The 56,465-nt window shown below is 39.5% G+C and carries 61 protein-coding genes (1 of these 61 running past the window's edge); 26 read left to right on the plus strand and 35 right to left on the minus strand.

Going from position 1 to position 56,465, the window contains the following annotated elements:
• Positions 1-37 precede the first annotated feature (37 nt).
• Positions 38-955 (plus strand): LysR family transcriptional regulator, encoded by a 918-nt coding sequence (locus MKL51_RS09500; protein WP_017481603.1) that lies wholly within the window; start codon positions 38-40, stop codon positions 953-955.
• Between the two features lie 54 nt (positions 956-1,009).
• Here MKL51_RS09500 and madM read toward each other — a convergent pair whose 3' ends face one another.
• The 11 genes from madM to MKL51_RS09555 all read right to left on the minus strand — a co-directional run bounded on the left by madM (position 1,010) and on the right by MKL51_RS09555 (position 9,794).
• On the minus strand, positions 1,010-1,771 hold the full coding sequence (madM, locus tag MKL51_RS09505) for a malonate transporter subunit MadM (RefSeq protein WP_000338775.1): 762 nt from the start codon (positions 1,769-1,771) through the stop codon (positions 1,010-1,012).
• 44 nt (positions 1,772-1,815) lie between these two features.
• Positions 1,816-2,217: a malonate transporter subunit MadL gene (madL, locus tag MKL51_RS09510; RefSeq protein WP_002114391.1), complete on the minus strand. Its 402-nt coding sequence runs from the start codon at positions 2,215-2,217 to the stop codon at positions 1,816-1,818.
• A 53-nt stretch (positions 2,218-2,270) separates the two neighbouring features.
• Entirely contained in the window at positions 2,271-3,203 is a 933-nt protein-coding gene (mdcH, locus tag MKL51_RS09515; protein ID WP_017481602.1) for a malonate decarboxylase subunit epsilon, read from the minus strand.
• A gap of 13 nt (positions 3,204-3,216) precedes the next feature.
• The gene (locus tag MKL51_RS09520) at positions 3,217-3,831 is read right to left on the minus strand and encodes a malonate decarboxylase holo-ACP synthase (RefSeq protein WP_025468449.1); all 615 of its coding nucleotides are present in this window, start codon (positions 3,829-3,831) and stop codon (positions 3,217-3,219) included.
• Positions 3,822-4,649, minus strand: a complete 828-nt coding sequence (mdcE, locus tag MKL51_RS09525) for a biotin-independent malonate decarboxylase subunit gamma (protein WP_017481600.1) — start codon at positions 4,647-4,649, stop codon at positions 3,822-3,824. The genes MKL51_RS09520 and mdcE overlap by 10 nt, the downstream gene beginning before the upstream one ends.
• A complete protein-coding gene (locus MKL51_RS09530; protein ID WP_017481599.1) occupies positions 4,646-5,497 on the minus strand; it encodes a biotin-independent malonate decarboxylase subunit beta in 852 nt (283 codons plus the stop codon). The genes mdcE and MKL51_RS09530 overlap by 4 nt, the downstream gene beginning before the upstream one ends.
• Positions 5,490-5,789, minus strand: coding sequence for a malonate decarboxylase subunit delta (locus tag MKL51_RS09535; protein WP_025468447.1), 300 nt, complete (start codon positions 5,787-5,789; stop codon positions 5,490-5,492). The genes MKL51_RS09530 and MKL51_RS09535 overlap by 8 nt, the downstream gene beginning before the upstream one ends.
• Before the next feature lie 2 nt (positions 5,790-5,791).
• On the minus strand, positions 5,792-6,676 hold the full coding sequence (locus tag MKL51_RS09540; RefSeq protein ID WP_017481597.1) for a triphosphoribosyl-dephospho-CoA synthase: 885 nt from the start codon (positions 6,674-6,676) through the stop codon (positions 5,792-5,794).
• Positions 6,676-8,355, minus strand: a complete 1,680-nt coding sequence (mdcA, locus tag MKL51_RS09545; protein WP_017481596.1) for a malonate decarboxylase subunit alpha — start codon at positions 8,353-8,355, stop codon at positions 6,676-6,678. The genes MKL51_RS09540 and mdcA overlap by 1 nt, the downstream gene beginning before the upstream one ends.
• A gap of 167 nt (positions 8,356-8,522) precedes the next feature.
• The gene (locus MKL51_RS09550) at positions 8,523-9,116 is read right to left on the minus strand and encodes a GNAT family N-acetyltransferase (RefSeq protein WP_017481595.1); all 594 of its coding nucleotides are present in this window, start codon (positions 9,114-9,116) and stop codon (positions 8,523-8,525) included.
• A gap of 42 nt (positions 9,117-9,158) precedes the next feature.
• A complete protein-coding gene (locus MKL51_RS09555) occupies positions 9,159-9,794 on the minus strand; it encodes an FMN-binding negative transcriptional regulator (RefSeq protein WP_017481594.1) in 636 nt (211 codons plus the stop codon).
• A gap of 115 nt (positions 9,795-9,909) precedes the next feature.
• Between MKL51_RS09555 and pdxR the strand changes: the two genes are divergently transcribed.
• On the plus strand, positions 9,910-11,400 hold the full coding sequence (pdxR, locus tag MKL51_RS09560; protein WP_017481593.1) for a MocR-like pyridoxine biosynthesis transcription factor PdxR: 1,491 nt from the start codon (positions 9,910-9,912) through the stop codon (positions 11,398-11,400).
• 7 nt (positions 11,401-11,407) lie between these two features.
• Here pdxR and MKL51_RS09565 read toward each other — a convergent pair whose 3' ends face one another.
• Positions 11,408-12,097: an LrgB family protein gene (locus tag MKL51_RS09565; protein WP_017481592.1), complete on the minus strand. Its 690-nt coding sequence runs from the start codon at positions 12,095-12,097 to the stop codon at positions 11,408-11,410.
• 12 nt (positions 12,098-12,109) lie between these two features.
• On the minus strand, positions 12,110-12,541 hold the full coding sequence (locus MKL51_RS09570) for a CidA/LrgA family protein (RefSeq protein ID WP_002114274.1): 432 nt from the start codon (positions 12,539-12,541) through the stop codon (positions 12,110-12,112).
• 110 nt (positions 12,542-12,651) lie between these two features.
• Between MKL51_RS09570 and MKL51_RS09575 the strand changes: the two genes are divergently transcribed.
• The 3 genes from MKL51_RS09575 (at position 12,652) to yghU (ending at position 15,186) form a co-directional block, all read left to right on the plus strand.
• Entirely contained in the window at positions 12,652-13,557 is a 906-nt protein-coding gene (locus MKL51_RS09575) for a LysR family transcriptional regulator (RefSeq protein WP_017481591.1), read from the plus strand.
• Positions 13,558-13,677: 120 nt separating this feature from the next.
• Complete coding sequence (gene yfcF / locus MKL51_RS09580) at positions 13,678-14,304, plus strand: glutathione transferase (RefSeq protein WP_017481590.1); 627 nt, start codon at positions 13,678-13,680, stop codon at positions 14,302-14,304.
• 33 nt (positions 14,305-14,337) lie between these two features.
• Entirely contained in the window at positions 14,338-15,186 is an 849-nt protein-coding gene (gene yghU, locus MKL51_RS09585; protein WP_017481589.1) for a glutathione-dependent disulfide-bond oxidoreductase, read from the plus strand.
• A 68-nt stretch (positions 15,187-15,254) separates the two neighbouring features.
• Here the strand turns inward: yghU and MKL51_RS09590 are convergent, their stop codons facing one another.
• Positions 15,255-15,662, minus strand: coding sequence for a DUF2000 domain-containing protein (locus tag MKL51_RS09590; RefSeq protein WP_017481588.1), 408 nt, complete (start codon positions 15,660-15,662; stop codon positions 15,255-15,257).
• A gap of 156 nt (positions 15,663-15,818) precedes the next feature.
• Between MKL51_RS09590 and MKL51_RS09595 the strand changes: the two genes are divergently transcribed.
• Positions 15,819-16,421 carry a LysE family translocator gene (locus MKL51_RS09595; RefSeq protein ID WP_031945056.1) on the plus strand — a complete coding sequence of 201 codons (603 nt, stop codon included), beginning with the start codon at positions 15,819-15,821 and terminating at the stop codon, positions 16,419-16,421.
• 38 nt (positions 16,422-16,459) lie between these two features.
• Here MKL51_RS09595 and MKL51_RS09600 read toward each other — a convergent pair whose 3' ends face one another.
• Both MKL51_RS09600 and MKL51_RS09605 read right to left on the minus strand, forming a co-directional pair.
• Positions 16,460-17,278, minus strand: coding sequence for an AraC family transcriptional regulator (locus tag MKL51_RS09600; protein ID WP_017481586.1), 819 nt, complete (start codon positions 17,276-17,278; stop codon positions 16,460-16,462).
• Between the two features lie 60 nt (positions 17,279-17,338).
• Positions 17,339-18,241 carry a LysR family transcriptional regulator gene (locus MKL51_RS09605; protein ID WP_017481585.1) on the minus strand — a complete coding sequence of 301 codons (903 nt, stop codon included), beginning with the start codon at positions 18,239-18,241 and terminating at the stop codon, positions 17,339-17,341.
• A 125-nt stretch (positions 18,242-18,366) separates the two neighbouring features.
• On the opposite strand from MKL51_RS09605, the gene MKL51_RS09610 reads away from it, so the two are divergent.
• The 5 genes from MKL51_RS09610 to MKL51_RS09630 all read left to right on the plus strand — a co-directional run bounded on the left by MKL51_RS09610 (position 18,367) and on the right by MKL51_RS09630 (position 23,938).
• Positions 18,367-19,104: an SDR family oxidoreductase gene (locus tag MKL51_RS09610; RefSeq protein ID WP_017481584.1), complete on the plus strand. Its 738-nt coding sequence runs from the start codon at positions 18,367-18,369 to the stop codon at positions 19,102-19,104.
• 238 nt (positions 19,105-19,342) lie between these two features.
• A complete protein-coding gene (locus MKL51_RS09615) occupies positions 19,343-19,852 on the plus strand; it encodes a rhodanese-like domain-containing protein (RefSeq protein WP_017481583.1) in 510 nt (169 codons plus the stop codon).
• A gap of 18 nt (positions 19,853-19,870) precedes the next feature.
• Positions 19,871-20,812: a serine O-acetyltransferase EpsC gene (epsC, locus tag MKL51_RS09620; RefSeq protein ID WP_080612910.1), complete on the plus strand. Its 942-nt coding sequence runs from the start codon at positions 19,871-19,873 to the stop codon at positions 20,810-20,812.
• 257 nt (positions 20,813-21,069) lie between these two features.
• Entirely contained in the window at positions 21,070-22,002 is a 933-nt protein-coding gene (locus MKL51_RS09625) for a family 2A encapsulin nanocompartment shell protein (RefSeq protein ID WP_017481581.1), read from the plus strand.
• Positions 21,977-23,938, plus strand: coding sequence for a family 2A encapsulin nanocompartment cargo protein cysteine desulfurase (locus MKL51_RS09630; protein ID WP_017481580.1), 1,962 nt, complete (start codon positions 21,977-21,979; stop codon positions 23,936-23,938). The genes MKL51_RS09625 and MKL51_RS09630 overlap by 26 nt, the downstream gene beginning before the upstream one ends.
• 460 nt (positions 23,939-24,398) lie before the next feature.
• On the opposite strand, the gene MKL51_RS09635 is transcribed toward MKL51_RS09630, so the two are convergent.
• Positions 24,399-25,037 (minus strand): LysE family translocator, encoded by a 639-nt coding sequence (locus tag MKL51_RS09635; protein ID WP_017481579.1) that lies wholly within the window; start codon positions 25,035-25,037, stop codon positions 24,399-24,401.
• Positions 25,038-25,127: 90 nt separating this feature from the next.
• On the opposite strand from MKL51_RS09635, the gene MKL51_RS09640 reads away from it, so the two are divergent.
• Entirely contained in the window at positions 25,128-26,063 is a 936-nt protein-coding gene (locus MKL51_RS09640) for a LysR family transcriptional regulator (protein ID WP_017481578.1), read from the plus strand.
• A gap of 247 nt (positions 26,064-26,310) precedes the next feature.
• Here the strand turns inward: MKL51_RS09640 and MKL51_RS09650 are convergent, their stop codons facing one another.
• The 5 genes from MKL51_RS09650 to MKL51_RS09670 all read right to left on the minus strand — a co-directional run bounded on the left by MKL51_RS09650 (position 26,311) and on the right by MKL51_RS09670 (position 30,199).
• Complete coding sequence (locus MKL51_RS09650; RefSeq protein WP_017481577.1) at positions 26,311-27,177, minus strand: cysteine ABC transporter substrate-binding protein; 867 nt, start codon at positions 27,175-27,177, stop codon at positions 26,311-26,313.
• Between the two features lie 82 nt (positions 27,178-27,259).
• Positions 27,260-28,120 carry a transporter substrate-binding domain-containing protein gene (locus MKL51_RS09655; RefSeq protein ID WP_000476790.1) on the minus strand — a complete coding sequence of 287 codons (861 nt, stop codon included), beginning with the start codon at positions 28,118-28,120 and terminating at the stop codon, positions 27,260-27,262.
• A 30-nt stretch (positions 28,121-28,150) separates the two neighbouring features.
• Positions 28,151-28,882 (minus strand): amino acid ABC transporter ATP-binding protein, encoded by a 732-nt coding sequence (locus tag MKL51_RS09660; protein ID WP_001130360.1) that lies wholly within the window; start codon positions 28,880-28,882, stop codon positions 28,151-28,153.
• Between the two features lie 2 nt (positions 28,883-28,884).
• Complete coding sequence (locus MKL51_RS09665) at positions 28,885-29,550, minus strand: amino acid ABC transporter permease (protein WP_000418066.1); 666 nt, start codon at positions 29,548-29,550, stop codon at positions 28,885-28,887.
• Positions 29,540-30,199, minus strand: coding sequence for an amino acid ABC transporter permease (locus tag MKL51_RS09670; RefSeq protein WP_017481576.1), 660 nt, complete (start codon positions 30,197-30,199; stop codon positions 29,540-29,542). The genes MKL51_RS09665 and MKL51_RS09670 overlap by 11 nt, the downstream gene beginning before the upstream one ends.
• 63 nt (positions 30,200-30,262) lie before the next feature.
• Here MKL51_RS09670 and MKL51_RS09675 point away from each other — a divergent pair, with 63 nt between their 5' ends.
• Positions 30,263-30,376, plus strand: a complete 114-nt coding sequence (locus tag MKL51_RS09675) for a hypothetical protein (protein ID WP_078225548.1) — start codon at positions 30,263-30,265, stop codon at positions 30,374-30,376.
• 106 nt (positions 30,377-30,482) lie between these two features.
• On the opposite strand, the gene MKL51_RS09680 is transcribed toward MKL51_RS09675, so the two are convergent.
• Entirely contained in the window at positions 30,483-30,767 is a 285-nt protein-coding gene (locus MKL51_RS09680; RefSeq protein WP_001025680.1) for a GNAT family N-acetyltransferase, read from the minus strand.
• Positions 30,768-31,030: 263 nt separating this feature from the next.
• Here MKL51_RS09680 and MKL51_RS09685 point away from each other — a divergent pair, with 263 nt between their 5' ends.
• Complete coding sequence (locus tag MKL51_RS09685; RefSeq protein ID WP_017481575.1) at positions 31,031-32,236, plus strand: MFS transporter; 1,206 nt, start codon at positions 31,031-31,033, stop codon at positions 32,234-32,236.
• On the opposite strand, the gene MKL51_RS09690 is transcribed toward MKL51_RS09685, so the two are convergent.
• Complete coding sequence (locus tag MKL51_RS09690) at positions 32,214-33,104, minus strand: LysR family transcriptional regulator (RefSeq protein WP_017481574.1); 891 nt, start codon at positions 33,102-33,104, stop codon at positions 32,214-32,216. The two genes, MKL51_RS09685 and MKL51_RS09690, sit on opposite strands and share 23 nt — an antisense overlap.
• A gap of 285 nt (positions 33,105-33,389) precedes the next feature.
• Here MKL51_RS09690 and MKL51_RS09695 point away from each other — a divergent pair, with 285 nt between their 5' ends.
• Both MKL51_RS09695 and MKL51_RS09700 read left to right on the plus strand, forming a co-directional pair.
• The gene (locus MKL51_RS09695; protein WP_025468445.1) at positions 33,390-33,866 is read left to right on the plus strand and encodes a cyclophilin-like fold protein; all 477 of its coding nucleotides are present in this window, start codon (positions 33,390-33,392) and stop codon (positions 33,864-33,866) included.
• A gap of 45 nt (positions 33,867-33,911) precedes the next feature.
• A complete protein-coding gene (locus tag MKL51_RS09700; RefSeq protein ID WP_017481572.1) occupies positions 33,912-34,982 on the plus strand; it encodes an alpha/beta hydrolase in 1,071 nt (356 codons plus the stop codon).
• 45 nt (positions 34,983-35,027) lie between these two features.
• Here the strand turns inward: MKL51_RS09700 and MKL51_RS09705 are convergent, their stop codons facing one another.
• Together MKL51_RS09705 and MKL51_RS09710 are read right to left on the minus strand one after the other, a co-directional pair.
• Positions 35,028-35,987 carry a response regulator transcription factor gene (locus MKL51_RS09705; RefSeq protein ID WP_017481571.1) on the minus strand — a complete coding sequence of 320 codons (960 nt, stop codon included), beginning with the start codon at positions 35,985-35,987 and terminating at the stop codon, positions 35,028-35,030.
• Complete coding sequence (locus MKL51_RS09710; RefSeq protein ID WP_017481570.1) at positions 35,984-39,448, minus strand: hybrid sensor histidine kinase/response regulator; 3,465 nt, start codon at positions 39,446-39,448, stop codon at positions 35,984-35,986. The genes MKL51_RS09705 and MKL51_RS09710 overlap by 4 nt, the downstream gene beginning before the upstream one ends.
• Before the next feature lie 194 nt (positions 39,449-39,642).
• On the opposite strand from MKL51_RS09710, the gene MKL51_RS09715 reads away from it, so the two are divergent.
• Positions 39,643-41,259: a purine-cytosine permease family protein gene (locus MKL51_RS09715; RefSeq protein ID WP_057086226.1), complete on the plus strand. Its 1,617-nt coding sequence runs from the start codon at positions 39,643-39,645 to the stop codon at positions 41,257-41,259.
• A 58-nt stretch (positions 41,260-41,317) separates the two neighbouring features.
• Here MKL51_RS09715 and MKL51_RS09720 read toward each other — a convergent pair whose 3' ends face one another.
• Entirely contained in the window at positions 41,318-41,773 is a 456-nt protein-coding gene (locus tag MKL51_RS09720) for an Lrp/AsnC family transcriptional regulator (RefSeq protein WP_000376211.1), read from the minus strand.
• A gap of 156 nt (positions 41,774-41,929) precedes the next feature.
• On the opposite strand from MKL51_RS09720, the gene MKL51_RS09725 reads away from it, so the two are divergent.
• Positions 41,930-42,541 carry a LysE family translocator gene (locus MKL51_RS09725; protein WP_002114153.1) on the plus strand — a complete coding sequence of 204 codons (612 nt, stop codon included), beginning with the start codon at positions 41,930-41,932 and terminating at the stop codon, positions 42,539-42,541.
• Between the two features lie 69 nt (positions 42,542-42,610).
• On the opposite strand, the gene MKL51_RS09730 is transcribed toward MKL51_RS09725, so the two are convergent.
• Positions 42,611-43,222: a LexA family protein gene (locus MKL51_RS09730; protein ID WP_002114396.1), complete on the minus strand. Its 612-nt coding sequence runs from the start codon at positions 43,220-43,222 to the stop codon at positions 42,611-42,613.
• Between the two features lie 286 nt (positions 43,223-43,508).
• On the opposite strand from MKL51_RS09730, the gene MKL51_RS09735 reads away from it, so the two are divergent.
• Complete coding sequence (locus tag MKL51_RS09735) at positions 43,509-43,742, plus strand: hypothetical protein (RefSeq protein WP_002114518.1); 234 nt, start codon at positions 43,509-43,511, stop codon at positions 43,740-43,742.
• Positions 43,743-43,804: 62 nt separating this feature from the next.
• Here the strand turns inward: MKL51_RS09735 and MKL51_RS09740 are convergent, their stop codons facing one another.
• Complete coding sequence (locus MKL51_RS09740; RefSeq protein ID WP_017481568.1) at positions 43,805-45,052, minus strand: KGG domain-containing protein; 1,248 nt, start codon at positions 45,050-45,052, stop codon at positions 43,805-43,807.
• Positions 45,053-45,526: 474 nt separating this feature from the next.
• On the opposite strand from MKL51_RS09740, the gene MKL51_RS09745 reads away from it, so the two are divergent.
• Both MKL51_RS09745 and MKL51_RS09750 read left to right on the plus strand, forming a co-directional pair.
• Positions 45,527-45,928, plus strand: a complete 402-nt coding sequence (locus MKL51_RS09745) for a DUF6367 family protein (protein ID WP_017481567.1) — start codon at positions 45,527-45,529, stop codon at positions 45,926-45,928.
• A gap of 140 nt (positions 45,929-46,068) precedes the next feature.
• The gene (locus MKL51_RS09750; RefSeq protein ID WP_002114565.1) at positions 46,069-46,947 is read left to right on the plus strand and encodes an SDR family oxidoreductase; all 879 of its coding nucleotides are present in this window, start codon (positions 46,069-46,071) and stop codon (positions 46,945-46,947) included.
• Between the two features lie 55 nt (positions 46,948-47,002).
• On the opposite strand, the gene katE is transcribed toward MKL51_RS09750, so the two are convergent.
• Positions 47,003-49,147 (minus strand): catalase HPII, encoded by a 2,145-nt coding sequence (gene katE / locus MKL51_RS09755; protein WP_080612909.1) that lies wholly within the window; start codon positions 49,145-49,147, stop codon positions 47,003-47,005.
• Between the two features lie 41 nt (positions 49,148-49,188).
• A complete protein-coding gene (locus MKL51_RS09760; protein ID WP_002114437.1) occupies positions 49,189-50,607 on the minus strand; it encodes an iron-containing redox enzyme family protein in 1,419 nt (472 codons plus the stop codon).
• Between the two features lie 316 nt (positions 50,608-50,923).
• On the opposite strand from MKL51_RS09760, the gene MKL51_RS09765 reads away from it, so the two are divergent.
• The 3 genes from MKL51_RS09765 to surA1 all read left to right on the plus strand — a co-directional run bounded on the left by MKL51_RS09765 (position 50,924) and on the right by surA1 (position 52,340).
• Entirely contained in the window at positions 50,924-51,400 is a 477-nt protein-coding gene (locus MKL51_RS09765) for a CinA family protein (RefSeq protein WP_014206459.1), read from the plus strand.
• Between the two features lie 279 nt (positions 51,401-51,679).
• The gene (locus MKL51_RS09770; RefSeq protein ID WP_016141364.1) at positions 51,680-51,907 is read left to right on the plus strand and encodes a hypothetical protein; all 228 of its coding nucleotides are present in this window, start codon (positions 51,680-51,682) and stop codon (positions 51,905-51,907) included.
• Positions 51,908-52,022: 115 nt separating this feature from the next.
• Positions 52,023-52,340, plus strand: coding sequence for a surface antigen protein 1 (gene surA1, locus MKL51_RS09775; RefSeq protein ID WP_000132045.1), 318 nt, complete (start codon positions 52,023-52,025; stop codon positions 52,338-52,340).
• A gap of 84 nt (positions 52,341-52,424) precedes the next feature.
• Here surA1 and MKL51_RS09780 read toward each other — a convergent pair whose 3' ends face one another.
• The 3 genes from MKL51_RS09780 to MKL51_RS09790 all read right to left on the minus strand — a co-directional run bounded on the left by MKL51_RS09780 (position 52,425) and on the right by MKL51_RS09790 (position 53,582).
• Entirely contained in the window at positions 52,425-52,646 is a 222-nt protein-coding gene (locus MKL51_RS09780) for a hypothetical protein (protein WP_002114549.1), read from the minus strand.
• Positions 52,647-52,741: 95 nt separating this feature from the next.
• The gene (locus tag MKL51_RS09785) at positions 52,742-53,170 is read right to left on the minus strand and encodes a hypothetical protein (RefSeq protein WP_017481565.1); all 429 of its coding nucleotides are present in this window, start codon (positions 53,168-53,170) and stop codon (positions 52,742-52,744) included.
• Between the two features lie 265 nt (positions 53,171-53,435).
• Entirely contained in the window at positions 53,436-53,582 is a 147-nt protein-coding gene (locus tag MKL51_RS09790) for a hypothetical protein (protein WP_005069891.1), read from the minus strand.
• A 905-nt stretch (positions 53,583-54,487) separates the two neighbouring features.
• On the opposite strand from MKL51_RS09790, the gene MKL51_RS09795 reads away from it, so the two are divergent.
• Entirely contained in the window at positions 54,488-54,790 is a 303-nt protein-coding gene (locus MKL51_RS09795) for a hypothetical protein (protein ID WP_016806122.1), read from the plus strand.
• On the opposite strand, the gene MKL51_RS09800 is transcribed toward MKL51_RS09795, so the two are convergent.
• Positions 54,783-55,688 (minus strand): LysR family transcriptional regulator, encoded by a 906-nt coding sequence (locus tag MKL51_RS09800; RefSeq protein ID WP_017481564.1) that lies wholly within the window; start codon positions 55,686-55,688, stop codon positions 54,783-54,785. The genes MKL51_RS09795 and MKL51_RS09800 overlap by 8 nt on opposite strands.
• 111 nt (positions 55,689-55,799) lie before the next feature.
• On the opposite strand from MKL51_RS09800, the gene MKL51_RS09805 reads away from it, so the two are divergent.
• A protein-coding gene (locus tag MKL51_RS09805) for an SGNH/GDSL hydrolase family protein (protein ID WP_017481563.1) crosses the window boundary here: on the plus strand, positions 55,800-56,465 show its 5' portion. 573 nt of this gene lie beyond the right edge of the window; the window shows 666 of its 1,239 coding nt (coding positions 1-666); its start codon is at positions 55,800-55,802; the stop codon falls past the right edge of the window.

A 56,465-nucleotide genomic window follows, 5' to 3' on the forward strand; every position in this document is an offset into this window, starting at 1 on the left:
TCTATAGTTTTTAGGGAAACAGGTTCAAGGAATTAATATGGAAATTGATGAAGAACTTACCCTTAAAAAAATACAGATTTTTTTAGCTTTTATGCGCTGTGGAAATTTGTCTAAAACAGCCACAGAAATGCAGTTGAGTAATGTCAGTGTTCATAAAGCCTTACACTCTTTAGAAAGCGCTTTACGTTGCCCTCTTTTTAAAAATGAAGGCCGTAATCTCATTCCTTTAAAAAGTGCTTATGTCTTTGAAGAACGGGCACAAAAAATCGTACAAGACATTTTTATTACCGTAAATAAAACCAGAGAAGCCGCAGGCTTTGCAGCCAAGGTTTTACATTTAGGTTCTCTTTATTCTTTAACTGTAAATACGATTCCAAATGTGATTAGCGGCCTTAAAATCAGACGCAGTGAGCTTGATATTCAACTGTTGCTGAGCTCGAATCAGGATTTGGTGAAAAAGCTTAAAGCAACTGAGCTGGATGCCATTATCGTGGCTTTAAATGAAACCACTCAAGATGATGACTTTGAAATTTTGCCGATGTTTTCCGACGACATTTTTCTGGCAGTCAATAAAGATTCAAAATATGCCGATTTTAAAGATATTGATTTAAGCCTTTTAAAAGAAGAAACTTTTCTAACTTTAACTAAGGGTTTTGCAACTCATAACGACAGCGACATCATTTTTAAAAAAGCTGGTTTTTCACCAAAAGTTGCTTTACAGGTCAATGATATTTTTACCTTAATTAGTATGGTCAGCTCAGGCGTAGGTTTTGCACTATTACCCGGCCGTATTTCTGCGGTTTATGAAAGTTCGGTAAAACTTATTCCCTTAAAACAGCAATACCACTTGCAACAAGAAATTGGTCTGGTCTTTTTAAAAAGTAAAGAACGCGACCCAAACTTACTTGCTCTGATTGCTGAATGTCGAATGTTTGCCTCTAATTTTAAAAGATAAATATCGGCAACTTATTAAAGAATAATGAGTTGCCGTTGTAGGATTTTCAAAAATTTATCCAAAAATCGCATTAACAGTTAAGAAAAAGACAGAAGGTCCAAGTAAACACCCTAGTCCTGTATAGAAGGTTGCAACTAAAGCGCCATAAGGTACCAATCGTACATCTGTACCTGCCAATCCCGCAGCTGTACCACTGGTTGTTCCTGCCAAACCGCCAAAGACCATGGCAGAGCGTGGACTTTTTAGATACATAAATTTCGCAAGAAGTGGCGTACCGACCATAAAGAAAACTGACTTGATTAAACCAATTGCAATAGAAAGTGCGATGACATCAGAACTCGCGCCAATTGCAGTACCAGTAATTGGACCTACAATATAAGTCATTGCGCCTGCACCAATCGTTGTCATCGAAATTGGATCTCGATAGCCCATGCTCCATGCAACCAAAACTCCAATTGCAAAAGGCACAACACAACCAAGCATTAATGCAATTAGACCAATTTTGCCTGCTTTCTTCACTTCTTTCACATCAACTTCAAATGCAGTTGAAGCGATAGCTAAATCACGAATCATGGCTCCGCCCAACAGGGCAAAACCAGAAAAAATAGCGATGTCCGAAACACCTTTGGTTCCTTGCGTATAAACTCCTGCAAAGTAAGCAACAACCAAACCTAAAGTAATCGCAATTGCAGAACTTTGTAGTTTCCCTTTCGTCAAATATTTTGAGAGTAGATGGGAAACGAACATCATTAAACCCGTTACTGCAAGAGCAGTAACTAATGCATTTTTTGATAACACAGCAATTATAGCGTCCATCATTTAAATCCTTTTTGATTGAACTTTTTGTAGTTTATGTTTGCTTAGGCTATTTTTTCTTTGGATTCTATCGTCCATTCATAGGTTTCATAGTCGCCACTAATTCTATTTAAATAACGGATGACTAAAACCGTACCGATTAACGATGCAATAGAGACAATCAGTCCTAACATGCCCCCTGATAAAGCGGCAACCACATTTTGACCTGCTGACATCGCAACTACGATCGGAATATACATACCTGACCAATACAAGACGCCAAATTGTGTGACTTGAGGTAAGTAACCTTTTTTTGCCAATAACTCTTTAGATAAGATTAACAGAATCATCGAAATAGCCACTCCACCGACATTGGCTTTAACGCCTAATACCATGCCTAAGGTGTTGCCAAGATAGTCACCTAATAAATGGCAGATCGCTAATATTGCTGTTCCATAAATAATCATTGTAAATCCCTCATATCCTTGGGTTATTACTCAATTTTTAATTTGTATTGTAATTACAAAGAAGCATTATTTTCGTTTTGCATTGCCAATTGAATGCTGTCTAAACGTGTTCCCTGAAATGACAATACAGTTCCTTCTTTAAACGTTCGACGTGCAAGTGTAGTAAGTACCGTTCCCGGCAAAGCTTCTATCTGTAACCTTACACCTCGCTCCCATGCAGCTTGGATGGTGCTTTCCCAATCTACAGTTCGACTCATATTAAAAGCCAAGTCATCACCAATTTGTTCTGGCCTGCCAAGCGTACGAGCCGTTGTTCCACTTAAATAACGTATTTTAGGCTGCTTTAAAGTCACTCCCTCCATAGATGCTGCAAGTTGCTTTGCTTGCTGGCTTAATAATTCACAGTGCGATGGTACCGATACATCTAATTTTTTTGCCACCACGCCTTGTTGCTTTGCCAAAACAGCAACTTGGTTCATGGCTTCAAAGCTTCCTGAAATAACGATCTGGTTATGTGCATTAATATTTGCGACAAAAACCTTTGGCGTTATTTCATAAATCTGTTTGACCCATGCATCGACAGCTGAACGATCTGTACCAATCAGAGCTGTCATGCCATATCCAGCGGGGTAAGCGTTTTGCATAAGTTCACCTCGATAGGCAACCAAACGAACGGCATCCTCAAAGGCTAAAACTTCTGCTACAACCGCAGCCGACCATGCACCAATTGATAGACCAGCCACATAGTCAGGTGTTAAGTTTTCCGCTGTTAATAAAGCTGAACTCACCACACCTGAAATCAGTAAACAAAGCTGTACTGCACGTGTCGATTGCAATTCAGCCGGACTATCTAACATCAAGACATCTTCTTTGAGTGCATCCGATGCACGCTCAAGGTATTCTTTAACCAGAGCGTTTTGAGGTAAGTCGTGCAGCATATTGCTTCGTTGCACACCTTGTCCCGGATATACCCAAATTGAAGCCATGATATCTATTTCCCTAATTCCATGGGTTTTCTACTAAAACAGCACCCTCAGGACGTTTCAATAGAACTTTTCCACTGTTCCTAGCCCATTCTTTTAACGCCAACCCACCTTGTGGAAGTTGAAGCTGTATATCCACATTCAGCCTGGCTTGCTGAAAATTTTCGAGTAACTCAACTGCCTGCTTTTTGGCAAAAGGCTGTTCAGCTCGAATCAATAAATCTATGTCACTTTGCTCGGTTACTGTTTTAATGCCCGTTGCCAGTTCAAACCCAAAACTTCCTGTATATCCCCAGCATCCTGAAAAGTTTTTCATAATGTTAGAAATGCTCTGTAAACGTTCTACCAAGTGCTCAAACTGCTGCGTAACTGCATCTAGATTAGTCAATGCTTCGGGTTTAAGCTGTCTGCTAATTGCAGATCGTGACATTTGAGCTGCATAGCGTTGATGACGAAATTGCCCTCTTACACCCACAGCCACCTGATCTACCGGAGTAATTGCCCGTCGAACTACAACAGGATCACCTCGTTGCAATACTTCTTTCACCCAATATGGAGCATCATCGGCCAAGTAATCGACCGTCATGCCCCACAGTAAATCATGGGCTTCGAGCTTAAGTTTCATGACCATTGCTCACGCAATAATTCACGGACTTTTTTAGACATTTGACGGTTTTGGCCGTGAAGTCTTTGTTCCAACCCTCTCGATTGATCAGCATTAATTTCTTTAAATGCTCGAGCAATTGCCTGTTTTGCTAACAAAAGATCATCGTTTGTCGGTTGTTCAGGGTTTTCAACAGATAACAGTTCAGATAACAAACCCAGCGTGGCATAACTTTCAATGTCATAGGCCATTGGAGGAATGCTTGATGCCAATTGCTCTAACTCATCAACCGATCGTAAGGTAACGCGTGCAGCAGATTCCTTACCCATTGCATGCACCATAACACCTGAATCTTTTAAGGCAATAATACGATTGGCTTGGTATCCATGCGCCAAGAAAGCACCCGACATCGACTTACCTACCAATAAACTCACAATAGGATGACCTGCCAATCTGGCTCTGGCATAGCTATCTACTGCACCCGCTAAAGCTTGATGAATACCTAATAATTCTTCGCGGCGCCCATAGGCCTGACTTGGAACATCAACCAAACATAAAATAGCGCGTTTAGTTTCAGTCTGTGCATCGGCTTGAACCACGTCATCAACTGCTTTTGCTAAACTCCAGCCTTCTAAGAGTCCAACTTCCCCTTGTTTTGCCCGAGGGAACAGATTATTGCTGTCTTGAACAACGGCAATTACACGTACCGCTTGCTGGTCAATCTGACCATCAGACACCCAAACCGAAGCTGGAAAACCTTCAACTGTCTTAAAGTCCTGTGTAAATGCTTTAAACCAATGTGCACCACGAGTAGATGCTTTTAATGTATCAACGGCGATATTCATGCTTGCTCTCCTTGATACAAAGCTTTAACTTGTGCTGGGGTAATCTGCTCAGCAGTATCAACTTGTTGTAGCTTTTCTAAATAGAATGTGTAATTTGAACTACGATGCTGATGAGGTACCCCTTGAGTTAAATAATAGGTGACTTGCTGACGAATTTTCTGGCGATCATCGTCAACATAAGCATCTGCCAAACCACTAGCGAAACGCTGATTACCACCAGTAATACTCCATATAAATGGACGATCTTTGGCGTTATATTCTTGTACACCAGCTTCTTGTTCAATTACTTGCGGGCCATTTAAGCCTAAACGCCCTTCTTGTGTCATTACAATATAGCTACATAGGCCAGCCGCAATTGACATACCGCCGAAGCACCCTACACTGCCTGCGACCACAGCAATCACGGGTTGATACTGACGTAAGTTCACAATTGCAGCCTGAATTTCAGCAATTGCAGCCAAGCCTAGATTTGCTTCTTGTAAACGAACGCCACCCGTTTCCAACAATAAAATTGCAGCTGTTGGAATACCTTTTAGATTGTCTTCAACCGCAAGTTCTAAGGCACCCGCAATTTTGGCACCGCCCACCTCGCCTAAACTGCCACCTTGAAATAAACCTTCAATAGAAATTAAAACTACTGGCTGTTCTTGAATAGTTCCCTTTGCAATCACTACACCATCATCGGCTTGCGGCACAATGTTCTGTTTAACGAGCCAAGGCGACATAACACGTGCAAATGGGTCGAGTAACTCCCGAAAAGTCCCTTCATCTAATAGCGCTTTAGCACGCTTTCTCGCACTCAGCTCAATAAAATCTTGTTTATTTAACAAGCTCTCGATATCAGTCATGAGCAATCTCCTCTAATGCTTGTTCCAGACGTAAGCGAACAACACCGGGAGTTGCACCAAAGTCATGAATATCAATATTGACCGCTGGCGGTATTTGCGCAGTAAAAATTCGTTCAAAAAGATTGTGCCAACGTGCTGCACTGCCATCTACAGAGGTAACGACATGAATAGAGGTCTTTCCCTTTTCACCGGGTTCCATCAAAATTTCTAAATCGCCAGAGCCTACACATCCTACCAGTGCTTTTTTTACAGGTGGCTCTGTGGCCACAAATTCAAAATGAAGTGTTTCCATCATCAAAATCCCTTTTTATTTTTTAAAGATGACTGCTGAGCACGATCTATAAACAAGGTTGCTGCCAACAAATCTGCGGCGCCACCAGCGGAAGCTTTCATCCTAAGCAGATCAATCTCTAAAAGATGTAAAGCACGTCGACCTTCCAAGCTTGAGCTACTGCCCAAATCAAGTACTTGCTGAGCACCTTGTTGCATAAGCTTTAAGCCAGATGTTCCAGATCGATAAAGCACACAGGTATCAGTTAGATCAGTCATCATCGCAAGTAAGGCATCTAAACGAGCGAACTCTTCTTTCATTGGTTTACTACGACTTTGATAAAGTTGCTTTAAACCAAAATTCACAATAGTTGGAAAACCTTGTTGAGCCTGTTCTTTGGCTCCTAAGATACCTAATTTTTTCTGTACTTGTTGACCATGACTCAAAGCCTTCTTTGGAATAAAACGATCTTCAAGCTGAGCAATCTGGCCTGCTAACTGACATAGCTCAACAGCCGATAAATATTGCTGAGTCGTGCGCGCCAATGCTGCTGCCGTTACCATTAATCCTAATGCCCAAATTGCACCGCGGTGTGTGTTGACACCATTTGTCGCCAACATCATGGTCTTTTCACCTTGCCGGCCAATTTCACCAATATCTTCACGTAAGGCTAAACAAATCTCACCATGATGTATGGCTGCTTGAGCCATTTCTTCAAACATCGGGCGTAAACTTTTTGCAGAGCGCTCCATTAACTCCAAAGTCAGGTCATTGTGTGCACCACTGCCACGGCGATCTACCAAAGCTGGTTTCGGTGTCAGATTAACTTCATCAATTAACGCTTCGACCGCTAAACTTGCCAAAAGCTGACTTTCGCTAAATGTTTGATATTGAACTTGTGCCATCATTACCAACTCCTGAATTTTGCAGGGGGTTGATATAAACCATCAGACCATGTCACCAAGTCGGCAATATTTTTCGCTGCTAAAAGCTCACGTGTTGCATCGGTGCGGCGGATACCTAAATCTTCAGGGAATACCACCAAGCCTTCGCTTCTTAAGCGTGCTGTTGTTTTAGGGTCTTGAGTTAAACCAATACTGGTCACACCTGCCACAGCAGCAATCATGGCTTGGCGCTCTTCTTGGCTGCTTGCTTTATATAGATAAGCAATGCCTTCTTCCGTGAGTAAATGGGTCACATCATCGCCATAAATCATGATCGGTGCTAAAGGTAGGCCTGCTGTTTTAGCCACATCAATCGCATCAAGGCGATCTACAAAAGTTGGCTTGCCACCCTCTTGGAAGGTTTCCACCATTTGCACCACCAGTTTTTTACCACGTGCCAAATAAGTTTCTGTTTCATTGGCGCCTTGCAAACGCATATCTAACCATGCTGGCGTATCGTGACGACGACCACGCGGATCATGCCCCATATTTGGTGCACCACCGAAACCAGCTAAACGGCCTTTGGTGACAGTCGAAGAATGCCCCATGCCATCAACTTGCAAAGTTGCGCCAATAAATAGATCAACGGCGTACTGACCCGCGAGTTGACACATCATACGATTGGAACGTAAAGCACCATCACGACCTGTAAAGAACACGTCGGGACGAGCTGCAACATATTTTTCCATACCGAGTTCAGTACCAAAACAATGCACGCTTTCAACCCAACCTGTTTCAATCGCTGGAATTAAAGTTGGATGCGGATTCAGTGTCCAGTTTCGGCAAATTTTTCCTTTTAAACCTAAAGACTCACCATAAGTCGGTAAAATCAATTCAATCGCTGCAGTGTTAAAACCAATACCATGGTTTAACGATTGCACATTATGCTTTTCATAAATTCCGCGAATTGCCATCATCGCCATAAGCACATGCACTGGCTTGATGTGTTTGGGGTCACGAGTAAATAACGGTTCGATATAAAATGGCTGATCTGCCACCACCACATAATCCACCCAAGAAGCAGGAATATCGACACGTGGTAACTCCGAGACATCATCAACCAGTTCATTGACCTGAACAATCACAATACCATCACTAAAAGCCGCGGGTTCAATAAGTGCTGGAGAATCTTCTGTACTTGGACCTGTATAGATATTGCCTTGACGGTCTGCCATAAAGCCCGCTGAGAGCACCACATTTGGAATGAGGTCGACCACCAAACGTGAATACAACTCGATATAGGTATGAATGGCACCAATCTCTAATAGTCCATCTTCAATCAACTGACTAATACGTAAACTTTGTGGGCCAGCAAAAGAAAAATCGAGTTTACGCGCAATGCCTTTTTCAAACAGATCAAGATGTTCTGAACGCCCTACGCTTGGCATGATCATATGCAAATCATGCAAAATATCTGGATTGGTTTGAGCCAAAGAGCGCGATAAAAAATCAGCCTGTTTTTGGTTATTCCCTTCGAGTACAACTTTGTCACCCGGTGTAATTAAGGTTTCCAAAACTTTAATAATGTCTTGAGTTGGAATCACCACACCATCGGTATATCGATTTGCCATCTCTAGTTTTAGTTGTTTGGCATGACGCCGCTTTGTCCATAACCGTTCTTTATTCTGAACTGAGCCTTCCATGTGTTTACCTATAGATCGCAGTTTTGTTCTGAATCTATAAAAACGCTTTATGGAGTTTCGATCAATCAACCTAGATGAGTTGTTATTAACTTCAGGTTAATGATTGCCGCAGCTTCTCTCTTCTGACTAAGCCAAAAAAGAGAAAAACAGCTTGCTTAAAATTCCTTTTAGCGCGGTTTGCTCAATAGCCATTCTAGATTTTGACGGACCGCAGGCCACTCATGTTTCAAAATGCTATAAACATGAGTGTCCCGCAAAATATCATCTTTCACAATTTGATGACTTCTTAGCACACCATCGAGTTTTGCACCTAAGCGTACAATCGCGGCTTGACTTTGAACATTTAAAGAAGATGTGCGTAACTCAACAGCAATACAGTTTAAAGTCTCAAATGCATGAGCCAGCAATAGCTTCTTACATTCAGTATTTACAGGCGTACGCTGTGCAGACTTTCGGTACCACGTCGAACCAATTTCTACACGGCGATGTGCTTCTTCAATATGCATTAGTGTTGTCATGCCCAGCGCTCGTCCCGTTTTTTGGTCTTCAATATAAAATGGCAACATAGAGCCGGATTTTTGCAAATCAAGACGTCTTTCAATTTCAGCAGTCATCTGTTCAGGTCTTGGCACACGGGTATACCAAAGATTATAGAGTTCCCCATCGCAAACGGCCTCTTTGAGCGCTTCAGCTTGAGTTACATCTAGCGGCTTTAAAATAACGTGCTCACCCACTAATTCAACAGGTGTAGTCAAAGACATCTTTTTCTCCTCAATTGATATTAAGCTTTTATATTTTCAAAATTATTTATTTAACTCAGCCACACTGTACATGGCATTCGCTATAGTTTGATGACCAGATTTCGATAGGCCATCTGCCGCGCCTAAAATGTCACGGCGTTCTTTGTTTTGCCCAAGTTTTGATTTTCCTTGCAGCTTGGTAATTTCAATCTCAATACCTACAATGGCTTTTAACATCGGTTCAAGATAATCCTTTGGTGCATCGGACATTTTCCATGGTTCAGGTTGAGATGCTTCATGAGTGCGGGTTAAGCGAGCCACTACACCACGAATATAACGCTCATCATCCCGAATTGTCACTTTGCCATAAGCATGCACAACCCTATAGTTCCATGTCGGTACTTGTCTGTGCTGTTCATGTTTAGATGGATACCAGTTTGGTGAAATATAAGCATCGCCTGCTTGGAACACGACAATTACCTCATCTCCACTTTTAATATCCTGCCAAACAGAATTATTTCGTGACACATGCGCATGTAGCACACCCAAGTTCCCTTCGCTTGCCTGTAATTCGAATGGAAGATGATTTGCATCTAAGCCATTACTTCGATGAGTAAAAAGCACTCCAAATGGATGTTCTGCAATAAGAGAATGCAATACATCCAAACTGTTTTCTGCAAAATCATCAGGGATATACATGGCTAAAAACCTCGCTGTAAATATCAGGGCTATTTATATTTTGTATTGTAAATTTTCTGGTTTCTGTGGTTTATTAAAAAGAACCACTTTGTATTTTTTTAAGTAGACCAGAATTATGGCAAGAATGGCAAAAGTTGTGGAACTTCCGTCTATTGCGAAGATTGACAAAAGCCAAGGAAAGATTAGTGCCCAACTGACTCAAGCTTTACGTGAAGCTGTACAAAGTGGTGATTTACAACCCGGCGATCCCTTGCCTTCTTCACGCGAATTGGCTCAAACACTTGGGGTCGCTCGCGGAACCATTATTGAAGCTTACGATCAGCTTTTAGCTGAAGGTGTGTTTGACTCTCAACCACGAACTGGTACTTATGTGTCTCATGCTTTGGTTAAAACATCTGTAATACAACATTCATCAAAAGAAAATAAACCTAACTCGATATCTTTGACCAAATCGGCACGTTCTTATGCCAAAGTGCTTGATGAATTTAAGCCACTTCCTCATGTTCCTTTTGCGGTATCTGTCCCCGTCGGTCGTACTCAACCAAGTGATATCTGGCGTAAATTTGGTAATAAATATAGATCACGAGGTGCAGGTGCTCCCTCGGGTTATGGCGAACCTCAAGGCGTGCTATCACTAAGAGTTACTATAGCCGACTATGTACGCCGATCCCGCTCTGTCCACTGTGAACCTGAACAAATTGTGATTACACCTGGCATCCAGCAATCACTTTATATTTGTAGCCAGATTTTATTTGAAGCAAAAGATGAAGTCTGGATTGAGGATCCGGCTTATCGAGGTACAACAGCCATTTTTGAACATGCTGTACAGAACATTCGCATGGTGCGTGTTCCTGTTGATGAAGAAGGTATTCAGGTTGAAACTGGAATTAAACTTGCAAAACATGCACGTGCTGCTTTTGTGACACCGTCTCACCAATATCCACTTGGCATGCCGATGAGTCTTGCCAGACGCACTGCTTTATTAGCTTGGGCAAAACAGCAAAATGCTTGGATCATTGAAGATGACTATGACAGTGAACTTCGCTATAACGGACAGCCCTTCCCATCTTTGCAAGGTATGGCACCCGACCAAGTCATTTATCTTGGCACTTTCAGTAAAGTCCTATTTCCATCACTTAGACTTGGTTATGCAGTATTGCCTAAAGAGTTAGTAGCTCCTTTTTGTGGACTCAGAGTCTTAATTGATCGACACCCACCTGCTGCCGACCAACACGTTTTGGCTGCTTTTATTCAAGAGGGTTATTTGGAACGGCATATTCGACGGACTCGGAATGTCTATGCAGAAGTCCGTGAATTCATTATTGGCTTGATTGAAAAATACATACCTAAAAAACTGACTTGGTTACAGCCAGGCGATCAAGGCATGCATATGGTGTTATGGCTTGCTCACCATATTAATGACATCGAAGTTGCAAGCTCGGCAGTCGATGCAGGCATTGCCATTAAAGCAATTTCACCGACATTTTCAAAAGAACAACAACGTCCAGGGTTAATTGTTGGCTTAGGCGATTTTGAACCCGAACTAATGAAACAAGCCATCAAAAAACTATCAAAGATTATTCAACAACATGACAAGCCAACTTAAACCAAGTTTACAGTAGCAACCATAGATGAATGGCAAATGGCCCAATCAGTACCATTAAAATACCTGCGATTACCATGGTCAAACTGGCAATTACACCTTCTTCACTATTGCGCTGCTGTGCTCTAACTGTACCAAAACCGTGGGCTGCATTTCCGAAAGCTGCCCCATTTGCTACATTAGAACGGATTTTAGTAATCGCTAAAATTGCATCGCCGCAAATCATACCGACCAAACCAGTAATAACGGTAAATAGTGAAACCAACGCTGCCGAACCGTGAATATCTTCCGCTAAAATCATGGCAAAAGGTGTTGAAATAGAACGTGCCATCAAACTATTGGTGACTTCAGGACTAAAATGGAACCACTGTGCCATTTCGTAGGCAGACATTACGCCTACACTCATACCTACAATAATCGCAATCGAGAGGACCCCGAGGTTTTTACGAATCGTTTCCCGATAACGATAAATCGGCACAGCAAAAGCAACCGTTGCAGGCCCTAATAAATTAACAATCCACTGCGTATCTTCTGAATAAGTTTGGTATGAAATTCCAAAAACCGTCATCAAAATGATGGTGAGTACAGGCACACTAATCGCGGGTGACAACCAAAGTTTTGGATTTTTCTGATAGATCCGCTTTGCTACAACATAGGCTGCCAAAGTCCAGATCAGACAAAGAATTGACCAGATATTCATGTCGTTTGCTCTTTAGATATGCTTATGTTGAAGACGTTTTCTAGCCTGTAAATAAGCTTTCAAACGATTGTAATAGTGAATCGTGAGGCAGGTACTGAGCATGACTGAAATGGTCCCAACCGCAATGCTCAAGACAATTTGCCACCCTTCGGTCATAAACAAGGTTTTATACTGAACTACGGCAACGACTACAGGCACAAAAAACAGTAATAGCTCACCTAAAACCACAGTTGCTCCCATTGCCACCTGATCCATTTTGATAATTTTAAAGAACAGGCATAAAAGTAATAAAAACATACCTAAAATACCTGCCGAGACAGGTACACCGAGCTTTTGATGTAAAAGATACCCGATCCACCAAAATCCAGCCAAAATCAAAATTTGTTTAACTAAAACTAAAAGTGAAGGTTGTTTGGGTGTTCCAGAAGCAGATTCAGTACTCATTTTGCGAAATTAGATGGTTAACTACACTATTATGCTAGCTTGGTTAGACCTGCTAAATATGAATTATTTATGTTAATATTATTCCAAAATGGAATAATCTATTCTTTATTATGCTTTCTCTAAAATCATTACAGTGCTTTGTTACTCTGGTTAAAACTAAAAGTTTTACCCGTACTGCTGAAGAGTTGTATCTGACTCAACCCACTATTAGTAAAATATTACAGCAGCTTGAAGAGCAACTTCAGGTACAGCTTTTGGTTAAACCCGATCATGGCCGTAAAAGACAAATCGAGTTAACTGAAATTGGAGAGCGCATTTATCAACATGCAATCGAGCTTCTTCAGGCAGAACAGAACATCTTTCTTGAAATTGAAAACTACCAACAATTAAAAACAGGAACTTTAAAACTTGGCGTTCCGCCTTTAGGTTCGCAGCTTCTGACGACTGCCCTGTTTGATTATCATCAGCAATTACCAGATATTGAATTGGCTTTTATGGAGGTTGGTTCACGCGGTATTGAGCAAGCTTTGCTTAACAATGAGTTGGACGTTGGCGTTTTATTACAGCCTTTTGATGAGCAAATCTTTAATAGCATTGAGCTATGTAACTACCCTTTAATGGTTCTTTTACGTCGGGATGCCACTTGGGCAATCCGCAAAAAAATAAATCTAGAAGAGCTACAACACCAATCATTTTTAATGTTTCCTGAAAATTTCTCTTTAAACAGTATTATTCTCGATGCCTGTAAGCAGCATGGTTTTTACCCGACCATTGCTTGCCGGACCAGCCAATGGCACCTCTTAGCAGATATGGTATTACAACGAATGGGGATTGCACTTCTCCCACAGTATTATACTGACATGCTTGACCCGACTTTATTTGCAGCAGTGCCACTCGAAAAACCAAATATTCAGTGGCACTTAGTGATGGCTTGGAAAAAGAATCTTCCTGTCTCACCAGCTGTACAGGCGTGGCTTAATATTGTTCGTCAACATTTTCAGCACATTAAGCCCTAACGTTGAACACTGAAATGGCTTAATTCAAAAACCGATAAAGCTTTTCCACAAAAAAGCTACCCAATCTTGGATCAGCTCACTTAGACTAGATTCGATTGTTTTATGACATGGACAATAACAATGAATAATGAACATTTTAAGCTGTACACAGATTCACAATTTCTAAGCCCCTATGCGTTTACAGTTTTTGTAGGGCTACATGAAAAACAAATTCCATTTGAAATAGCGACCATCAACTTAGGCCAGCAAGGCCAGTTTGAAAAATCTTATGTAGCAAAGTCATTAACTGCCAAAGTGCCTGTACTTGAACATAACGATTTTGCCTTATCAGAATCTTCTGCCATTTTGGAATATTTAGAAGAGCTTTATCCAAACACAGCTATTTATCCGAAAGATATTCAAGCACGCGCAAGAGCAAGACAAATTCAGGCATGGCTCCGATCGGACTTAGTTGCACTAAGAACTGAGCGTCCAACCGATGTTATTTTTATTCAACCCAAGTCAACTCCACTTTCAGAAGAAGGCGAAAAAGCTGCGGAGAAACTGTTCTTTGTTGCAGAAAAACTTCTCGCGCCTGATGCCGAATTTATTTTTGGTTCATGGAGCATTGTGGATGCTGAACTTGCCCTAATGTTGCAACGCCTTATTCAAAATGGTGATGCTGTACCAGAACGTTTAAAAAACTATGCATTACAGCAATGGCAACGTCCGACCGTAAAAAAATGGCTTGCCTTGCGACATAAATAAATCCTTATATTTACACCAAACACGAGATAGAAAATGAGTGATTCAAACTATATTCCTCCACAAGTTTGGCAATGGACTGGAGAAAAAACCGATTTAAATCAACCTACCTCAGGTGCGCGTTACGAGCATACACTTCCCGTCGGTAAACATCCGCTCCAGCTCTACTCTTTAGCAACGCCTAATGGCCAAAAAGTCACTATTTTGCTAGAAGAACTTTTAGCATTAGGACATCAAGATGCTGAATATGATGCATGGCTGATTAAAATCGGTGAAGGTCAGCAATTTGGCAGTGGCTTTGTGGAAATTAATCCAAACTCTAAAATTCCAGCATTGGTTGACCATAGCCAAAACCCGCCATTAAGAGTGTTTGAGTCTGGCTCAATTTTGCTTTACTTGGCTGAAAAATTTAAGGCTTTCATTCCAACTGATATTGCTGCACGTACTGAATGCCTTAATTGGTTATTTTGGCAAATGGGCAGCGCGCCTTACCTAGGTGGTGGTTTTGGGCATTTTTATGCCTACGCCCCTGTCAAAATTGAATATGCAATTAACCGCTTTGCCTTGGAAACAAAACGCTTACTTGATGTCTTAGATAAGCATCTAGCAAAAAACGAATATTTGGCTGGTTCTGAATATAGCATCGCTGATATTGCAGCATTCCCTTGGTATGGTGGTCTTGTTAAAAACTGGGTGTATAACGGTGCGGAGTTTTTAGGTGTCGATCAATATAAAAATGTTCAGCGCTGGGCAGATGCGATTCTAGCGCGCCCTGCGGTACAACGTGGCCGTATGGTCAACCGTACCTTTGGTGATTTAGCCACACAGTTGCATGAACGCCATGATGCCAGCGATTTTGAGACCAAGACGCAAGATAAAGTTTAATTATCATTTTTTAAATAAAACCCACTTTTGCTCAAAAAGTGGGTTTTATCATTCTTCCAATAAAAATCTTATTGATGCAAAGAAAGTCCTTTAATTGCCTTATCAACTGCCTTTTTAGGTCCTCTTAATGCTAGCCCAACCAAATTTAATTGATTCGCATCTTCGGCCAAAAATACAGCTCGATTATCCTCATCATTGCCTGTAGAAAACATAGCATGTACATAGGGAATTATCGTTAAATCTTGCTCAATTGCTTTCCTATGCGCTTTTTGTAGACCAGATAAATCCCCCTCAAATACCAACATCGGTTGCCCTAGCATGTTGCCATACTCATAGCCATTTGAATCGATATAAGGTTTCCCCAGCATTTCAGGTACAGCAGAGGCAATCCCCGTTGCCAAAAAAGCCACCACATTTAATCTCTGCCACGTCGCAAGATCATTACGGACAATCAGCGCAATTTTTGTGTCAAACATAAATCTCTTTCCTGAATCGTTTATTTTAGACCGCTCATCATGACTCACTCAGATTTTTCTCGTCTTGTACGTTTGTGCAGGAGCCATCACAAACGTACAAGACCATAAATTTGCGAGTCACTATGCTGGGTTGTTTTTTGTTTCAGTAGATACGTTATGGAAATCTTTTTTTATACCTTGAGTGTGATGTATAGCCCCGGTCCAGTAAATTTTATGGGGCTAAACGCTGGGCTTACCGGACAATTCAAAAGAACAATTTATTTTTTTATGGGTGTCGGTTGTGCAATGCTGATGTTATTCATGATTTTTGGATATATCGGCGCCGCGATCATTCCACAAAATGCCTTGCACTATATTGCTTTATTTGGTGCATGTTATACGTTTTACCTTTCATATCAAATGTTAAAGTCAGATATCGATCTGAATAATGAGGCCACTGAAGTTCAGGTGCTTTCGTTCTGGAATGGTTTTTGGATACAAGCTTTAAACCCCAAAGGGATTTTAGTCATTTTGCCTGTTACAACCATTATGTACCCTACTGCACATATCATTGGCGTTCAAATATTCTTCGTATCATTGCTCATTTCACTGGGTGCAGCTGGCGCGCCCTGCCTTTACTCTTGGGCAGGTGCTGTGTTAGGTAAAAAAATTAAAAATAAAATCTGGTTTAATCGTATAAACCGAGCCATGGGATTGATGCTAATCATTTCCGGCATATTTATGCTTTATGATTTTTTGAAAGGTATGCATCTAATTTAAGATAAAGTCTATGTCAGCCTAAACAGGCTAGCTTTTGTTTATGAAGAGAGCTTATTGATCATCCGCCATCTGGCTGGAGTCAATCCAAATGCTTTTAAAAAATGACGTGTCATGTGGCTTTGATCAAAAAATCCTGCAATCAATGAAGCTTGAGTTAAGGACTCTCCATACATCAAACAGGACTTCACAACTTCCAGCCTACGCATAGTCATATATCGATGTGGACTTGTACCAAACAGTAGTCGAAAATCGCGTGAAAGACTCCAGCGGTCTCGTCCCACATTTTTTTCAATATCATCTAAAGAGATATTTTCATATAAAGAGGCATGTATAAATTCTCTAGCTCGCTCCGCTGCAACATAGTCATAAGCATGTGAGGTACGCTGATTATTACCAGAAATTTCGTAAAGTGTGGTTGCCAGATCATATAAAGCATCTTGTTTTTCTAACGGATCAATATACTGGTCCATCCCCTGTAATAAAACATCAGTTGCTTTAAATAAACGGGGATCCTGACTCAAGCCATTTTCAAAAAATGGTAAAGGTTTACCCTTCATAATTTTCTGTAGTGTTGCAGGTTCTACGTACACCATCCGATATCTAAAACCGTCTCGACTACCTGACTCGCCATCATGTTTTTCATCAGGATGCAAAACCATCGTCATACCTGGCAAGCTATGTTTCATCTCTCCACGATAATGAAAGCTTTGAACACCTGTTAATGTTCGACCAATTGCAAAAGTATCGTGGCGATGCGACTCATAAGCATGATCGGTAAAAAAGGCTTCAATTCGTTCGAGACTGTTAGGGTCAGAATTTCTGACGATCCAATCATTTGCATTAGGTAATTCAATCACATATTCACCAGAATTTTATATGTGCTAGAGAGCATTCTACCTATACGTTATACGCTATGGTTATTTTGAAAAATACCCCGTATATAACTCACTCAGCCAAGCAACAAAAACTCGTACGCGTGGCGAGAGCTGCCGATGCTGCGGATATAAAGCAGAAACTGACATCTTCGGGATTTCCCACTCAGATAAAACGTCAACCAGTCGCCCGTCTTTTAACTCATTTGCCACATGGTAGCGCGGGACCTGAATTAAACCTGCCCCACGTAAAGCAGATAATACATAGTTTTCAGCGTCATTTACCGCGATCCAGCTTTTTAAAAAATAATCTTGTTTTTTACCGTTCACCATCAATTCAAATGGATAATTCCGTCCACCTGATGTCGAAAAGAAATTAACACAATAATGTGATAACAAATCCTCTGGTTGCTGTGGCATTCCATGTTTATTTAAATAGTCAGGACTTGCACAAATCACTTGTGGCATATCCACCAAATGTCTAGCAATTAAAGTGGAATCATCCAAACGCCCCGCTCTCACCACACAGTCTATCCCTTCCCTAATCAGATCAACCAAGCGATCCCCCGTACTGATTACTAGTTCAATGTCGGGGTACAACTCGTGAAATTGATCGATATTGGGTAAAACAATTTTAGTCGCATGTGCGCCTGATAAATCGACTCGTAATAAACCACGGGGCTGAGCAATTACATTGCGTAAAGATGATTCTGCATCATCAAGTTCCGATAATATTTGTGTGCAGCGTTCATAAAATGCCTGTCCATCTAGTGATGGTCTTACATGCCGAGTCGTCCGTTCTAGCAAACGGCACTGTAAATTACTCTCTAACTCCTTAATGGCATTACTTGCAGTAGCACGTGGGATATTTAGCTGATCGGCTGCCTGACTAAAGCTACCTAGCTCTACGATGCGGGTAAAAAGTTGCAAGGTATCAAATTTATCCATAGTGCTCGCTTTTAACTCTGCCAATTATTAATTTATATGGAATTATCTTATCCAATTCTGATGATTTATCCCATATTTCTATATTATTAAAATAAGCCATACTTACTCAAACAGGCAATCTAAAAATGAATATTTCAAGAAAAACAGCTCTGGTTACTGGCGCATCACGTGGTATTGGTCGTGCTATTGCTGAACGCTTAGCACAAGATGGCTTTTATGTCATTGTTAACTATGCTGGCAATAAGGTTCATGCCCAAGCAACTGTAGATCATATTATTGAGCAAGGTGGTCAAGCCTCAGCTATTAAAGCGGACGTTGCAAATGAACATGAGGTGAGCCGTTTATTTCAAGAGGCAAAGGCCATTAATGGTCAATTAGACGTTGTGGTTCATAGTGCCGGTATTATGCCTATGGCAAAAATTACACCTGAAAGCCTGCCAGATTTCGATAAAGTGATTCATACTAATTTACGTGGCTCGTTTTTAATATTGGCGCATGCGGCCGAAACAGTGCCAGATGGTAGTCGGATTATTGCGCTTTCAACCAGTGTAATTGCCAAATCTTTTCCGGCATATGGTCCTTATCTTGCTTCAAAAGCAGGTGTCGAAGGTTTGGTACATGTGTTAGCAAATGAGTTACGCGGACGGAATATTACTGTAAATGCCGTTGCGCCCGGCCCGACAGGTACTGACCTTTTTTATAATAGGAAAACTGACGAGCAAGTGGAAGCTATTGCAAAACTTGCTCCATTGGAAAGAATCGGGACACCTGACGAAATTGCTGGCGTAGTTGCCATGCTGGCTAGTCCAGATGGACGTTGGGTAAATTCACAAGTCATTCGAGTAAATGGTGGATTTGCTTAATTTTTAAAACCGTGTGGATTATTTTAATTCACACGGTTTTTTACTAACTATTAAAATTTCTTAAATCTATTTTATTTTAATAAGTTTATAAGATTAACTAATACTATTTTTATAAAAATATCCCTCATTCTTATTTATCAAAATAATATATATAAATAGATATTCCTTATTTTTGCTTATATTTAAAAACGCGTAAATTGAACCTTAACAATCTGAATCAAAGATAAGGATATATTCAATGAACGCTAAATTAAATACTGAAACTCCACAAAGTTTTATCTCAAATGGTTCAAATACATCCTTTTCGGCCGAAGATATTCTTGCTAAAGCACAGCAATATGCACAAGAACACGAACTAAATTTTAATGGCAGTTTATCACCTGTTGACGCATGGCAACTCGTACAACAAGGAGAAGCTGTTTTAGTTGATGTGCGTACCAATGAAGAACGCAAATTTGTGGGTTATGTCCCTGAAAGTATCCATGTTGCATGGGCAACAGGCACGTCATTTAATCGTAATCCACGCTTTTTAAAAGAACTTGAATCAAAAGTTGGTAAAGATAAAACCATTCTTTTGTTATGCCGTAGTGGCAACCGTTCAGCACAAGCTGCCGAAGCCGCATTTAATGCTGGTTTTGAGCACATTTATAACGTTCTTGAAGGCTTCGAAGGCGATCTAAATGATCAGCAACAGCGTAATCAAAAAAATGGCTGGCGCATCCATCAACTTCCTTGGCAACAAGACTAATATTTTAATCAATTTTCAGTGAATCAAGGAAAGCTTGTGACTCAATGGAACATTAATGCTGTTGTACAAGGTTTGCAACAAGCAAGGCATGACTGGCGTCAGCAGCAACACAGGACCAAAGAATTTGGGGGCCGTGAACTTCCATCTAAAGAAGTGTTAAAAGCTATTTTAGATGACCTGTGCGGAATTTTATTTCCAATGCGTTTAGGCCCTGCTGACTTACGTCAAGAAACTGAAGATTCTTATATTGCCTATACTTTAAATCGGGTACTCACAGCCTTACATGCTCAAGTACAACTGGCTTTAAATTATGAAGCAAAACGTCATTTGAGTCATTCGAACGCAGTCCAACAGCCAGAAGAACTTGCTCAAAATATTGTGCAGGATTTTGCCAACACCTTACCCTCTATACGACGTCTTTTAGACGGCGATGTGCGTGCTGCTTATGAAGGCGATCCGGCGGCGCATAGTGTGGATGAGGTATTACTTTGCTATCCGGGCATATTTGCGATTATTCATCATCGAATAGCGCATCAACTGTATGCCCAAGTGCCTTTATTGTCGCGCATTATTTCCGAGTTGGCGCATTCTGCAACTGGTATTGATATTCATCCGGGTGCAAAAATCGGTAAAGGATTTTTCATTGATCATGGTACAGGTGTGGTGATTGGTGAAACTAGCGTTATTGGAGAGCGTGTTCGTATTTATCAGGCCGTAACACTGGGGGCAAAACGATTTGAAACGAATGATGATGGTGGTTTGAAAAAAGACTATACACGCCATCCAATTGTTGAAGATGACGTGGTGATCTATGCAGGTGCCACTATTTTAGGCCGTATTACGATTGGTCGAGGGTCTATTATTGGGGGAAATGTCTGGCTTACACATAGTATTCCCGCAGGAAGCCAGATTTTACAGTCACCACTGGAGGCTTATCAAAAAAATCCAGAATTTAAATAAATCGTATTCACAATTTTATATATAAGAGTTTCAACCAATATATTAAAAACATGAATTTGGTATATATAAATCAGTTTATTACTTATTTATATTAAATTTTCATAAATATATGCTTATTAATAATAAGTGACCTGTATTCATTTATTTATACCTTATTCATATTTTGAAAATCGAATATTTAATTCTAATCTGTTAACACGATAATTTAAAAATTTAACATTTTATAACCAAGCCACTGTAATAAGGAAAAATGATTCATGGCGAAAAATACTGACAAAGCCCAACTTGCGCTGGGGGACCACGCAGCCCGTCAACTGGCCAATGCAACCAAAACTGCTCCCCAACTTTCTACAATTACTCCCAGATGGCTGACTCACTTACTTCAATGGCTTCCTGTTGAAGCAGGTATCTACCGCTTAAACCGTGTAAATAATACCGATGATATTCAAGTCGCTTGCACACAACGTGATGAAGCAACTTTACCTCAAACTTTTGTTGATTATGACCCAGAACCACGTGAATACTTTTTAAATGGTGTATCTACTGTTTTAGATGTACATACACGTGTTGCTGACCTTTACAGCAGCCCACACGACCAAATTAAAGAACAGCTCCGTTTAACGATTGAAACCATTAAAGAACGTCAAGAAAGTGAGCTTATCAATAACCCTGAATACGGTTTACTGGCAAGTGTGACAGATGAACAACGTATTTCGACTTTAAATGGCCCACCTACTCCAGATGATCTTGATGATTTGCTACGTAAAGTCTGGAAAGAACCGGGATTTTTCCTAGCGCATCCTGATGCAATTGCAGCATTTGGACGTGAATGTACACGCCGTGGTGTACCGCCTCCAACAGTTAGTCTGTTCGGTTCGCAATTCATTACATGGCGCGGTATTCCACTCATTCCATCAAATAAAATTCCTGTAGAAGATGGCAAAACTAAAATCTTGCTGCTTCGTGTAGGTGAAAAGCGTCAAGGGATTGTTGGTTTGTTCCAACCGGGTCTTGCTGGTGAACAGTCACCAGGGCTTTCAGTACGCTTTATGGGAATCAACCGTAACGCGATTGCGTCGTATCTAATCTCGTTATATTGCTCACTTGCAGTACTCACTGATGATGCGTTGGCAGTATTAGATGATGTGGAGGTGGACAAATATCATGACTACCCAGTTAACTACAAGTAATCTGCAAGGTAGTCCAACGGGGCCTGAAGTGACTGGTGTTAACCCACCAGCCAATTTCCCTGATGAGTCCACCATTGCTCGTCTTGCTAATGAGTTTTTTTCAGCATTACCAAGCTCAAGCAGTTCAGCTTCTCCATCGGGCCTTAACTTGGACTTACCTATCGGAGCGCCACCTCATCCACCACAACCGGGTGAACCATTTTCTGCACTCAGTGGTCGTGCACCCAATATCGCCTTTCAGAAAAGTCTTCATCCGGAATATCCTGAGCATATTCCAAATTTGCCAGACTACCCTGAACGCCGAATTGTAGCGTCTGCGCCTGTGGTTGGTGGAGCTAATTTGCCACGCCCACCATTTGAACCACATTTACCACAAGCTGCTCATAGTGAACCCAATGTGCCACGCATTGAACCAAACTTACCCACTGGTGCAGGTGAATCACCTTATTATTTTTTAAATGATTTTTCTGCTCCCAATACAGCAGAACCGTCTGTTAAAGGTGTTGAAGATAATTATTCGGTTGCACAGTCTTTTCAATTGCCACATGGTGACCAGCTGAAATCATTGCTGACGGAAGATCGTTTTGCAACGAACACGTCTCCCCAAAGTTCGGCAAGCTCTGGATTTTATTTTTTAGACTTGCCTCAAAGTGGACAAAGTTATAGTCACTATCAACCATCGCAACCCACTTTTGTAGCAAGTAGTGCTCAACCACTCGATGTACATGCTATACGTCGCGACTTCCCAATTTTACAGGAACGCGTCAATGGCCGACCTCTGGTCTGGTTGGATAATGCTGCCACTACACAAAAACCGCAGCGCGTGATTGACCGGATTGCTTATTTTTATCAACATGAAAACTCAAATATTCACCGTGCTGCACATGAGTTAGCAGCTCGTGCAACCGATGCCTATGAGCATGCAAGAAATGTAGTTGCCCGATTTATTGGTGCACCCTCTTCTAAAGAAATTATCTTTGTTCGAGGAACAACCGAAGGCATTAACTTGATTGCAAAAACATGGGGTGAGCAAAATATTGGCGAAGGTGATGAAATTATCGTTTCTCACTTAGAACACCATGCCAATATTGTGCCTTGGTATCAACTCACTAAAAAAACTGGAGCGAAATTACGAGTCATTCCTGTGGATGACACGGGCCAGATTATTTTAGAAGAGTTGCCAAAACTGATTAATGAACGCACTAAACTGCTGTCGATTACTCAAGTTTCGAATGCTTTGGGTACAGTCACACCTGTTGCTGAAGTCATTAAAATTGCCCATGCCAAAGGTGTACGTGTTTTAGTTGACGGTGCGCAATCTGTTTCGCACATCCCTACCGATGTACAAGCTCTTGATGCAGACTTTTTTGTGTTTTCTGGACATAAAGTGTTTGGGCCGACAGGCATTGGCGCGGTCTATGCAAAACCCGAGTTGCTAGAAAGCATGCCTGTTTGGGAAGGTGGCGGTAACATGATTCAGGATGTTACCTTCGAACAAGTAGTTTACCAACCTGCACCAAACAAGTTTGAAGCTGGAACTGGGAACATTGCCGATGCTGTCGGCTTAGGTGCTGCACTTGAATATGTTGAAAGTCTAGGTATTCATAACATTGCTCGCTATGAACATGATCTACTCGAATATGGTCAAAATGCGCTGAGTAGTGTGTCAGGTTTACGCCTGATCGGAACGGCACATCACAAAGCAAGTGTTATGTCCTTTACTTTACAAGGCTATTCAACTGAACAAGTCGGTAAAGCTTTAAATCAACATGGTATTGCCGTACGTTCTGGCCATCACTGTGCACAGCCAATTTTACGTCGTTTTGGTGTAGAACAGACCGTGCGTCCGTCTTTGGCTTTTTATAACACAACTGAAGAAATTGATTTATTGGTGTCAGTGTTACATCAACTGACACGTAATAGGCGAACGAGCTAAATTTATTTAAAAAAGACTGCTTTCGAGTGGTCTTTTTTATGGATTATTTATTAACTACTTGAGCTCAAAAGTTATATCTAGAAGTAACAAGTCAAAGCAGTTATCACGGCGGAGTTTTATTATTTAAAATTCGATTTCTAGGTTAGCCTTCGGCTCGAGCTAAGAGTTATTAATACTCTAGACAATTTAAAGTAATTATCACGGCGAAGTCTTACCGTTTTATCTCCAAAGAAAGTAGCTAATTCCATTACTTTTTTAAAAAAGTAACCAAAAACTTTCTCATCCACAGAACCTGTTCTCTGTTTTCATTTTTCAAAAAATATTGCAAATACATTATCTTTATAAATTATGGGCAGGCTGTGGATGAAATTTAGCACAAGCAAATACTGGTATGAACGCCGTAAAAACTATATACAATCTAAAATCGTACTTATGCACCCCCATTAAATACTCACTGCAATTAAACAAACAATCCCCAAATCAATCTCAATGCAATCCCAATTAATAAAACTCCCATTACCCGCTCAAAGTAAACCCCAAATTCCAGAAACCGTTTACGTACAATAGGCTGAGCAAACAGTAGACTCACTACCATAAACCAGATGGCATTGACCATACACATCCAGACCCCATAAAAAACCTGAACTTTCATTGGTGTAGCCGTACTTACAATCGTCGTAAAAATTGCTAGAAAAAAGATTGTGGCTTTTGGGTTTAACGCATTGGTAAGAAAACCCATCGTAAAAGCTTTAAACAAACTCGGCGTGTCACTGTCTGCTGAGCCATTAATCTCAATAGTGGTATTCGGTTGGCTACGTAAACACTGCCATCCTAAATATACTAAGTAAGCTGCCCCCGCTGTTCTGATCAGTGACATCAGCCATTCACTTTGTTGAATCAAAAAGCCAATACCAACAAGTGTATAAAACACATGGACTGAAATTCCGACACCAATACCAATTGCGGTCAGACATCCAATCAGGTAGCCATAACGTACACTTTGCCTTACCGTAATCACAAAATCTGGTCCCGGTAAAATCACCGCCATAAAGTGAATAAGAGCCAGCGTTAAAAACTCATGTCCATACAACTGCCACATAACAATTTAGTTCCTGAAAATCACTTAAAAGATTGTATTGCGATTTTTTAGACGCGATAATCCAATCAAAATCCAAATAACTTTTGCCTCATGAGCACAAATCAAAGTCTGGTTCTGTTAAATGAAATGGCGACCTTCGTTAAGGTGGTCGAGTCAGAAAGCTTTTCTGAAACTGCACGCCAGCTAGGTACAACACCTTCTGCTGTGAGCCGCGCGATTGCCCGTTTAGAACGTGCTTTAGGTACCCGCTTACTCTATCGGACTACACGGAAACTTCGTTTAAGTGAAAGTGGACAACAGGTCTATCAACGTTGTTTAGATATGGTAAATGCGGCACAAGCAGTCATGGAAAGTTCGGGTCAATTTCATGTCGAGCCAGAAGGTATTATTCGTATGAGTGTTCCCAAAGCTGTGGGACATTTTATGATTCATCCGCATTTACCCGAGTTTTTAGAACGCTACCCTAAAATTGATATACAAATGCTTTTAGAAGATCGCTATGTAGATCTCATTGATGATGGAGTCGATTTAGCACTTCGAATTACAGAGCAACCACCCGGTGGCCTTATGGGTCGAAAACTCATTGATATTGATCACTTGGTTTGTGCTACGCCTGAGTATTTGGCCAAGCATGGCATACCGAACCACCCTCATGATTTAAAGCAGCATGAATGTATTTACTTAGGTGAACAAGCCAGTGACTCAAAATGGAAATTTCAACAAGGAAATAAATCGATAAGTGTTGCCGTGCGTGGTCGTTATGCTGCAAATCATACGGGTGTGCGTTTGAGTGCTGCATTACAGCATTTAGGTATTGCGAGCTTGCCGTACTTCGTTGCACGCCATGCTCTACAACAAGGTACCTTAGTTCAGGTTTTACCAGATTGGTATTTTAAAACTTATTATAGTGGCGGGCTGTGGTTACTTTACCCACCGACACGGCATGTCCCGCCTAAATTAAGTGTGTTAATTCAATATTTGGCAGATAAATTAGCAGCAGAGCCGACTTTATTTAAGTTAAAGTAATACAAAGTCAAGGAATTAGCACGATGGAATCCTACTTTTAAATCTCTAAAGTAAGCAGCTAATTCTGTTACTTTTTTTGAAAAAAGTAACCAAAAAAACTTTCTCATCTACAGAACCTGACCACTGTTTCCATCTATAAAAAATATTGCAAAAACATTATCTTTATAAATTATGGGCAGGCTGTAGATGAATCCTAGCTCAAGCAAATACTATCTAGAATCCTAGTCATTAAGGGCTATGAGTAAAACTACTCAACCAATAAATCTTTTGGATTAATCGTATCGCCATACACTGGTTTTAACGTTTTTTCATAAGCCTGATGAATCACGCCTTCTTTCGCCAGTTTCTCTAAATCTTGGTTCAACCAGTCCAATAACTCTTTATCGCCTTTTTTCACTGCTGGTGCAATTAAGTCCTGCTCCCCTAAATTGGTAATGCCAACGGTGTAATTTGGATTTTCTTTAGCCCAAGCTAAAACCAGCAAGTTATCATGTGCAAGCGCAGCACCACGACCATCTTTTAAAGCATCAAAAGTTTCAGTGTTTTGCTCATATTTTTGTAGCTTAATTTCAGGATGAGTCTTAGTGAAGAATGAATCAGCCGTCGTCCCTTTGTTTACCAATAAAGTTTTATCTTTAAGTTGAGCCACATCGGTAATCGGATGACTTTTAGGAGAAACCACGCCTAGCGCCACTTTTAGGTAAGGCTTAGCAAAATCGACCACTTCTTTGCGTTCTGGTGTAACAGTAAAGTTTGCAAAAATAATATCCACTTTATTGGCTTTTAAGTATTCGACACGGTTAGCCGCTTCAGTTAAAACAAACTCGACTTTGTTTTCATCACCGAGCAGATCTTTAGCGACATGCTTGGCAATTTCTACATCAAAACCCTGATTTTTACCTTGAGCATCTAAATATCCAAACGGCGGTTTATCACTAAATACGCCAATTCGTACCACGCCATTCTTTTTGATCTGTTCAATACTTGACGTAGTTTGTGTGGTATCTGCCGTTTTTTCAGTAGACTGAGTTCCTTTGTCACATGCAACTAAACCTAAACTCAGTAAAGACGCAGCTAAAATATGCTTCACGTTTTGAAATGTTAATATTGTCATTATTTCACCCTATCGTTCTTGTAAAAGTCTTATTTAAAATCGCAGTGCCTACTTTTAGGCACTGCCTCAGCGATATAGAAAATTATTGGCCTACATCTAAAAACACATTCGGATTGACTGAGTCACCGTAAATTGGTTTCAAGGTTTCATCATAAATTTTCTTAATTTCACCACTTGTTCTGAGCTGCTTAATTTCAGTATTGAGCCAATTCAACAATTGGGTATTACCCTTTTTAACTGCTGGTGCAATAAATTCTTGATCACCAATAGACTGAATACCTGCCACATAACTTGGGTTCTTCGCGGCCCATGCCAAAGCATAGGTACTATCTTGTGAAATCGCGTCACCACGACCATCAGTTAAGGCTTTAAAGGCATCCGAATTTCTTTCAAACTTAAGTAAATTTACTTTCGGATAATGCTTGGTAAAGTAGGTATCCGAACTTGTGCCTTTATTGACAATTAAGGTTTTACCTTCTAATTGGGCAATGTCAGTGATCGGTTTGGCTTTAGGAGATACAATGCCAAAAGCACCTTTTAAATAAGGCTCGGCAAAATCGACAACCTCTTTGCGTTCAGGAGTTACCGTAAATGTCGCGAATACAACATCAGCTCGATTTGATTTTAAAAACTCCACCCGATTTGAAGCTTCAGTCACAATAAACTCAACTTTCTTTTCATCACCAAGCAAATCTTTAGTCACCCGTTTTGCTAAAGCCACATCAAAGCCCTGATTATTCCCCGCACTATCTACATAACCAAACGGCGGATCATCGGCAAAAACGGCAACGCGTAGAACCCCATTTTTTTTGACTTGTTCTAGAGAATGGTCTTCTTGAGCATTACTTGCCTGTTCAGTTGATGGCGTTTTACTACATGCAGTTAATAAAACCCCAGCAACGGCAAGACTGCTTAATATTTTTATTGAATTACGTTTAAACATTCACTTCCTCATGATTCAAATAATAAAAATTTAGTACGACAAAATATTTAGAAAGGCTTTCGCTCGTTCTGTTTTCGGCTGTTCAAAAAATTCTTCTGGTGAAGCCTGTTCAATAATCTTGCCCTTATCCATAAAAATAATGCGGTCAGCAACCTTGCGGGCAAAGGACATCTCATGTGTCACAATCAACATGGTCATTCCTTCATTCGCCAATTTAAGGACTACATCAAGCACTTCCCTAACCATTTCTGGGTCAAGCGCAGCAGTGATTTCATCAAGCAAGATGACTTTAGGTTGCATGACCAGTGAACGAACAATAGCGATACGTTGTTTTTGTCCACCAGAAAGTTGTCGTGGATAATCGAGTTTTCGCTCAAACAATCCCACTCGCTTTAACAACTCATCTGCTACTTGTTCTGCTTCATCACGGTGGCGTTTTTGTACTTTAAGTGGCCCCAGCAAAATGTTGTCAATGACGTTCATGTGCCCAAATAGCTCATAGTTTTGAAAAACCATGCCAATTTTTTGACGAGCATTAGTCCAGTCCACATCTTTGCCCAAAACACCTGAGCCAGTTAAACGAATTTCGCCACCCTGAATTGGTTCTAAGCCGTTAATACAGCGCAATAAGGTACTTTTACCGCAGCCCGATGGACCTAAAATAACAACCACCTCTCCTTGTTCTACATCCAGATCAATGCCCTGTAAAATATGACTTTGTGCAAATGATTTCTGTAATTGTTGTATCGATAACAAAGGCATAATTACTCCCAGACCTTTTCTAAATGTGCCGCCAAACGAGATAAGGGATAGCAAATCAGAAAATACAAAATAAAAATAAAGCCATAAATCCAAAGAGAAGCGCTCGGCACGGTCAACAGCGAATTTTCAATAATTTGCTGACCCACTTTAATCACCTCAACCACACCAATCAGCACTGCCAAAGAGCTGGTTTTCACCATTCGGGTAAATAAGTTAATCGCGCCTGGCGTTACTCGTTTTAAACTTTGCGGAAAAATGACGTAGATCAAAGCTTGAACATGAGTTAGTCCGAGCGCATAGGCCGAATCGCGTTGATGCTGATCAATCGAGGTAATGGCTGCACGAACCAAATCGCCCATTTCTGCGGTGCCCCATAAAACAAATACAACGACGCACACCCACATTGCGGAAAACTGCCAGTTAAACCATGTCGCAAAGCCGAAATAAAACACAAATAGCAAAACTAAAATCGGAATGATTCTGATGGCTTCTAAGTACAGGCGGCACAATGCTTTAACGACTATGTTTTTAGACGTCATAATGACGCCGAAAACTGTGCCGAAAATTGCAGAGAAAAACACTGAAATAAATGCAATTTTTGCAGTTGCCCAAAGTCCCCACATTAAACGTTCGAGGTGACTCGCTTGAAATAGATAATCAAGTTCCATGGCTCACCTTCCGACTTCTGTGCTCCAGATAACTGGTTAAAATAGACACGGGCAATAAAATAATCAGATAAGCCATGATGAGTAAGAACAAAGCTTCGGTGGTTTTATAGTCGATGCCAATTAAGTCTTTGGTGACAAAAAGCAATTCAACGACAGCAATTGCACTGACCACAGAACTTTCTTTAATTAGAAATAGACAATTTGCCCCTATTGCCGGAATTGAAATAGCCAGTGCTTGAGGGAAAATAACATATCTAAAAATTTGAATCGGTTGTAGACCAATACTTTTTGCAGAGTCAATCTGCCCTTTTGCAACGGACTGCAAACCTGCTCGGAAAGCTTCAGCCATATAGCTTCCGCCTAAAAAGGTTAGTCCGATCACACCACAGGCAAAACCATCAATTTTGATACCCAGCTTTGGCAAACCGTAATACAAAAAGAATAGTTGAATTAATAAAGGGGTATTTCGAGATAACTCAATATAGAACTGGGCAATTCTATTTAGCACCCGCACGCGATATGTGATTAAAATACTGCAAATTAGCCCTACAATAATTGCCAAAATAATGCTGATAATTGAAATTTTCAGCGTGGTCAAAGTTGCAGAGAAAAATTGCGGCAACACACTATGGATATACTGCCAGTTCAAGGAAAATTCCAAAAATAATATTAAAACGTTATAAATATTTAGCTTTCATCAGCTATTAAATATTTGTGCAACGAGTTTATTTTTTTCCCAATTGGTCTAAAACTATTTTTATTAGATAAGCTTTTCTATAAGTTTGATAAATTCGATCTGGCAATCGAAAACCTTCGAATCAGTTGAATACAAGCGCTCAAAACATATTCACTTAAACAAACATCAATAATAAAGCCAATAAAAAATCGGACACCAACGCCCGATTTTTCTTAAATAATTTTTAATCTATTGCTTACTTTCTAAGTACATCGCCAATGCTTGGGTCTTTATCAAAAACCGATTTAGCATATGGGCAAAGAGGAATTACTTTTACGTCTTTTTCACGAACAAAAGCCACCAAGGCATCAAGTAATTGGCGCCCTACGCCTTGTCCACGATAATTTTCATTCACATCTGTGGCATCAATAATTAGCATGCTTTCGCCTGCCCATGTATAAGTCATTTCGCCTGCAACGGTTTCACCATCAAGTAAGCTAAAGCTGCCGTGTTTTGTATCATCTTTTTGTTGAATATTCACAATGAATTCCTCGTATTACGACTCATATTTATTTAGAAATGACTTTGTATAATCTTTATCTATAAGAACAAATCTAAGTGTAAAAAAATAGCCTGTTTTTAGCAGCGAGTCTGTATGCTTTTTAAATACAATTCATGCATAAAACTCATAATTCTATTCGTAATTCAGTGTCTAATCCTCTCAAATCGTTACTGTTAAGCTCTGCGACCAGATTTTATTCATTTCATTTATGAAAATTCAATGGTTTTGAGATTGGAACTTTTATGTCTTCTTTTCATCAAATTGAGCAAAGCACATATGAACATTCAACACCTGCCTGGGGTGGCGTCTTTGTAATGTCGCTCTGCTGCGCAGTATTAATTGCATCTGAGTTCATGCCCGTAAGTTTACTCACCCCCATCTCTTCAGATTTAAATATGAGTGAAGGTCAAGTGGGTCAAGCAATCGCAATTTCTGGTATTTTTGCTGTGATGACCAGCCTGTCTATTAGTCGTGTATTTAAGGCATGGGACCGACGTCATATCATTTTATTACTCACCCTACTGATGATTGCCTCGGGCATAATCATTACATTTGCCCATTCTGCGGCTTTGTTTATGTTGGGCCGTGCAATCTTAGGCGTAGTGATTGGTGGTTTTTGGGCAATGTCGACATCAATTGTTATGCGACTCGTTCCTCCGCTTTCAGTACCTAAAGCACTCGGTTTATTAAATGGCGGAAATGCTCTAGCCACCACAATTGCAGCACCATTAGGAAGTTTTTTGGGTTCAATTATTGGCTGGCGTGGTGCTTTTTTCTGTATTGTCCCCATCGCGATTGTTGCACTTATTTGGCAATTTAAAAGTATGCCTTCTCTTCCTGCAATATTGTCGGCCGAGAAATCTAAAAATCCATTTGGTTTACTAAAACGCCCAATTGTACTTTATGGGATGACCGGAATTTTATTACTCTTTATGGGTCAATTTGCGCTATTTACCTATCTACGCCCATTTCTAGAAACCGTTACTCATGTCGATGCGACAATGCTATCCATTTTATTATTAATATTGGGTTTAGCAGGTTTAGTGGGTACATTTGTAATTAGTTTAATCCTCCACCAACATGTTTATCGTTATCTGATTCTTATTCCATTCATCATGGCAGTGATTGCTGGAGCTTTTGTATTTGGTGGTGAGCATTTATGGTTTGTTGCTATATTGATGGGTTTATGGGGCTTTATTGGAACGTCGGCACCTGTTGCATGGAATACATGGCTTGCCCAAACACTACATCAAGATGCCGAAATTGGTGGTGGTTTGATGGTTGCGATTATTCAATTTGCAATTACCCTAGGTGCAACTATAGGTGGATTATTATATGACTCACATGGCTATAGCGCCACGTTCTATATGAGCGCAACTATTTTGCTATTAGGCGCGATGACTGCTTATATTACATGGCGGAATGCTACTCACGTAGCACATCAATAACCAACCGTAATGCAGGTGAAAGCTGTCTGCGATGTGGATAGTATAAATGGTATCCGGGAAACTGGATACTGTACTCTGCTAAAACTTGAATCAGCTTCCCTTCTTTTAGATCCCCTCGAATCAAATCTTCGGGAATATAAGCAAGTCCAAATCCTGCTCTAACCGCCTCGACGATATCGTAGCTTTCATTAAATATCCATTGCCCCTGAATTTTGATTTTTGTCTCTTGACCATCTTTCACAAATTCCCACGCATACACGCTGCCTTGGGTGGTTAAACGATAGCCAATACATTGATGATTGATTAAATCTTTAGGAGTATTAGGAATTCCATATTGTTCAAAATATGCTGGTGTTGCTATTACCGCCATTTTGACATCTGGACTAATACGTACTGCAATCATGCCATCAGCTACGCGGCTTCCGAAACGAACGCCTGCATCAAAGCGCTCTGCCACAATATCGACCATCCCACTATTGGCAGTTAGTTCAACTTGCACATCTGGGTAATCACCCGCAATCTTTTTAAGTTTTGTAATCAGCACTTCCCGTATCGCATGGCTACTAGCATTAATCCGAACCGTACCAGCGGGTTGGTCTCGAAATGAAGTTAAAAGGGATAATTCATTATCGATTTGGTCAAAACTAGCACTAATCGTTTGTTTCAACCTTTCGCCTGCTGCTGTAGGTGAAACACTACGTGTAGTTCTGGTCAGGAGTAACATTCCCAAACGTTCTTCTAAACCCCGAATCGTATGGCTTAGCGCAGATTGTGAAATTCCCATTTTCCCTGCGGCTTTAGTAAAACTACCCTCTCTTGCCACCATTAAAAAAGCATAAAGATCATTATAGTTTTCTTTATTTATCATCTGCTTTATCTCTTATTGGGGAGTCAACCTCATTATAAAGGATAAAACTATTCATGAATATTACTCATAAGTCCATGTTTGTTTTTTAGACTAATTATTAAAAAGAAGATTCGTTAAAATCCATCTCAAGCAGTAAATATGAAGATTTAAATAAACTGAGGCGATTATTATGAGTCATTTTATTATTGTAAAAAATTAATAAATTCCACTCATATCTTTACGTTAAAGAATAAATAGCTTCATTGCATTTATGTGCTTTTTCTTAAAGAAGCGAGGTGAGTTGATATGGCTAGTTATAAGTTTTTTAAAGGCTTAGTCAGCCTATGTGTTTTGTTCTCAGTGACCTCCGCTTCTTATGCAATAAAGCCTCAAAGTAAAAATCAACAAAGGGGATCGATGATGAAAATCCGTATTGATATAGATGGAGCACAGCAACCGCTATTTGCCACATTAGCCATGTCACCTACTGTTGAAGATTTTGCTAAACAGCTTCCTTTGACATTAATCCTTAAAGATTATGACTCTACTGAAAAAATAGCTGATCTACCCACCAAGCTAACTACACAAAACGCGCCTCATGGATATGCCGGAAAAGCAGGTGATCTTACCTATTATGCTCCTTGGGGTAATCTAGCTTTTTTCTATAAAGATTCTCATGTTGGTTATGCCAATGGCCTCATTTTTCTTGGAAAACTAGATGCTATTCCCCAAGCATTCAAGCAAAAACAACCCATCAAAATTTCAATTTCACAAATCAAATAAGCATGCACCTACTCACCCATTCACATTGTTTAAATTGAGGTATTTATGAGTACATCTCCCTTATTTAAAAAGCTTAAAACCCATACGGCGGCTGCAATTTGTGCAGCAACTATTGGTCTATTTTCTTCAACTTCAGCTATGGCGGCCGATATGTCTAATGGTGCGAATAACTTTTATCAAAGTCAGCAAGTGACTATTCAAAAAGTTACTTTTAAAAATCAATACAACATGAACGTGGTTGGGAACCTAGTGATTCCTAAAAACTTCAATAAAAATAGTAAAAGTCCTGCGATTATTGTAGGTCACCCTATGGGTGCTGTGAAAGAACAGAGCTCTATGCTTTACGCACAAAAACTGGCTGAACAAGGTTTTGTGACCTTAGCAATTGATCAATCATTTTGGGGCGAAAGCGCGGGCCAACCAAGAAATGTGGTTGCACCAGACATTTATGCAGAAGCGTTTAGTGCCGCTGTAGATTATTTGGGAACACAATCTTTCATTGACCCTAATAATATTGGTGTATTAGGTATTTGTGGAAGTGGGAGTTTTGTCATTAGTGCAGCAAAAATTGACCCGCGTATGAAAGCGATAGCAACTGTCAGCATGTATGATATGGGCGCAGCAAACCGCAATGGCTTACGTCACTCACAAACCTTAGAGCAAAGAAAGCAAATTATTGCAGAAGCCGCTGCACAGCGTTATGTTGAGTTTAAAGGTGGTGAAACCAAATATACCAGCGGAACTACGCATGAGCTAACAGCAGATACACACCCTATTCAACGCGAATTTTACGACTTTTATCGTACTCCACGCGGAGAATATACGCCTAAAGGCTCATCGAGAGAGCTTACAACTCACCCAACGCTCACAAGTAATGTCAAATTTTTAAACTTCTATCCATTTAACGACATTGAAACGATTTCACCACGTCCGATGTTGTTTATTACAGGTGATCAGGCTCATTCAAAGGAGTTTAGTGAAGAAGCTTATAAACTCGCAGGCCAACCTAAAGAACTTTACTACGTTAAAGGTGCTGGACATGTCGATTTATATGATCGGGTCGATCTCATTCCATTTAATAAATTAACCAGTTTCTTTAAACAGAACTTGAAGTAAGAAAAATGATAGAGGCTCAACACGGGCCTCTATTTTTAAATGAACTCAATGAAACTCTTGCACCAGACTATTAATGTGCGCCACAGCAGCAGTTCGGTTTTCAACGCAAAGTTTTTCAAAAATATGCTCTAAATGTTTGTTTACGGTCCGTGGACTAAGCTCCAAAATTTCTGCAATATCCTTATTGGTTTTTCCTAACAACAACCAATGCATGACTTCTGCCTCACGTTGAGTCAACTGTGGGCAATATTTCAAAATATCAGCCATTTCTAAAGCTGGTGTAGAAGTCTTAATCTGTATCAAATAATTTTTTGCCACACTTGGTTCAGTTTCCCACGGCGTAAGCAATAAAAGCTGTAATTGCTGAGATGGCGTTGAATAAGAACAACTGGTTAATTTTTTGGGGTCTTTTTCATGCTCTAAGTCTGAAAACCAAGCTTTTAAACCTGCCTCAAAACCGTCTAATTCGGGTAAATATTGATTCAGTAAATCACTGGCTTTTTGAGTTTTCCAAACAATTTTACCGTGAACATCTAGCGCAAGAATGGCTGTTTCCGTTGCATCAATCACCTGTTTTTGTTGCTGCAATAGTTTGGCATGGGCCAAATGTGTTTTTACCCTTGCTAATACTTCTTCAATATTCAAAGGTTTGGTTACATAGTCCACTCCGCCGACCTGAAAACCACGCACTATATGCTCTGTCTCAGACAAGCCTGTCATAAAAATAACGGGAATAAACTGTGTAATTGGACTCGCTTTAAGCTGTATACAACTTTCAAAACCGTCTATATGTGGCATATTGCCATCGAGTAAAATCATATCTGGTAAGCATCGGTGTGCAATTTCTATTGCACTTAACCCATCGGTTGTGACAAGCACGCGATAACCAGCCTGATCCAGACTTTCATGTAACAAGCCTAAATTTTCCGGCACATCATCCACAATCAGAATAACAGCCTGCTCGTTTGGCGAAGCTTGCTGAAAAGAAACATGTTGCGTACTCATTGCTTATCCTGAATTAATCGTTGCGCGTGTTTTAAATCAAACTTTTGAATCGCCTGTTCAAGCTGTTCCCATAACTCGTTATGCTCCGGAAAATTTTGACGGCATTGCATTAAAGTCTGTTGAATTCCTCGAATATAACCCTGTCCAATTAAATCATTTAATTGCTGCAAGCTTTGCGGTAAATCGAGCAAATTATTATCTTCTGGTTGTTGGATTGATGTATGAACAGCAGCTTGCTCCTGCTTAAACACGTTTAAATCAAGCGCTTGAACTTCATTATTTTGAAGGTTTGCATCTGATTTGGAATCAATCCATACCAAGCCCAACTTATCTCCAATTTTACTCAGCAACAAATTAAGATCGATTGGTTTTAACATAAAGTCTTCACTTAAGACGGCATCTTGTGGATTGACTTCTCGTTCGCCTGCATTTGCTGAAATAATTAAGATCGGTACATTGGTAATATTATTCTGACGCAATAGTCGTGCTGTTTCCCATCCACCCATTAAAGGCATATTTAAATCCATCAAAATCAGATTAGGCTGAAAAATAGGTACACGTCTTAAACAGTCAATGCCCGACTCGGCTTCTTCAATCATAAATCCTAAAGGTTTGAGAAAATTAGCGACTAGGCCTCGATCCACCGCTTCATTATCGACAACCAAAATTCGTTTACGCTCACCTTGATAGCCTGTAATCTGGTTGGAATAAATATTAGAAATTGGATGAACTACTTCTTTTGAAGGTAAGTAAAACTTAATCTTAAATTGTGAACCCTGATTGAGCTGACTAGTCACAGATAGCTGTCCGCCGAGTAAATCGACCAACAATTTTACAATGGGTAATCCGAGTCCTGTTCCGGTAAATCCGCCTTGCACTACATTGCTACCCCGTTCAAACGGATTAAAGATTCGCTCTAAATCTGCCTCGGCAATACCACAACCCGTATCTCTAATTTCAAAGTAAGCCGTTTGAAAACGGTACTCGACTTTTAAAGTAATTGTGCCGCTTGTCGTAAACTTTAAAGCATTGCCCAACAAATTGATGAGCACTTGCTCTAAGCGTTTTTTGTCGGTACGGACATAGTGCGGTAGGTTATCTCCAATTTCATAAACAAACTGTAAATTCTTCTGTTCAAACTGTGGCTGAAACATTTGAATAATCTGTTCTATAAAATTTGGGAAATGAACATCCACCACATTTAAAGAAATTTTACCTGTTTCAATTCGTGCTAAATCTAGTAAACCATCAATCAGTGAAGTCAAATGCTGTCCACTACGGCTAATCACCCCGAGCGCCATTTTGCCTTGTTCTGAAAGCTGTTCTTGTTTTTGAAGCAATTGGCTATAGCCCAAAATACTATTTAGAGGTGTTCTTAGTTCGTGGCTAATACCAATGACATAACGACTTTTTGCATCATTTGCTCGCTCTGCTGAAATTCTGGCATCTTGCAGTTCTTTTGAAGTGACTTCATGGGCAGCAATTTCATCAATCAATAATGCTGTTTGCTGATGCGTTTCGATTTCAGCATTACGGCGGCTTTCATCGTTTAACACTAACCACCATGCAGCAACACTCATCAATAAAAATAAAATGGTGTAAATTTTGACAAACAGTGTAAATAACTGAGGAACGGCTGCGGCATTAATGGTTTCTAAATAGGTTTTTTCTTGGATATAAACCAGACTTAAACTCACTGCCAAAACGATCGACAGCCCTAAAGTCAGCAATAAATACAAACTGACCCTGCTATTTAAACGGCTAGCCCAACGTTCTGGTAAATAGTGCCAGATGGCTTTTTTGAGCTGTACTGACCAACGTGCATCGGGTTTACATAAATCGTGACAGCGTGCTTCAAGTGAACAGCATAGAGAGCAAATCGTACCATTATAGGCTGGGCAACCCGCCATATCGGCAAGCTCATAGTCCCGTTCACATACCACGCAGTTAGCAACCGAAGTCGCCTGAATTTTTTCAGGCTGGCGTGCAATGTAATATTTGCCTTTGGTTAAGTAAGCAATAATAGGAACACATAACACCGCACTCCCCAAAGCAATAAAACTCGCCAATCCTTTTGCCATGAGACCGAAAAAGCCCAAATAGCTCAGCATCGATAACACTGAAGCGATGAGTAACGCGCCTACACCTACGGGGTTGATGTCGTATAAATAAGCACGGCGAAATTCAATTCCCTTTGGGCTTAGACCTAAAGGCTTACAGATAATTAAATCGGCAACAACGGCACCAATCCATGCCAAAGCGATATTGCTATATAGCCCCAAAATGCGTTCAACCGCATGGCTAATTCCCATTTCCATCAAAACAATGGCAATAAACACGTTAAAAAGAAGCCAGACAATTCGCCCCGGATGGCTATGAGTTAAGCGTGCAAAAAAGTTGGACCATGCCAATGAGCCAGCGTAGGCATTGGTCATATTAATTTTAATTTGCGCCAAGCAAACCAGTGCTAGAGTCAATATTAAAGCAAGCTGAGGGTTTGGAATAAACTGTTGATAGGCGACCCAATACAAATATGTCGGATTGTCTAGTTCAGAGACAGGAATAAACAGCTGAAAAGCCAACACCATCAGCAGCATGCCCATCAAGACTTTTAGAAATCCAAAAATAATCCAAGATGGACCACCTAAAAAAACGGCAAAACGCCATGCGGTTCTGTTCTTTTCTTTTTGCGGTAAGAAGCGTAAATAGTCGGCCTGCTCCCCAATTTGGATCACAAATGAAAAAATAAGAGTGCACGCTGCACCAAAGTAATACAGGTTAAAGTCGGTTGAGTTTGAGACCGCACCAACAAAATGCAGACTATTACTTAAAATTTGTGGTTGTTTCCAAAGTACAAAAAACCACGGTAATAACAGCAATAAAAGCCAGATTGGCTGAGTGATTGCCTGAACTTTATTAATAAAACCAATGCCTTTGACTACTAAAGGCAAAATCACTAAGGCAGAAATTAAGTAACCGATAACTTGCGGAATGCCTAATGCAAGCTCAAGTGCCATTGCCATAATTGCGGCTTCAAACGCAAGCAAAATAAAGGTAAAGCTGGCATAAATCAGAGATGTAATGGTCGAGCCAATGTAGCCAAAACCTGCACCACGAGTAAGCAGATCGACGTCTACATTATATTTTGCGGCGTAGTAACTAATCGGCCAACTGGTTAAAAATATAATGGTACATACGACAATTGCTGCCCATAATGCATTGCTAAAGCCATACTGCCAAAGCATGGTCGCCCCAATGGCTTCCATAGCCAAAAAGCTAACGGTCGAGATTGCGGTATTGGTAACAGTCCAAGGTGACCATTTACGTACTGAGGTAGGTGCATAGCGGAGTGCATAATCTTCGATACTTTCATCTGCCACCCAAATATTATATTCACGGCGTGTTTTGATCACACGTTGTGGCGCTTGTTGGAGACGTGAAGAATCTGGCATAACACTCATGTTTGGCATGTGGCTGCATTAAACCCAGCAATCCTTATGCCAAAAGTCATTTATCGTGGCGATTTTTTCTAATACGCACATATACGCAAAATAACGTATTTTCAATTTTTCCCAAAAATCACACACTCAAAACCATCAAAAACAATGATCAATATTTGTGTTGATTGACCGAAAAGGATTGGGAGATTGATGTTATGAGTGTATCTGAACATCCAAATCTGGACACTGTGCAAGGTACAGATTCACAAAAAGCAGTGAATGAAACCTTAGAAGATTATACTTTACGTTATGCTCCACACAGCTTTCGGCGCTGGAGTCCCAAAGTTGTCGCTATTACTGCACTTGGTGGTATTGCCTATCTTGCTGACTTTTCTATTGGTGCCAGTATTGGTATGTCTTACGGAACAACCAATGCTATTTTCTCCATTTTATTTGCAGCGATTATTATCTTCTTAACTGGCATTCCTTTAGCCTACTACGCAGCGCGCTATAACATCGACCTTGACTTGATTACCCGCGGCGCAGGTTTTGGTTATATCGGCTCAGTCCTGACCAGTATCATTTTCGCCAGTTTCACGTTTATTTTCTTTGCCCTTGAAGGTTCAATCATGGCGCAAGGGTTACTACTCGGTTTAGGCATTCCGCTTTGGGCAGGTTACCTCATCTCAACAGTTATGGTCATACCGCTGGTGATTTACGGCATGAAAGCCTTAAGTAAATTACAAGTCTGGACTACCCCACTTTGGCTCGTTCTGATGATTGGTCCTGTGGCCTATCTAATTTATCAAGAACCTACCTTAGTTAGCCAATTTGCAACTTTTACAGGTAACGAAGGATTTGCAACCGTAGACATGGCTGCAATCATGCTGGGTGCTGGTATATGTTTATCACTCATCATGCAAATTGGTGAGCAAATTGATTACTTACGTTTCATGCCTGCTAAAACAAAAGAAAATAGCAAAGCATGGTGGGCTGCGGTTATTTCAGCGGGTCCGGGTTGGGTGATTTTAGGGGCAATTAAACAAATTATTGGGGCATTTTTAGGTTTCTATTTACTTACTAAAATACCGGGCGTAAACAGTACTGAACCTGTTCAACAGTTTAATGCGGCGTTTCATGACATGCTTCCGGGTTGGGCTGCTTTAACACTTGCAGTGATTTTGGTGGTTATTTCTCAAATTAAAATTAATGTGACCAATGCTTACTCTGGTTCCCTTGCATGGACAAGTGCCTACACACGTATAAGCAAACATTATCCGGGCCGTATTGTCTTTGTAATGGTGAACTTGGCAATTGCACTTGCTTTGATGGAAGGCAATATGTTTGCGGTACTGGGTAAAATCTTAGGATTCTATTCAAACTTTGCAATTGCATGGGTTGTAGTTGTTGCAACAGACATTTCAATCAACAAATATGTTTTAAAACTTTCACCTAAAGAGCCGGAATACCGCCGTGACATGCTATACAACGTAAACCCTGTCGGTATGGTTGCATTCCTTGTATCAGCAGGCTTATCGATTGCAGCATTCTTCGGCTTACTCGGTAGTTTCTTGGCACCTTACTCACCGCTTATCGCACTTGTGCTTGCTTTTGTATTAACACCCATCATGGGCTTACTAACCAAAGGAAAATACTACATCAAGTCACACGATGATGGTATTAAAGAACCACGTTATGATGCTGAAGGCACTCCTGTTGCTACCGTCTATCACTGCCGCGTATGTGAGCAAGGCTATGAGCGTCCAGATATTATGTTCTCTCACAAACATAACGGTACGATCTGTTCTTTGTGTAAAACACTCGATGCTTAAATATTCTTAAAACTAAAAAAAGAAGCTTTAAAGCTTCTTTTTTTATATCTGATGATCCTTAGCCAATCGGGAATAAACGTTCAGGTACTACATCTTTCATCACAATGGTTGAGATGAGTCGTTGCACACTTGGAATAGCAGATAATTTTTCATCGTACAAACGCTGAAAAGCGGGTAAATCTTTAGCCACCACATGTAGTAAATAATCTGGCTCACCAAACAAACGCTGTGCCTGAATAATTTGCGGGATGTCTATCACGGCATTTTCAAACTTCTCGACTGCCTGTTTATCGCCCTCTTTAAGCGTGATAAAAACAATCGCTGAAAATTCAAATCCCACTAAGTTTGGGTCGAGTTCTGCCCGATAACCTTTGATAGCTCCTGACTCTTCTAAAGCCTTCACTCGTCTATGACAAGGTGAAATGCTCAAACCGACTTTTTCTGCCAATTCAGTAATAGATAATCGGCCATTTAATTGCAATTCAGCAAGAATCTTTTTATCTGTGCGATCCATTTAGAAAAATTTACCCCAAATGAGCGTGATATGAGCAAACATTTAAAAGCACATTCTAAATACATGAGCATATTATTTTCAACAAGCTCGCATAAATAGGGATTTTTTCTAAACCACGAGCGAAACCTTTGGAAAATAGTTTGCTGAGATAAGCATATGGCTTTTAACATTTTTATTGCATTTTGGAGTGTCTCCATTCTTTTTATTATTACGCCAGGGGCAGACTGGGCCTATGCCATTTCGGCAGGGATTAAAGGCAAAGTCGTCGTACCCGCCGTCGCAGGTATGCTATTTGGACACTTTATTACGATTTTATTGGTAGCGGCTGGTGTTGGTCTGCTTGTAGCAAATAATCCAACTGCTCTAATGATTCTTACTGTTGCGGGTTCTGCTTATTTGTTATGGATGGGTATAAACTTATTACTTACCCCTCCTACTCCAAACAAATCTGGTTCTGAAAAAGCTCAGTCATGGTTGAGCTGGGCAACCAAAGGCGTTTACGTGAGTGGATTAAATCCGAAAGTTTTTTTACTCTTTTTAGCTCTGCTTCCTCAGTTTATTGATATTAATGCTTCATGGTCAGTGACAACACAAATTCTTGCCTTCGGTGTTGTCCACATGATTAGCTGCGCAATAATTTACTTAATAGTGGGTTATGGTTCAGAGGCTATTTTAAAAACCAGACCACAAGCAGCACAGTTAGTTGGTCGTTTTTCAGGTGGTTTGATGGTCATTATCGCAACGTGCTTATTGATTGGGCAAATTTAAAAGTCATTCAACAAAAGTTACTGGCCTCCATTTCAGGTCAGTAACTTAAATAATAAATATAAGAAAAAATTATCTCATTCGTTTGAGGTTATACGTCACGACTCCCCAAATAACCAGTTCTTGCCCCTCTTCAATATAAATATTCTGATAATCAGGGTTCTCTGCTTTCAGCCAAACTTTAGGTGGATGAAATTGACTATCAATCATTAAGCGCTTCACAGTGAAATCATTGTCGATGAGTGCAATCACAATATCACCTGATTTAGCGGGAATGCTACGGTCCACAATAAGCGGATCATTAATATCAATTCCAGCATCTAACATGGATAAAGAGTTGGCTTTAACAATAAACGTGGCATTTTCATTTCTAATTAAATATTCATTTAAATCGAGCGCTTGCTCAATATCATCTTGCGCAGGTGAAGGAAAACCTGCCGCAACACGTTCAGTTGCCAAAGGAATATGGTAAATTTTATCGTTATTCGGGTGGACCTGCTGAACATTAAGTTTTGAGTTAAAGTCGGTTAAGTTATTGGTTTTGACATTATTCAGTAACCAATTTTTGATAAAGTTAACTTGAGACTCGGGGACACGAATGACTTTGGTGGGTTCATTGAACTGTGCTTTACGTCCGGCATTTTCTCGTACACCGCCATGCTCGAACTCTTTTTTCTTTGGCATATTGCCTCCATTCCACTGTTCAAATCCTACACAAACAATGTAACTTGAAAAAGTTACATTTTCAAGTTGACGAAATATTTTTTTTGCATAACAATAAATCTCATGATCAGATTTTAATCCATTTTGCTTTTAACAGGGATGTTTTAACCAAAATGGCAATTTGAAGAAAATCAAAACCTATTTCGGAATAGTCGTTATCGCTGACTGTTTTTGATTTTTATCAAATGAGATTCTGAACACTTAACATTCTGGTTAAATTCAGTTTTTTGGTATGGAGACATGCGAAATGAAAAATCAACGTGATGCGGTTTTAGGTTATGCAAATGAGCAACATGCTTACTATATCCGCCTAATTGAAAATGATGCGGTTTTAGGTGAAAGCTACGGATTATTTTGTGAAAATCCAGATAGCGAAGCAGCCGAAAGTATTATGACGACACTTTTTTTGAAAAAATCTTTTTGGTTAAACGGTTCTGAATACCTTGATATTGTAAAAGGCCTACAACCTCTCCCTCAGTAAATACAGTAAGTAAGCTAAAAACAAAGGAGGCAAAAGCCTCCTTTGTTTCTAAAACATTCTGCTTAAGACGTAAAACGTCCGTAGGCATCACGTTTTTGATTACGAGAGTTTTGACCACGGCCATCATAATCATCGTCGTCATCACGGCTGCGACCACGACCTCGTCCACCTGAGCGGCCACGATCGTCATCATCATCGTCATCACGACTGCGGCCACGACCTCGTCCGCCTGAACGGCCTCCGCGATCGTCATCATCATCGTCATCACGACTGCGGCCACGACCTCGTCCGCCTGAGCGGCCTCCGCGATCGTCATCATCATCGTCATCACGGCTGCGGCCACGGCCTCGTCCGCCTGAGCGGCCTCCGCGATCGTCATCATCATCGTCATCACGGCTGCGACCACGACCTCGTCCGCCTGAACGGCCTCCGCGATCGTAATCATCATCATCGTCATCACGGCTGCGGCCACGGCCTCGTCCGCCTGAACGGCCTCCGCGATCGTCATCATCATCGTCATCACGGCTGCGGCCACGGCCTCGTCCGCCTGAGCGGCCTCCGCGGTCGTCATCATCATCGTCATCACGGCTGCGACCACGACCTCGTCCGCCTGAGCGGCCTCCGCGATCATCGTCATCATCATCATCACGGCTGCGACCTCGGCCTCGTCCGCCTGAACGGCCGCGATCGTCATCATCATCGTCATCACGGCTGCGACCTCGGCCTCGTCCGCCTGAACGGCCGCGATCGTCATCATCATCATCGTCATCACGGCTACGACCTCGGCCTCGGCCACCTGAACGGCCACCGCGATCGTCATCATCATCGTCGTCATCACGGCTACGACCTCGTCCTCGACCACCTGAACGACCACCGCGATCGTCATCGTCGTCATCATCACGGTCGCGACCTCGGCCTCGACCACCTGAACGGCCACCGCGATCGTCATCATCGTCGTCATCATAACGGCTTCGGCCGCGACCACCTGAGCGGCTACCGCGATCGTCATCATCGTCGTCATCGTCACGGCCGCGGCCACGACCATTACGACCATCATTTTTATGGCTTAATGCACCCGCTTCACGCGCTTCTTCAGACGTAAATTCATGAGCGTTACCACTTGCATGGGCTGCTCGGCCAGCTTCACGAGCTTCTTCAGAGGTAAACTCATGTGCATTACCACTCGCGTGAGCAGCTCGCCCACCTTTGCTGGCTATTTCTCGTACTCTTTCAGGATCCATACTTGCAAATCCACGATTTGAAGTACCTGTTCTATTGTTATCATCATCTTCATATCTAGTATTAGCCATAGTTATATCTTCCTATATTTAATTATAGTCACTACCGCTTTTGGTTAACGGATTTAATAACAATAGAATATCTATAATATTTTCCCACCCAAGTGATGTATCAATCCTTTTAAATGTATATCAATCAAAAAATGAAATTTCTTATAAACATATTATTTTTAAAATATTTTAAAAATTTTAATTATTAATAATTTTACTCTTTAAATATTGGATATACTCATTATTACCTAAGGGCACACTACAATATATTTTTACAAACACAGTTAAAATATTTTAACTGATAACAAAAAATTTCAAAATGTACAAAACAGTAAACTAACACAACATCAGATCTATTGAGAAAATAACAAGCAAACAATTATTTTAATTAAAAAACAATAACATATATCATTACATTTTCAGAATTAATTTACTTGAGAGATTAATATGAATATTTAAAACTATTTTTAATAAGATGGTTTGAGTAACTTAACTATGCAATTAAAAAATCAACAGTCAGCTCTACAATATATCCATATTTCTATCCCTGAAATTTTACTAGGACATATTAAGTCCAAAAACTCATGGCAGGACTATGACAAAGAATGGAGCTATAGATTAGACCCACCTCATTCAAGTCATCCCTTCCAAAGAGACTTATATATTATTAAATCAAAAAATATAGAACATGAAGATATAAAACTGTTGCTAGATAATATAGCTATTAAAAATAATAAAAATTCAGAAAATATAGATGGAGCAAAAGAAATTATTAAAAAAATATTAGATTTATCTAATAATATACCGATAGAAAACTGGTTAGAGGATACAGGAAATAGATCTATTATTGAAAGCATGATTGATAAAAACAAAATCAAGTTAATCGATATTATTTAGCCCTCAAATATAAAAATATTTTTTTACAACCTTACAAATAAAATAACAAAGACAACTTATTAAAAAATTCATTTTACTCACATTTACGCGGTAACAGCTCACTATATGAAAATTAGATATTACAACCGAGGTATTTAAAAATGGAAAACTCAACAAACCAGTATCCAACATCTGCCCCCGCACAAGTTCAATCTCATCAACCAGGCGATCAGGAAAAAATGCACCCTGAACCTGAGATAATAAAAAGTACCCATAAAGGTAGCGATAAGCTAAAAGATAAAGTTGCCGTTATTAGTGGTGGCGATAGCGGTATAGGTCGTTCTGTCGCAGTATTGTTTGCTCGTGAGGGCGCTGATATTGCGGTACTTTATCTCGAAGAAGATCAAGATGCCGAAATCACTAAACAACTCGTTGAAAGAGAAGGACAACATTGCCTTTTATTAAAAGGTGATATTTCAGACCCAGATGTTGCAAAACTCGATATTGATAAAGTTCTACAACATTACGGCAAAATTAATATTTTAGTGAATAACGCTGGTGTGCAATATCAACAAAAAGAAATTGAAAGTATTAGTAATGAGCAATTAGAAAAGACATTTAAAACTAATATTTTCCCAATGTTTTATCTTACTAAAGAAGCCATTCCTTATATGGAAGAAGGTGACAGTATTATTAACACCACCAGTATTACCAGCTATCAAGGCCATGATGAGCTCATTGATTATGCAAGTACTAAAGGCGCGATTACTACTTTTACGCGTAGCTTATCGAACAATTTAATGAAGCAGAAAAAAGGAATTCGAGTAAATGGTGTTGCGCCGGGACCCATCTGGACACCATTAATTCCAAGCAGTTTCGATGCAGAAACCGTTAAGGAGTTTGGTAAAGACACCCCAATGGGAAGAATGGGACAACCAAGTGAAGTTGCACCTGCTTATCTTTTCCTTGCCTCAGATGATGCAAGTTACATTACAGGTCAAGTCATTCATGTAAATGGTGGTCAAATCGTAAATGGTTAATCCGTAAGATATAAAAAAGCCCTGAAAGTTAAAACTTTCAGGGCTTTTTTGTTTGTTAAGCCGGTATCTGAGCAGCTATTTGTTCTCGTGACCAAACACGATGAGCCATAATCAGGTTTTTGAAATTTTCAGCAATCGGCTGGAATTCATCTCCAACTAGAGTGCCTTCATCGGGAACTAAACCTAGCGGTTCAAGTAAATCAGATTTATTACCTAAAAAAGCAATTGGTTTTAAATGCTTGTAAGCCTCTAATAGATAATGGCGCGCTACGCCATCTTGCAGCACGGCATTTAAGTTATCTCCATCAGGAATAATCACTGCATCATATGCAATTGACGGTTCAGCCATCTGCATGCCATCAGCCGTAATAATACTGTCTTGATGATCTTTTACAGGAGCTAAGCTTGGCGCTAATAAATGAAGAGTCACCCCTTCTTTAATTGCCCAGTTTTTCATCGCTTCTAATGAATCAGATTTCACTAAATTATGGATGAGTACTGCAACTTTTCGGCCTTGAATATCTTGGGGCGGGAAAGCCAAGAAAGATAATTTAGCCGATTTTTCAACTGCAGTTTTTTTATAATCTAGCGTCAAATCAGGCACTTCAATTCCTAAATTAGCGCCTACTTGTCGTGCTAAATCGAGATCAATATTTGCTAAAATTTGTTGAACTTGACGCTCACGGATGTGTTTTCGTTGCACTTTACTTAACTCAAAAGTATAGGCATCGACCACATGCTTTTGCTCATGAGGCGCAAGGCTCTTGTAGTAAAGGCGCGGTTGAGAAAAATGATCAGAAAAAGTCTCGCTTCTTTGACGAAGTTTATGTCCGCTAATCTGTTCAGGATAGCTTTCAAAACCGCCGTTTGAAGCAGCAGGTGGGGTTTCGGCTGGCCAATCATTATCAATTGAGTTTGGTTGATATGAAGCCTGCCCTTTATGAATCGTATGCTGGTGAATACCATCACGTTGATTATTATGGAATGGACACACAGGTTTATTGATCGGAATTTGATGGAAGTTTGGTCCACCTAAACGGCTTAACTGGGTATCGGTGTATGAAAATAGACGTGCTTGTAGAAGCGGGTCATTTGTAAAATCAATTCCCGGCACAATATGTCCTGGACAGAAAGCCACCTGCTCTGTTTCTGCAAAGAAATTATCTACATTTCTGTTCAAAACAAATCGGCCGATTGGTGTCACTGGAACCAACTCTTCAGGAATAATTTTTGTCGGGTCCAATAAGTCGAAGTCAAAGTTCATCTCGTCTTCTTCTTCAACAATTTGTACACCGAGCTCCCATTCAGGATAAACCCCATTCTCAATCGCTTCATAAAGATCACGACGGTGGAAATCCGGGTCTTTACCTGCAAGCTTTTGAGCTTCATCCCATACTAGCGCACTTAAACCTTGTTTAGGGGTCCAATGGAATTTCACAAAATGTGATTTTCCTTCGGCATTAATAAGACGGAATGTATGAACCCCAAACCCTTGGATTGAGCGTAAATTACGTGGAATTGCACGGTCTGACATAGCCCAAATCACCGCGTGTGCTGACTCAGGTACTAAAGACACAAAATCCCAGAAAGTATCATGTGCAGTTGCTCCTGTTGGTATTTCTGTATCTGGTTCAGGTTTTACTGCATGAACAAAGTCTGGAAACTTAATCCCATCTTGCACAAAAAACACAGGCGCATTGTTGCCGACTAAATCAAAATTACCCTCTTGGGTATAAAATTTAATGGCAAAACCACGAATATCACGGACCGTATCAGCAGAGCCACGTGGTCCCTGCACTGTTGAGAAGCGTACAAAAATTGGAGTTTGAATGGTTGGGTCAGTCAAAAAACCAGCTTTTGTTAAACGCTCATTTCCTTCATAAGCCTGAAAGTAACCATGAGCGCCCACGCCACGTGCATGCACAATACGCTCAGGAATACGTTCATGGTCAAAATGAGTAATCTTTTCTCGTAAAATAAAATCTTCTAATAGTGTCGAACCGCGAATACCTGCTCTTAAACTATTCTGGTTATCAGCAATTTTAACCCCTTGATTTGTGGTTAATGCTTCATTGGTTGCATCGTCTCTGACTGAGTCTAATTGTTCAGTTTTTTGGGTAGTATTGGCTTTATTTGCAGCATCAGCACCAGCCATTTCACTTGTTTTATTTGTTGATTTAACATTATCAGTCATGTTCATTACCTATGTTTTAAAGTTAAACGTGGGGTGAATTAAAAACTTCAAGAGTTAGTTTTGTTAAAGGAACTTAAATATGGAAAAAGGAGCTCGACATATTTACGTGTGCTCCAAAGCCCAATGCTTTTATGGTGTGAATCTGGAGCCAAAAACGGAGTCAGCTTGCATATTTTTATGGCAAGATCAGGTGTCTGACGTATACGCTCTTGGAGCGCATCAAGTTCGCCATCAGAAATATAGCTAAACAGATAATCTTGGATACGCTGGCTATTCTTTAGTTCTCTGCTGTAGGCCAAGTAGTTAGAAGAATGATCACTACCTGCAATCCAGTCATGAATAATTTGTCGTTCTACAGGGTTAAATACCCCAAACATTTTTCCATTTTCTTCATTAATCATTCGCCAGAATACGCTCTGTTCAGGGTCGGTATTCAATTTAATCCACTTGTGATTAATGAGATGTGTAACTAAGCCTTTAACGTCTTCTGGATTTGATAACCATTGGTTAATGGTTTTGCATCCAAACTGTCTGGTTTCGTTATGTATTAGCTGACCCACGAGCGCTTTTCTTTTTAAAATTTTAAGGACTAAATCTTCAAGATTTAAATTTTTAATAATTTTTGAAGAAGAAACGCCATGGTTATTAAGAGCAAAACCACGTTTTAATTTATTAAAGAAAGCTTCTTTATCTCTGTATTTATCGTAAATATTTTCTATAACTTTAATTGCTTTATCTGCATGTCCATTATCAATATTGTCGATAGTAATGTGTAAATTAAAATATTTTGAATCAATACCAAGTTCTGCAAGCTCATAATTACTAATGAGGAGATGCAGTGGCAGTTGCTCATAACCTAAATTGAAGCCGACAATTTCGGGAATAAACTCAGGTGGAGCATAACCAAGCGCCAGCTGAATCACGGCATTATGATAGTATTCATCCTCTAAAAGCAGATCAAAGCTATCGAGTCCTAGACTACGCAGCAAGTCCTCATAGATACAGACGTGATTTGCTTTAGGCTCACCAAGTCCAAGCTCTTCTAGATAGGTAATAATAAGGTCATGAAAAACCGGATCGTTCCAGTAGTGAACTGAACTATATAACCATGCACCATCTACCTTTTTAGTTGGAGAGACCTTAATTAAAAATTCAAATGCCTGACCGACATTCTGGAAGTATTCTCTCTCACCCCCACTTTGTCTACGGTTTAGATAAGCCTGAAATAACTCACAATTTTGTTTATTGTCGTTTTCACACCATTCTTTAACTGTATTTATAGTTGCAGGAAAATCAATTTCCTTTTGATCTATTTTATCTATTTCTTCATTAAGAAAATCTCTTGCTTTCTTCTCTTTTTCAAAACTAGAAATATCAGGATCAAGGAAAAAAACAAATAATTCGTAATAGTTCTGTTGATTATCTTGTAATAAGTCTAATAATCTTTTTTTCACTACAACAGGCATTTCTATTCTCCTTTAGTGAGATATAAATTACCATACTTTAACTGAACAATAATCCCAGCCTATCTTTGTTATATTACGTTATTAAGAAACAACCCATCATTTTAAAAACTTTATATTTCAACAACATAAAAAATAACATAAACTTACATTCTCACCTTTAGAATAATTTAACTATATGTTTTTATAAAAAATATATAAACAATAAACTATATTTACAATTAACTTACCTTTAAAATTATAAAGACTAAAAACTTAACAAAAAGAAATTAAAAATAATCTTATAACTAAATTAAAAACAATTGTAAGGAGAATACAAATGTTTAACTCATGTTGTAAATTACTCGCACAAGAAAAAATTAAAATTGCTTTTTTTGAAAGTGCTTCGGCAGGTTATTTAGCTTATCGCTTTTCTTTGAGTCCCTATTCAGGTGATATTCTTATTGGTAGCTTGGTCAGCTATGACTTACGTGTTAAAGAAAACACTCTTCATATTTCACCAGAACTCATTGAAAAATATACGCCTGAGTCGATGCAAGTCACTGTAGAGATGATCAAAAAAGGTAAAGAACTCTTGAATGCCGATCTTTATATTGCCTGTACCGGGTTATTAAAAAAAGGAGGTTCTGAAACTCAAGAAAAACCTGTAGGTACCTTTTTTTATTCCATTTATTATAAAGATAATTTTTATAATTTCAGACGTATATTTAAAGGATTACCCTATCTTAAACTTAGACAACTGCTCTATTACATTAGTCAAGATATCGAATCTATAATATTAGATAATAAAAAATAGCTTTCCTTCATAAAAGATAACAAATACATATTTAGAAATGATCATAGCTTTTATTTAACCTCTATGTACCCAAATGTAATTTTAACTATATTCATATTAATTATGTTTAATCATTAAAATTACATTTTATAGAAATCAAGGTTTTATTTAATTTTTAAATTTACATTTAAATATAGGGTAACACCCCAAAGCTACACATTAAAAAATTTCATGTTTAAATGAACCTATCTGAAGCTCTCAGATAAAACACACATCATAAATGATATGAGGTAATTAAAGATGAGCACTACTAATAATCAAAGCAATCAACGCGATAATCAACAGCAACAACAACAGCAAAACGACAACCGTAATAACCAGCAGCAACAAGGCAACCAACAGCAAAACGATCAACAGCAACAAAACAATCAGCAACAACAGCAAAATGACAACCGCCGTCAACAACAAGGCTCGAATCAAAAAGATTCAGGCCAACAAAACTCAAATAACAACAATCAGCAACGCTAATCCGTTGCTGACTTAAATGTCATTTGATGCGGTCATTCATTTTATTTAGGAAGGTGCCCTCACCTTCCTAAATTTAACATAAGCATAAAATTAAATAAGAGATGAGGAAAAACTGATGACAGATCAAAATACAGACCATGCTCAACTAGTAGCTGGCGACCATAATTATTCTGACTCTCGCTGGCGAGAAAGTTATCTTACTCGACCTTATTATCAAGAAGCTCAATTAACTACGCCAGATCTGGATTATGATCGTGATTTTTCTGCTGCTTATGAACTAGGTCACCGTGCCCGTTCAGAATCTAAAGAAGGAACTCAGTTTGAAGATATGGAAGGTAGCTTGCAACAAAAGTGGGAAGAACTCAAAGCTGAATCCCGATTAAAATGGGAACATGCAAAACAAGCCATTAAAGATGCATGGGATGACATGTAACATCCTTAATTGGTCCAAAGCATATAGCTTATTTCCTATTGGCCCTGGGAAATAAGCTTTTTTATTATTTGAAATATTTATAAATTAGAAAAACGGCGGCATATTAAAATTATTACTAAGATATTGATTGGCTTGGTGCGGATCATCAAAAATTTCTTTTTTAAATTGTACATCTGGCGTTGTAGATAGTGTATGTGTTGGCTTGATCGTAACTTCTACTACATATCTGTTTTGTTCTTGCTTAGCTTTTACACCATAAATTTCAGAATCATTAATGCAAGTTCCATCAGTAAAATATACAAACATACCGCCACCTTATCTCTTAACTAAAGTTACTAGTTTTTCCCATTTATTTAACGCAAAAGCCTAACAATAGACTTGCGCCATACGTAAACAAAATATCAGTTTTGGTTTTTCTTAAAATATTCAATAATTTCTTCTCCGTTATTCACGGGAGTCTCTTTAGCAGGATATGTTTCTTCATAAGCATATGCAGGCAATGCAACTTTATCGCGAATTGGAGGTAACTTTTCTTGGCCACCTGTGGTAATACGCTCAATAAAACCTGCAAGCCATAACACAAATTCTTGTGTGTTTTTACTCTTCGGAATAATACTTAAATCTAATTTAATTTTAGATTCCTGAAGAGGCTTAATCAGCAATTCAGCGAAATCAATATAATTGTATAAAAGTTTAAGCTTTGTCCCCTTAATCTCATGTCTGAGCTCAATCATTAAATTGTTAAGATCTTCCATAGGGTCATCTGTAAACCCTTTTTTTTCTTTAACATTTTGATAGATTTTCTCAGCTATTTTTAAGTATTGGGGCATATCCTTACCTTTAAAAATTTGTCTTCACTAAAATGAATTTTGGATGACTATAAGTAATTTCTTGTGTTTATTTTATTAATTTTTTGAAACTATAATTTATTGGTGCAACAATTCAATAACAACAAATTGATCTAAAGACTATAACAGACTAATTTATTGATTAATTTTATATTTTTATATAATTGCTTTTTTATTATGTTACATATTTTATAGAAAATAACGATAAGAAAACCCACATAAATGTGAGTTTTCTTAAGCGAAATAATTATGAGTTTTTTTCCATTTGTTGAGTAGTTGCTGGATCATTCGAGCCATGTGTTCCATCATCATCTGTTGAGTTTCGATCTTGGCATGCACTCATACCCATTGCGATTGCAACTACCATACTCACTGCACAAAAAATTCTTAACATTGAGGTCACCCTTATAAATCTTAAGATGTAGATTTATGAATAACATTATCTTATGTTGGCCTACCGCTGTGGTTCTCTTAAGTTTTGTAGGTTGTGCAAGCTTTTGTAAAAAGCTAAATAAAATAAATGTTAAAAAATTACTTTTCTTGCAATTGATATTTTAATTAAAATTTGGCAACAGCTATTTATTTGATTACGCCATATTCATAAAATCAAAATTCCCTACTCTTTTTTGACTTATGTTGAATCAAGTCAACAATTGCAAACACTATATAAATAAACAATTAATAAATATTTGATATATAAACATTAAAAATTATTTTTTAACCTCTATTGAACCATTATTCAATATTTTCAATTCTAAATAACTCATTATTTTATTAATGAAAATTTAAAAATATTAATATTTGTTTATATAAACCAATCTTTTATTTTTGCAATTGACCCGCTTTAAGGCTCAGCTTATGATGCTCCGGCTGACCTATTTTGTCAGTCGGTTTTAGCAGACCGTCTACCTAAGCGCACTAAAAACAAGTTTTTTGGTGTGTAGCCCCTCGTGCCTTTGACGGAGGAACGGGAGTGGGACACCTTCGGGTGTGCTGGTTTCTTAGGTATCAGTCTGCTAACCCTCTTTCGTTTCACCACCATAATTAATAGCAGTGATTGGGCGCAACTTCTTTCATCAAGGAGTCTCTAATGACTATTATTTTATATCGTGTTTTTTCTTCTACTCTTCATCACGTTATCGACTTCACTGAAAATATTTTCAAGAAAATATCCTACAGTTTTATGTTTCTGCTTTCCTATCTTTTCAGAGTAAATATTTCCATATTTAACGCTCGATAAAGACTAGAAAATTTCTATAAACATGACTTAACGATAACAACAACCAATGAAGAGCAATAATGATGTTTTTTTTATATCGTATTGTTTTAATCTGCACCCTATTAATAAGTTCTATAAGTTTATTAGGTTGCAGGTCTATCAGTAAAAATGAATTTAATACACATTGTGTTTGGGCAGGTCGTGCACTTTCACAATGCAACTGTATTTATAACTCTTTAGAAAAACATTATTCGCCGCAGTTTGTAGAGAACTTACCCAAAGTAAGCTTACAAAATATTAATGCGAATATGCACTTTGTGGAAACTATGAATGAAACTATGCACCAATGTCAATTAAGCGCAAGAAAAGACTCCATTAACTAACTTTTGTATGCTCTACCAAGAAATCTAAAAAAGCCCTTACGCGCTTAGGGACATATTTATCATGTCCTATCCAAACAGCATGAAATTCTTCTGAAGCCTTGATATTCCAGTCTTCAAGGATTTTGACCAACTGTTTTTGTTCTAAAGCTTTTTTGACTTGGAACTGGTTAAGCTGTGCAATACCAGCACCTGCAAGCGCTAACTGTAAGATGGCTTCTCCATGATTTACCCTTAAAATCTTAGTAGGAGCAAGTGTGATTTCTTGATCGTCTTTTTTAAAAAGCCACGTTTTATTTTGACGTTGGTAGCTTACGTCTAAAAGCTGATGTTCGTATAACTGTTCTGGGTGCTGCGGACAACCATTCTTTTCAATATATGTAGGTGAACATACATAATGTTTCTGAGTGCTTCCGAGTGAGCGAGCAACCAAATTTGAGCTTTTCAAAGGCCCTGTGCGAATTGCGATATCAATTCTTTGCTCAACTAAATTAATGACTTCATCACTCAAATGAGCTTCTAATTCAATTTGTGGATAGCACTCGTTAAATAGAGAAATATAAGGTAATAAAAAGTGTGTCCAATATGAAAGACTGGTATGAATTCTAATTCGTCCTTGCGGCATGTGATTTGAAGTAACAGATTGTTCTAGTTCATCTAAGTTATTGAGTATGTGAACGCCTTGCTCATAAAATTGACATCCTTCACTGGTGAGTTGAAACTGACGTGTTGAACGGTTAAGCAGTCTAACTCCAAGTCTTTTTTCTAAGCGTGAAATTAACTTACTCACAGCAGACGGCGTCATGTCACAAGCTCTTGCGACTGCTGAAAAGCTTCCTAACTCGACTACCCGAATAAAAATTGCCAACTCACCAGACCGATTAATATCAAAATATGACATAACAAAATCTATTTATGAATTTCATTCACAAATCTTATTCCGCTTATGTTGCTATAACAAGCTAGTAATTTGTTTCAAGATAACTTTAATTTATTTTAAAGAGTTCACGAGATGAAACTTTATCAACCCGCCCTATTCTCTCTTGTTTTATTTACGAGCTTTGCACAAGCAGAAGTACAAAAGAGCGAATGGATTACCACTTGGGCAGCCAGCCCCCAAAAAGTCTGGAATAAAGATTTCGTTTTCGCGACCAATATTCCAGATCAAATATCGAATCAGACCATTAAACAAATTAGTCAAATTAGTTTAGGTGGTGAAGCGGTTAGGCTCGTTTTTACAAATCAATATGGGGATCAACCGTTATATATTGATAAAACTACCGTGGGGCTAATTAAAGGACAAAGTCTTAAATCAAAGAGTGCTTATCCAGTTTATTTCTCAGGAAAGCTTAAAGCACAAATTTTACCAGGCAAACAACTGATAAGTGATCCAATCCAGCTCCCTGTTCCAGATCACTCGCAGTTAATGGTAAATACCTTTATTGAAAAGCCCACTACATTTAAAACTTTTCATTGGGATGCGAAACAAACCAGTTGGCTCATTACGGGTAACCAGACTGCGAACTTAAATACGCCTAGCAGTGCCAAAACCACAACTGCACGATTATTATTATCGGCTGTAGAAGTAAAACCGAAGCGTAAAGCCCATGTTGTTGCAGTCATTGGAGACTCAATTACCGATGGAGCAACTGCAACTTTAGACGCAAATACTCGATGG

Origin of the sequence: Acinetobacter sp. AOR18_HL (genome assembly GCF_027855145.1) — a bacterium.
Classification (GTDB): domain Bacteria; phylum Pseudomonadota; class Gammaproteobacteria; order Pseudomonadales; family Moraxellaceae; genus Acinetobacter; species Acinetobacter pittii.

What these genes read in the sequence shown, in the direction of transcription:
- mdcE (WP_017481600.1), bottom strand. Translation starts at nt 4,649, where the DNA reads ATGAATATCGCCGTTGATACATTAAAAGCATCTACTCGTGGTGCACAT.
- MKL51_RS09605 (WP_017481585.1), bottom strand. Translation starts at nt 18,241, where the DNA reads ATGGATAAATTTGATACCTTGCAACTTTTTACCCGCATCGTAGAGCTA.
- yfcF (WP_017481590.1), top strand. Translation starts at nt 13,678, where the DNA reads ATGAATAATGAACATTTTAAGCTGTACACAGATTCACAATTTCTAAGC.
- MKL51_RS09700 (WP_017481572.1), top strand. Translation starts at nt 33,912, where the DNA reads ATGAGTACATCTCCCTTATTTAAAAAGCTTAAAACCCATACGGCGGCT.
- MKL51_RS09770 (WP_016141364.1), top strand. Translation starts at nt 51,680, where the DNA reads ATGAGCACTACTAATAATCAAAGCAATCAACGCGATAATCAACAGCAA.
- MKL51_RS09595 (WP_031945056.1), top strand. Translation starts at nt 15,819, where the DNA reads ATGGAAATCTTTTTTTATACCTTGAGTGTGATGTATAGCCCCGGTCCA.
- MKL51_RS09630 (WP_017481580.1), top strand. Translation starts at nt 21,977, where the DNA reads ATGACTACCCAGTTAACTACAAGTAATCTGCAAGGTAGTCCAACGGGG.
- pdxR (WP_017481593.1), top strand. Translation starts at nt 9,910, where the DNA reads ATGGCAAGAATGGCAAAAGTTGTGGAACTTCCGTCTATTGCGAAGATT.
- MKL51_RS09660 (WP_001130360.1), bottom strand. Translation starts at nt 28,882, where the DNA reads ATGCCTTTGTTATCGATACAACAATTACAGAAATCATTTGCACAAAGT.
- MKL51_RS09500 (WP_017481603.1), top strand. Translation starts at nt 38, where the DNA reads ATGGAAATTGATGAAGAACTTACCCTTAAAAAAATACAGATTTTTTTA.
- yghU (WP_017481589.1), top strand. Translation starts at nt 14,338, where the DNA reads ATGAGTGATTCAAACTATATTCCTCCACAAGTTTGGCAATGGACTGGA.
- surA1 (WP_000132045.1), top strand. Translation starts at nt 52,023, where the DNA reads ATGACAGATCAAAATACAGACCATGCTCAACTAGTAGCTGGCGACCAT.
- MKL51_RS09535 (WP_025468447.1), bottom strand. Translation starts at nt 5,789, where the DNA reads ATGGAAACACTTCATTTTGAATTTGTGGCCACAGAGCCACCTGTAAAA.
- MKL51_RS09795 (WP_016806122.1), top strand. Translation starts at nt 54,488, where the DNA reads ATGATGTTTTTTTTATATCGTATTGTTTTAATCTGCACCCTATTAATA.
- MKL51_RS09575 (WP_017481591.1), top strand. Translation starts at nt 12,652, where the DNA reads ATGCTTTCTCTAAAATCATTACAGTGCTTTGTTACTCTGGTTAAAACT.
- MKL51_RS09520 (WP_025468449.1), bottom strand. Translation starts at nt 3,831, where the DNA reads ATGGTCATGAAACTTAAGCTCGAAGCCCATGATTTACTGTGGGGCATG.
- MKL51_RS09530 (WP_017481599.1), bottom strand. Translation starts at nt 5,497, where the DNA reads ATGACTGATATCGAGAGCTTGTTAAATAAACAAGATTTTATTGAGCTG.
- MKL51_RS09705 (WP_017481571.1), bottom strand. Translation starts at nt 35,987, where the DNA reads ATGAGTACGCAACATGTTTCTTTTCAGCAAGCTTCGCCAAACGAGCAG.
- madL (WP_002114391.1), bottom strand. Translation starts at nt 2,217, where the DNA reads ATGATTATTTATGGAACAGCAATATTAGCGATCTGCCATTTATTAGGT.
- MKL51_RS09720 (WP_000376211.1), bottom strand. Translation starts at nt 41,773, where the DNA reads ATGGATCGCACAGATAAAAAGATTCTTGCTGAATTGCAATTAAATGGC.
- MKL51_RS09715 (WP_057086226.1), top strand. Translation starts at nt 39,643, where the DNA reads ATGAGTGTATCTGAACATCCAAATCTGGACACTGTGCAAGGTACAGAT.
- MKL51_RS09740 (WP_017481568.1), bottom strand. Translation starts at nt 45,052, where the DNA reads ATGGCTAATACTAGATATGAAGATGATGATAACAATAGAACAGGTACT.
- mdcA (WP_017481596.1), bottom strand. Translation starts at nt 8,355, where the DNA reads ATGGAAGGCTCAGTTCAGAATAAAGAACGGTTATGGACAAAGCGGCGT.
- MKL51_RS09760 (WP_002114437.1), bottom strand. Translation starts at nt 50,607, where the DNA reads ATGCCTGTTGTAGTGAAAAAAAGATTATTAGACTTATTACAAGATAAT.
- MKL51_RS09710 (WP_017481570.1), bottom strand. Translation starts at nt 39,448, where the DNA reads ATGAGTGTTATGCCAGATTCTTCACGTCTCCAACAAGCGCCACAACGT.
- MKL51_RS09650 (WP_017481577.1), bottom strand. Translation starts at nt 27,177, where the DNA reads ATGACAATATTAACATTTCAAAACGTGAAGCATATTTTAGCTGCGTCT.
- MKL51_RS09800 (WP_017481564.1), bottom strand. Translation starts at nt 55,688, where the DNA reads ATGTCATATTTTGATATTAATCGGTCTGGTGAGTTGGCAATTTTTATT.
- katE (WP_080612909.1), bottom strand. Translation starts at nt 49,147, where the DNA reads ATGAACATGACTGATAATGTTAAATCAACAAATAAAACAAGTGAAATG.
- MKL51_RS09725 (WP_002114153.1), top strand. Translation starts at nt 41,930, where the DNA reads ATGGCTTTTAACATTTTTATTGCATTTTGGAGTGTCTCCATTCTTTTT.
- MKL51_RS09665 (WP_000418066.1), bottom strand. Translation starts at nt 29,550, where the DNA reads ATGGAACTTGATTATCTATTTCAAGCGAGTCACCTCGAACGTTTAATG.
- MKL51_RS09550 (WP_017481595.1), bottom strand. Translation starts at nt 9,116, where the DNA reads ATGTCTTTGACTACACCTGTTGAATTAGTGGGTGAGCACGTTATTTTA.
- MKL51_RS09685 (WP_017481575.1), top strand. Translation starts at nt 31,031, where the DNA reads ATGTCTTCTTTTCATCAAATTGAGCAAAGCACATATGAACATTCAACA.
- MKL51_RS09790 (WP_005069891.1), bottom strand. Translation starts at nt 53,582, where the DNA reads ATGTTAAGAATTTTTTGTGCAGTGAGTATGGTAGTTGCAATCGCAATG.
- MKL51_RS09565 (WP_017481592.1), bottom strand. Translation starts at nt 12,097, where the DNA reads ATGAATATCTGGTCAATTCTTTGTCTGATCTGGACTTTGGCAGCCTAT.
- MKL51_RS09730 (WP_002114396.1), bottom strand. Translation starts at nt 43,222, where the DNA reads ATGCCAAAGAAAAAAGAGTTCGAGCATGGCGGTGTACGAGAAAATGCC.
- madM (WP_000338775.1), bottom strand. Translation starts at nt 1,771, where the DNA reads ATGGACGCTATAATTGCTGTGTTATCAAAAAATGCATTAGTTACTGCT.
- MKL51_RS09695 (WP_025468445.1), top strand. Translation starts at nt 33,390, where the DNA reads ATGGCTAGTTATAAGTTTTTTAAAGGCTTAGTCAGCCTATGTGTTTTG.
- MKL51_RS09735 (WP_002114518.1), top strand. Translation starts at nt 43,509, where the DNA reads ATGAAAAATCAACGTGATGCGGTTTTAGGTTATGCAAATGAGCAACAT.
- MKL51_RS09635 (WP_017481579.1), bottom strand. Translation starts at nt 25,037, where the DNA reads ATGTGGCAGTTGTATGGACATGAGTTTTTAACGCTGGCTCTTATTCAC.
- MKL51_RS09785 (WP_017481565.1), bottom strand. Translation starts at nt 53,170, where the DNA reads ATGCCCCAATACTTAAAAATAGCTGAGAAAATCTATCAAAATGTTAAA.
- MKL51_RS09540 (WP_017481597.1), bottom strand. Translation starts at nt 6,676, where the DNA reads ATGATGGCACAAGTTCAATATCAAACATTTAGCGAAAGTCAGCTTTTG.
- mdcH (WP_017481602.1), bottom strand. Translation starts at nt 3,203, where the DNA reads ATGGCTTCAATTTGGGTATATCCGGGACAAGGTGTGCAACGAAGCAAT.
- MKL51_RS09640 (WP_017481578.1), top strand. Translation starts at nt 25,128, where the DNA reads ATGAGCACAAATCAAAGTCTGGTTCTGTTAAATGAAATGGCGACCTTC.
- MKL51_RS09655 (WP_000476790.1), bottom strand. Translation starts at nt 28,120, where the DNA reads ATGTTTAAACGTAATTCAATAAAAATATTAAGCAGTCTTGCCGTTGCT.
- MKL51_RS09625 (WP_017481581.1), top strand. Translation starts at nt 21,070, where the DNA reads ATGGCGAAAAATACTGACAAAGCCCAACTTGCGCTGGGGGACCACGCA.
- MKL51_RS09745 (WP_017481567.1), top strand. Translation starts at nt 45,527, where the DNA reads ATGCAATTAAAAAATCAACAGTCAGCTCTACAATATATCCATATTTCT.
- MKL51_RS09690 (WP_017481574.1), bottom strand. Translation starts at nt 33,104, where the DNA reads ATGATAAATAAAGAAAACTATAATGATCTTTATGCTTTTTTAATGGTG.
- MKL51_RS09590 (WP_017481588.1), bottom strand. Translation starts at nt 15,662, where the DNA reads ATGTTTGACACAAAAATTGCGCTGATTGTCCGTAATGATCTTGCGACG.
- MKL51_RS09765 (WP_014206459.1), top strand. Translation starts at nt 50,924, where the DNA reads ATGTTTAACTCATGTTGTAAATTACTCGCACAAGAAAAAATTAAAATT.
- MKL51_RS09555 (WP_017481594.1), bottom strand. Translation starts at nt 9,794, where the DNA reads ATGTATATCCCTGATGATTTTGCAGAAAACAGTTTGGATGTATTGCAT.
- MKL51_RS09750 (WP_002114565.1), top strand. Translation starts at nt 46,069, where the DNA reads ATGGAAAACTCAACAAACCAGTATCCAACATCTGCCCCCGCACAAGTT.
- MKL51_RS09610 (WP_017481584.1), top strand. Translation starts at nt 18,367, where the DNA reads ATGAATATTTCAAGAAAAACAGCTCTGGTTACTGGCGCATCACGTGGT.
- MKL51_RS09615 (WP_017481583.1), top strand. Translation starts at nt 19,343, where the DNA reads ATGAACGCTAAATTAAATACTGAAACTCCACAAAGTTTTATCTCAAAT.
- MKL51_RS09780 (WP_002114549.1), bottom strand. Translation starts at nt 52,646, where the DNA reads ATGTTTGTATATTTTACTGATGGAACTTGCATTAATGATTCTGAAATT.
- MKL51_RS09570 (WP_002114274.1), bottom strand. Translation starts at nt 12,541, where the DNA reads ATGAGTACTGAATCTGCTTCTGGAACACCCAAACAACCTTCACTTTTA.